The organism is Mesorhizobium sp. 131-3-5, from assembly GCF_016756575.1.
In the GTDB taxonomy this organism is placed as follows: domain Bacteria; phylum Pseudomonadota; class Alphaproteobacteria; order Rhizobiales; family Rhizobiaceae; genus Mesorhizobium; species Mesorhizobium jarvisii.
In genome coordinates, this window is record NZ_AP023254.1 from 5,309,117 (window position 1) to 5,366,009 (window position 56,893).

General features: G+C 63.8%; 53 protein-coding genes (1 of these 53 only partly in view). 25 read left to right on the top strand and 28 right to left on the bottom strand.

Annotated elements, in window-relative coordinates; genetic code table 11:
- Positions 1-416: 416 nt before the first annotated feature.
- From JG747_RS26175 to JG747_RS26195, 5 genes are all read left to right on the top strand, one after another.
- A complete protein-coding gene (locus JG747_RS26175) occupies positions 417-758 on the top strand; it encodes a DUF2147 domain-containing protein (RefSeq protein WP_019857170.1) in 342 nt (113 codons plus the stop codon).
- 225 nt (positions 759-983) lie between these two features.
- On the top strand, positions 984-1,139 hold the full coding sequence (locus JG747_RS26180) for a hypothetical protein (RefSeq protein WP_167470439.1): 156 nt from the start codon (positions 984-986) through the stop codon (positions 1,137-1,139).
- A gap of 41 nt (positions 1,140-1,180) precedes the next feature.
- Positions 1,181-1,375: a hypothetical protein gene (locus tag JG747_RS26185; RefSeq protein ID WP_019857168.1), complete on the top strand. Its 195-nt coding sequence runs from the start codon at positions 1,181-1,183 to the stop codon at positions 1,373-1,375.
- A 116-nt stretch (positions 1,376-1,491) separates the two neighbouring features.
- Complete coding sequence (locus tag JG747_RS26190) at positions 1,492-2,955, top strand: AMP nucleosidase (RefSeq protein WP_236952097.1); 1,464 nt, start codon at positions 1,492-1,494, stop codon at positions 2,953-2,955.
- 66 nt (positions 2,956-3,021) lie between these two features.
- On the top strand, positions 3,022-4,098 hold the full coding sequence (locus JG747_RS26195; RefSeq protein ID WP_244748226.1) for an endonuclease/exonuclease/phosphatase family protein: 1,077 nt from the start codon (positions 3,022-3,024) through the stop codon (positions 4,096-4,098).
- Positions 4,099-4,239: 141 nt separating this feature from the next.
- On the opposite strand, the gene JG747_RS26200 is transcribed toward JG747_RS26195, so the two are convergent.
- The 3 genes from JG747_RS26200 to JG747_RS26210 all read right to left on the bottom strand — a co-directional run bounded on the left by JG747_RS26200 (position 4,240) and on the right by JG747_RS26210 (position 6,863).
- A complete protein-coding gene (locus JG747_RS26200) occupies positions 4,240-4,836 on the bottom strand; it encodes a DUF922 domain-containing Zn-dependent protease (protein WP_064985041.1) in 597 nt (198 codons plus the stop codon).
- A gap of 137 nt (positions 4,837-4,973) precedes the next feature.
- A complete protein-coding gene (locus tag JG747_RS26205; protein ID WP_064985042.1) occupies positions 4,974-6,653 on the bottom strand; it encodes an electron transfer flavoprotein-ubiquinone oxidoreductase in 1,680 nt (559 codons plus the stop codon).
- Positions 6,654-6,716: 63 nt separating this feature from the next.
- Positions 6,717-6,863, bottom strand: a complete 147-nt coding sequence (locus JG747_RS26210) for a hypothetical protein (RefSeq protein ID WP_155249083.1) — start codon at positions 6,861-6,863, stop codon at positions 6,717-6,719.
- Positions 6,864-6,873: 10 nt separating this feature from the next.
- Between JG747_RS26210 and JG747_RS26215 the strand changes: the two genes are divergently transcribed.
- The 3 genes from JG747_RS26215 to JG747_RS26225 are packed head-to-tail and all read left to right on the top strand — an operon-like array spanning position 6,874 to position 9,315.
- On the top strand, positions 6,874-7,518 hold the full coding sequence (locus tag JG747_RS26215) for a hypothetical protein (protein ID WP_019857162.1): 645 nt from the start codon (positions 6,874-6,876) through the stop codon (positions 7,516-7,518).
- 51 nt (positions 7,519-7,569) lie between these two features.
- Entirely contained in the window at positions 7,570-8,445 is an 876-nt protein-coding gene (locus JG747_RS26220; protein ID WP_038645612.1) for a uracil-DNA glycosylase, read from the top strand.
- Positions 8,446-8,502: 57 nt separating this feature from the next.
- On the top strand, positions 8,503-9,315 hold the full coding sequence (locus tag JG747_RS26225; RefSeq protein ID WP_019857160.1) for a helix-turn-helix domain-containing protein: 813 nt from the start codon (positions 8,503-8,505) through the stop codon (positions 9,313-9,315).
- 84 nt (positions 9,316-9,399) lie between these two features.
- Here JG747_RS26225 and JG747_RS26230 read toward each other — a convergent pair whose 3' ends face one another.
- Both JG747_RS26230 and JG747_RS26235 read right to left on the bottom strand, forming a co-directional pair.
- Positions 9,400-10,443 carry an EamA family transporter gene (locus tag JG747_RS26230; protein ID WP_019857159.1) on the bottom strand — a complete coding sequence of 348 codons (1,044 nt, stop codon included), beginning with the start codon at positions 10,441-10,443 and terminating at the stop codon, positions 9,400-9,402.
- A complete protein-coding gene (locus JG747_RS26235; protein WP_202360344.1) occupies positions 10,356-12,662 on the bottom strand; it encodes a xanthine dehydrogenase family protein molybdopterin-binding subunit in 2,307 nt (768 codons plus the stop codon). The genes JG747_RS26230 and JG747_RS26235 overlap by 88 nt, the downstream gene beginning before the upstream one ends.
- A gap of 152 nt (positions 12,663-12,814) precedes the next feature.
- Between JG747_RS26235 and pepN the strand changes: the two genes are divergently transcribed.
- Together pepN and JG747_RS26245 are read left to right on the top strand one after the other, a co-directional pair.
- Positions 12,815-15,460 (top strand): aminopeptidase N, encoded by a 2,646-nt coding sequence (pepN, locus tag JG747_RS26240; RefSeq protein WP_202360345.1) that lies wholly within the window; start codon positions 12,815-12,817, stop codon positions 15,458-15,460.
- A gap of 195 nt (positions 15,461-15,655) precedes the next feature.
- The gene (locus JG747_RS26245; RefSeq protein WP_202360346.1) at positions 15,656-17,977 is read left to right on the top strand and encodes a PAS domain-containing sensor histidine kinase; all 2,322 of its coding nucleotides are present in this window, start codon (positions 15,656-15,658) and stop codon (positions 17,975-17,977) included.
- 45 nt (positions 17,978-18,022) lie between these two features.
- Here the strand turns inward: JG747_RS26245 and JG747_RS26250 are convergent, their stop codons facing one another.
- The 20 genes from JG747_RS26250 to JG747_RS26345 all read right to left on the bottom strand — a co-directional run bounded on the left by JG747_RS26250 (position 18,023) and on the right by JG747_RS26345 (position 39,764).
- Complete coding sequence (locus JG747_RS26250; protein WP_064985111.1) at positions 18,023-18,493, bottom strand: hypothetical protein; 471 nt, start codon at positions 18,491-18,493, stop codon at positions 18,023-18,025.
- Positions 18,494-18,632: 139 nt separating this feature from the next.
- Positions 18,633-21,593 (bottom strand): bifunctional [glutamine synthetase] adenylyltransferase/[glutamine synthetase]-adenylyl-L-tyrosine phosphorylase, encoded by a 2,961-nt coding sequence (locus JG747_RS26255; protein ID WP_202360347.1) that lies wholly within the window; start codon positions 21,591-21,593, stop codon positions 18,633-18,635.
- Positions 21,593-23,071, bottom strand: a complete 1,479-nt coding sequence (locus JG747_RS26260; RefSeq protein ID WP_064985049.1) for a sensor histidine kinase — start codon at positions 23,069-23,071, stop codon at positions 21,593-21,595. Before JG747_RS26260 ends, JG747_RS26255 begins: the two co-directional genes overlap by 1 nt.
- Before the next feature lie 8 nt (positions 23,072-23,079).
- Positions 23,080-23,754 carry a response regulator transcription factor gene (locus JG747_RS26265; protein ID WP_027046649.1) on the bottom strand — a complete coding sequence of 225 codons (675 nt, stop codon included), beginning with the start codon at positions 23,752-23,754 and terminating at the stop codon, positions 23,080-23,082.
- Between the two features lie 355 nt (positions 23,755-24,109).
- Positions 24,110-25,660 carry a Do family serine endopeptidase gene (locus JG747_RS26270; RefSeq protein WP_202360348.1) on the bottom strand — a complete coding sequence of 517 codons (1,551 nt, stop codon included), beginning with the start codon at positions 25,658-25,660 and terminating at the stop codon, positions 24,110-24,112.
- 133 nt (positions 25,661-25,793) lie between these two features.
- Positions 25,794-26,261 carry a cytochrome c-type biogenesis protein gene (locus tag JG747_RS26275; RefSeq protein WP_038645598.1) on the bottom strand — a complete coding sequence of 156 codons (468 nt, stop codon included), beginning with the start codon at positions 26,259-26,261 and terminating at the stop codon, positions 25,794-25,796.
- Positions 26,258-28,249 (bottom strand): heme lyase CcmF/NrfE family subunit, encoded by a 1,992-nt coding sequence (locus tag JG747_RS26280; protein WP_038645596.1) that lies wholly within the window; start codon positions 28,247-28,249, stop codon positions 26,258-26,260. Before JG747_RS26280 ends, JG747_RS26275 begins: the two co-directional genes overlap by 4 nt.
- Positions 28,250-28,287: 38 nt before the next feature.
- Positions 28,288-28,731 carry a cytochrome c maturation protein CcmE gene (ccmE, locus tag JG747_RS26285; RefSeq protein ID WP_010915048.1) on the bottom strand — a complete coding sequence of 148 codons (444 nt, stop codon included), beginning with the start codon at positions 28,729-28,731 and terminating at the stop codon, positions 28,288-28,290.
- An 8-nt stretch (positions 28,732-28,739) separates the two neighbouring features.
- Positions 28,740-29,879, bottom strand: coding sequence for a c-type cytochrome biogenesis protein CcmI (gene ccmI, locus JG747_RS26290; RefSeq protein ID WP_202360349.1), 1,140 nt, complete (start codon positions 29,877-29,879; stop codon positions 28,740-28,742).
- A gap of 173 nt (positions 29,880-30,052) precedes the next feature.
- Entirely contained in the window at positions 30,053-30,490 is a 438-nt protein-coding gene (locus JG747_RS26295) for a hypothetical protein (protein WP_202362356.1), read from the bottom strand.
- Positions 30,491-30,696: 206 nt separating this feature from the next.
- Positions 30,697-32,067, bottom strand: a complete 1,371-nt coding sequence (locus tag JG747_RS26300; RefSeq protein WP_069093365.1) for an ATP-binding protein — start codon at positions 32,065-32,067, stop codon at positions 30,697-30,699.
- Between the two features lie 40 nt (positions 32,068-32,107).
- Positions 32,108-32,773 carry a response regulator transcription factor gene (locus JG747_RS26305; RefSeq protein WP_019857144.1) on the bottom strand — a complete coding sequence of 222 codons (666 nt, stop codon included), beginning with the start codon at positions 32,771-32,773 and terminating at the stop codon, positions 32,108-32,110.
- Between the two features lie 71 nt (positions 32,774-32,844).
- Positions 32,845-33,144, bottom strand: a complete 300-nt coding sequence (locus JG747_RS26310) for a hypothetical protein (RefSeq protein WP_019857143.1) — start codon at positions 33,142-33,144, stop codon at positions 32,845-32,847.
- Positions 33,145-33,316: 172 nt separating this feature from the next.
- A complete protein-coding gene (locus JG747_RS26315; RefSeq protein ID WP_019857142.1) occupies positions 33,317-33,724 on the bottom strand; it encodes a DUF3168 domain-containing protein in 408 nt (135 codons plus the stop codon).
- A gap of 246 nt (positions 33,725-33,970) precedes the next feature.
- The gene (locus JG747_RS26320; protein ID WP_244748228.1) at positions 33,971-34,690 is read right to left on the bottom strand and encodes an SDR family NAD(P)-dependent oxidoreductase; all 720 of its coding nucleotides are present in this window, start codon (positions 34,688-34,690) and stop codon (positions 33,971-33,973) included.
- A 113-nt stretch (positions 34,691-34,803) separates the two neighbouring features.
- The gene (locus JG747_RS26325; RefSeq protein ID WP_038645588.1) at positions 34,804-35,610 is read right to left on the bottom strand and encodes an ABC transporter permease; all 807 of its coding nucleotides are present in this window, start codon (positions 35,608-35,610) and stop codon (positions 34,804-34,806) included.
- Positions 35,610-36,443, bottom strand: coding sequence for an ABC transporter permease (locus tag JG747_RS26330; protein WP_038645585.1), 834 nt, complete (start codon positions 36,441-36,443; stop codon positions 35,610-35,612). Before JG747_RS26330 ends, JG747_RS26325 begins: the two co-directional genes overlap by 1 nt.
- Before the next feature lie 20 nt (positions 36,444-36,463).
- Positions 36,464-37,576, bottom strand: a complete 1,113-nt coding sequence (locus JG747_RS26335; protein WP_202360351.1) for an ABC transporter substrate-binding protein — start codon at positions 37,574-37,576, stop codon at positions 36,464-36,466.
- 69 nt (positions 37,577-37,645) lie between these two features.
- On the bottom strand, positions 37,646-38,740 hold the full coding sequence (locus JG747_RS26340; RefSeq protein ID WP_010915037.1) for an ABC transporter ATP-binding protein: 1,095 nt from the start codon (positions 38,738-38,740) through the stop codon (positions 37,646-37,648).
- Between the two features lie 136 nt (positions 38,741-38,876).
- Positions 38,877-39,764, bottom strand: coding sequence for a LysR substrate-binding domain-containing protein (locus JG747_RS26345; protein ID WP_038645582.1), 888 nt, complete (start codon positions 39,762-39,764; stop codon positions 38,877-38,879).
- Between the two features lie 75 nt (positions 39,765-39,839).
- On the opposite strand from JG747_RS26345, the gene JG747_RS26350 reads away from it, so the two are divergent.
- From JG747_RS26350 to JG747_RS26415, 14 genes are all read left to right on the top strand, one after another.
- Positions 39,840-41,426, top strand: coding sequence for an amidohydrolase (locus JG747_RS26350; RefSeq protein WP_202360352.1), 1,587 nt, complete (start codon positions 39,840-39,842; stop codon positions 41,424-41,426).
- Positions 41,427-41,466: 40 nt separating this feature from the next.
- The gene (locus tag JG747_RS26355) at positions 41,467-42,399 is read left to right on the top strand and encodes a dimethylarginine dimethylaminohydrolase family protein (RefSeq protein ID WP_010915034.1); all 933 of its coding nucleotides are present in this window, start codon (positions 41,467-41,469) and stop codon (positions 42,397-42,399) included.
- 160 nt (positions 42,400-42,559) lie between these two features.
- Positions 42,560-43,177, top strand: a complete 618-nt coding sequence (locus JG747_RS26360; RefSeq protein ID WP_019857133.1) for a cupin domain-containing protein — start codon at positions 42,560-42,562, stop codon at positions 43,175-43,177.
- Positions 43,178-43,317: 140 nt separating this feature from the next.
- The gene (locus tag JG747_RS26365) at positions 43,318-44,259 is read left to right on the top strand and encodes an ABC transporter substrate-binding protein (protein WP_019857132.1); all 942 of its coding nucleotides are present in this window, start codon (positions 43,318-43,320) and stop codon (positions 44,257-44,259) included.
- A 92-nt stretch (positions 44,260-44,351) separates the two neighbouring features.
- Positions 44,352-45,152, top strand: coding sequence for an ATP-binding cassette domain-containing protein (locus JG747_RS26370; RefSeq protein ID WP_019857131.1), 801 nt, complete (start codon positions 44,352-44,354; stop codon positions 45,150-45,152).
- On the top strand, positions 45,149-46,162 hold the full coding sequence (locus JG747_RS26375) for an ABC transporter permease (RefSeq protein WP_019857130.1): 1,014 nt from the start codon (positions 45,149-45,151) through the stop codon (positions 46,160-46,162). Before JG747_RS26370 ends, JG747_RS26375 begins: the two co-directional genes overlap by 4 nt.
- Before the next feature lies 1 nt (position 46,163).
- The gene (locus tag JG747_RS26380) at positions 46,164-47,252 is read left to right on the top strand and encodes a phosphotriesterase family protein (protein ID WP_019857129.1); all 1,089 of its coding nucleotides are present in this window, start codon (positions 46,164-46,166) and stop codon (positions 47,250-47,252) included.
- 33 nt (positions 47,253-47,285) lie between these two features.
- Positions 47,286-48,056, top strand: a complete 771-nt coding sequence (locus tag JG747_RS26385; RefSeq protein WP_038645574.1) for a glutamine amidotransferase — start codon at positions 47,286-47,288, stop codon at positions 48,054-48,056.
- A gap of 2 nt (positions 48,057-48,058) precedes the next feature.
- Positions 48,059-48,970 carry a ribokinase gene (locus tag JG747_RS26390; RefSeq protein WP_202360353.1) on the top strand — a complete coding sequence of 304 codons (912 nt, stop codon included), beginning with the start codon at positions 48,059-48,061 and terminating at the stop codon, positions 48,968-48,970.
- Entirely contained in the window at positions 48,967-49,812 is an 846-nt protein-coding gene (locus tag JG747_RS26395) for a BtpA/SgcQ family protein (RefSeq protein WP_202360354.1), read from the top strand. The genes JG747_RS26390 and JG747_RS26395 overlap by 4 nt, the downstream gene beginning before the upstream one ends.
- Positions 49,809-51,053, top strand: coding sequence for a Zn-dependent hydrolase (locus JG747_RS26400; protein ID WP_202360355.1), 1,245 nt, complete (start codon positions 49,809-49,811; stop codon positions 51,051-51,053). Before JG747_RS26395 ends, JG747_RS26400 begins: the two co-directional genes overlap by 4 nt.
- A 237-nt stretch (positions 51,054-51,290) precedes the next feature.
- A complete protein-coding gene (locus tag JG747_RS26405; protein ID WP_019857123.1) occupies positions 51,291-53,444 on the top strand; it encodes a transglycosylase domain-containing protein in 2,154 nt (717 codons plus the stop codon).
- Positions 53,445-53,555: 111 nt separating this feature from the next.
- Positions 53,556-54,140 carry a DUF1214 domain-containing protein gene (locus JG747_RS26410; protein WP_019857122.1) on the top strand — a complete coding sequence of 195 codons (585 nt, stop codon included), beginning with the start codon at positions 53,556-53,558 and terminating at the stop codon, positions 54,138-54,140.
- Positions 54,133-54,702, top strand: a complete 570-nt coding sequence (locus JG747_RS26415) for a DUF1254 domain-containing protein (RefSeq protein ID WP_038645568.1) — start codon at positions 54,133-54,135, stop codon at positions 54,700-54,702. Before JG747_RS26410 ends, JG747_RS26415 begins: the two co-directional genes overlap by 8 nt.
- Before the next feature lie 51 nt (positions 54,703-54,753).
- Here the strand turns inward: JG747_RS26415 and JG747_RS26420 are convergent, their stop codons facing one another.
- A complete protein-coding gene (locus JG747_RS26420) occupies positions 54,754-54,939 on the bottom strand; it encodes a hypothetical protein (protein ID WP_056563609.1) in 186 nt (61 codons plus the stop codon).
- A 210-nt stretch (positions 54,940-55,149) separates the two neighbouring features.
- Between JG747_RS26420 and JG747_RS26425 the strand changes: the two genes are divergently transcribed.
- A complete protein-coding gene (locus JG747_RS26425) occupies positions 55,150-56,184 on the top strand; it encodes a hypothetical protein (RefSeq protein ID WP_202360357.1) in 1,035 nt (344 codons plus the stop codon).
- On the opposite strand, the gene JG747_RS26430 is transcribed toward JG747_RS26425, so the two are convergent.
- Positions 56,162-56,509 (bottom strand): DUF1491 family protein, encoded by a 348-nt coding sequence (locus JG747_RS26430; RefSeq protein WP_019857119.1) that lies wholly within the window; start codon positions 56,507-56,509, stop codon positions 56,162-56,164. The genes JG747_RS26425 and JG747_RS26430 overlap by 23 nt on opposite strands.
- Positions 56,510-56,716: 207 nt before the next feature.
- Positions 56,717-56,893: the 3' portion of a peptidoglycan-binding domain-containing protein gene (locus JG747_RS26435; protein ID WP_064982929.1), read on the bottom strand. The gene runs 636 nt beyond the window's last position; only the last 177 of its 813 coding nucleotides appear in the window; its start codon lies off the right edge, out of view; it ends in the stop codon at positions 56,717-56,719.

Consider the following 56,893-nt stretch of genomic DNA (forward strand, 5'->3'; position numbering starts at 1 on the left):
GAGAGCTGCCTCCGTTCGTCTTGTCCGGGCCGCTCTTTCGATGCTTCCGAGGATGCCGATCAGGCTTGAATCCGTCGTTAAATGGCGTGCTTAATTTGAAGAAAACAAAGCTAAAACAAGAGGTAAACGCGGAAATTCGTTAAGGATACGAAGTCAGCAATTCAGCCGATTTTCGTCAAATTCGACGAAAATTTTTCGAGCCTGGATCAACACTCCGCTAACCACGGGAAACAAACAGCACGTGCCGGTCGTTTTCATTTCCTCGCCGACGGAGCCAATTCAGGCGGCTTCAAAATCCCAAAGTCTTCCGTTGCGGCACCGCTTTTGTTTTGCCGGGAGCTGGATTAGCTTACGTTTGCGTAAGCGGCAGACCGGCGAGGCGGAGAATTCGGCCGGCTATCCAAAGGGAGCAAAACATGTTTCGAAAAGTGAGCCTGGCTCTTGCAGCCACATTGATCATCGCGGGTGCGGCGTGGGCCGATCCGATCGAGGGCAATTGGAAAACGCAAGCCGGCGATACCGCGGCCATTTCAGGCAGCGGCTCGTTTTCCATCACGCTCAAATCGGGCAAATATGCCGGCAAGACGATCGGCTCGCTCAAGGCGGCGGGCGACAACAAATATGCCGGCAGCATCACCGACCCTGCAAACGACAAGACCTATTCGGGCAAGGCGACATTGTCGGGCACCGCTCTCAAGATGAGCGGCTGCGTGCTTGGCGGACTGATCTGCAAGAGCCAGACCTGGCACAAGCTCTGATCGATCTATCCTTGCGACATCCATAACGGGGCCCGACGGGCCCCGTTTTCGTTTCACCGGCACGTCAAGCCCTGGGGCTCTTGCCCCCGCTGCCGGTGGCCGGCCGGCCGGCGACGACCCGCCCAGATCCCGTCAATCAATTTGAACCGCAGATGAACGCCGGCATCAGAGCCGGTTCAGAGGCGTTGGGGCATTCTCCGGCGTGTTGAAGGAGACACGACCCCAATGCTTGCTCGCCGCTTCACCATCGTCTGCCTGCTGATGAGCCTGTTTGGAATGTTCTTCGCCATCCTCGTCGCCGAAGCGGGCCGTTCTCCCCGCTCCTGGGACGAAGTCACCAGAATGTGCCGCCTCGCCTGCCCGACCAACCTTCGTCACTGAAACAAAGAAACCCGGACCTCGAAAAGAAAAGCTCAGACATCATGACCCGCATCGCCGCCAACACTCTCAAGACCCTTCGGCTCCTGCCGCGGGCGGCGCTCATCCTGGTGCTCCTGGCCGCGCCGGTCCTGGCGGTGCCGATGATGCGCGCGGATGCCGGCTCGACGATCGAGGCGCCGGCCCTGAGGAAGTCCGGCGTGGGTTTCGTTCTGCTGGTCAGCCTGCAGCGGGGATAAAGAAAAATGGCGCTTTGGGCGCCTTCGGCAGCGACACCCCTCCCAACCGCTCGTCCGAGTCTCTATATTGAGCCATGGAAAAGCGAATCTACCCTCAAGCCATCGAATCTGTCGTCATGCCGGAGCCTTTTGGCCGGCAAAGCTTCGACAGCGCCGAAAAAGCCGTTGCCGCACTGCAGTTGCTTTACGACCGCAACACCAAGTTCCTGCGCGACGCCTTCTCGGCCCTGGCGGCCGCCGGCGGCGACAGCAGCAAGCGCTACCGCGCCTTCTATCCCGAGATCGGCGTCACCACGAGTTCGTTCACGCAGGTCGACTCGCGCCAGGCCTACGGCCATATGCCGACACCCGGCCATTTCGCCACCACGATCACACAGCCGCACCTGTTCGAGAGCTATCTGGTCGAACAGCTGCGCCTGATCATGCGCAACCACGGTGTCTCGGTCACGGTTTCGGAATCGACCACGCCAATTCCGCTGCATTTCGCCTTCCTGGAGGGAACTTACGTCGACGGAGCCGCCGCGGAGCGCATCAAGCGGCCGATCCGCGACCTGTTCGACGTGCCGGATCTCGACGGCACCGACGACCAGATCGCCAACGGCACGTTCGAGGTGGCCTTCGGCGAACCAAGGCCGTTGGCACCGTTCACGGCGCAGCGCATCGACTATTCGCTGCACCGCATGACGCATTATACGGCCACCAGCCCGCAGCATTTCCAGAACTTCGTGCTGTTCACCAACTACCAGTTCTACATCGACGAATTCGTCGCCCGCGCCCGCGACCTGATGGAGAAGGGCGGCGGCGGTTACGCGGAATTCGTCGAGCCTGGCAATGTCGTGACCAGGGCCGGGCAGAGTTCGCCCAGCGAAGGCGTTGGGCCGCAGCGCCTGCCGCAGATGCCGGCCTATCACCTGAAAAAGCCGAACCACGGCGGCATCACCATGGTCAATATCGGCGTCGGCCCTTCCAATGCCAAGACGATCACCGACCACGTCGCAGTGCTGAGGCCGCATGCCTGGGTGATGCTTGGCCACTGCGCCGGGCTGCGCAACACCCAGGCGCTCGGCGACTATGTGCTGGCGCATGCCTATGTGCGCGAGGATCACGTGCTGGACGACGACCTTCCGGTTTGGGTGCCGATCCCGCCGCTGGCGGAAATCCAGGTTGCGCTGCAGGAGGCGGTCGCCGAAGTCACCGGGCTGTCCGGCTACGACCTGAAGCGCATCATGCGCACCGGCACGGTCGCCACCATCGACAACCGCAACTGGGAACTGCGCGACCAGCGCGGACCGGTGCAGCGCCTGTCGCAGTCGCGCGCCATCGCGCTCGACATGGAATCGGCGACGATCGCCGCCAATGGCTTCCGCTTCCGTGTCCCCTATGGCACGCTTCTGTGCGTTTCCGACAAGCCACTGCATGGCGAATTGAAGCTGCCTGGCATGGCGACCGAGTTCTACAAGCGCCAGGTGGCGCAGCACCTTACCATCGGCATCAGGGCGATGGAGAAGCTGGCCGAGATGCCGATGGAGCGGCTGCATTCGCGCAAGCTCCGGAGCTTTTCGGAGACAGCGTTCCAATAGGCGGCCGCAGCGCCTGGGCGAGGCATTTCGTCGTCTTGCCCGGCCCGCAATTTGGCCGATAAGCAGATGGAACGGATCGTCAGGCGGCATTCGGCAGACACGACCTCGATGATGACAGGCGCGCGCTTGAAAATGATGGCTGGGTTGGCATTCCTGGCGATGACGGCGCTATCGGCCGCGCTGTTGGCCGGATTCTTCTGCACGCTGCATCCGGCTTTCGATTCCTTCTCGCATTTCCGCATTCACTTCAGCGTGCTCATGGCGCTTCTGGCACTGCCGCTGCTTGCCAGCTCGTTTCGGCTGCAAGCGGCAGCGGGGCTGCTGTTTGCCATCGCCTGCCTGGCCACGACGGCAAGCGCCCTGCCGAGGCTCTGGCCGCAACCGGCGGTTGCCAAGCCCACCGATCAGGCCGTCTACAGCCTGCTGCAGATGAACTTGCGCTTCAACAACCCGACACCGAAGAAAGTGCTCTCCCTGATCGGCCGCACCAACCCGGACGTAATCACCCTCGATGAGGTGTCGGAGATGTGGACGACCGAGCTTGGCACCATCGCCAGCGCCTATCCTTACCGTATCCTGTGCCCCTACCCGAACGGCATGTTCGGGGTGGCGTTGCTGTCGCGCCGGCCGTTCGTGGCCGGCACGACACCGCGCTGCGAGCCGCGCGGAGCGATGGCAACCGCCACCATCGACTTCGGCGGGATCGACGTTGATGTCGCCGCGATCCATTTGAGCTGGCCGTGGCCGAAGGAGCAATACTGGCAGATCGGCGAACTGGCGCAGACATTGGCCGGGTTGGGCGAGACCGCGATCATGGCCGGCGATTGCAACGCCGTGCCGTGGAGTGCTGCGGTGCGGCGGGTCGCGGCTCTCGGCGGGCTGACAGTGATGCCTTCCGCCGGCCCGACCTGGATCCACCGGACACTGCCCGACATCCTGCGCCGTTATGCGGGCCTGCCGATCGACCAGGTGTTCAGCAAGGGCGGGTTGACGCTCCTGTCTTCCAAGCGGCTGGAGGACACCGGCTCCGACCATCTGCCGGTGCTGGTCGAGTTCACGCTAAGGCCAGACGACAAGCAGCCTGAGAATGACCACGCCACCGCGCTCGCGGCGAGCGACTTTTCGGTGAAGCCGCAAAGCTGACACGCCAATCGAGCGGGCTGGCGGCAAGGACCCGCGATGGCGAGGGGTCTAGTCCTTGTTCTAACGCAATTCCCAAGGGAAATCGCTACGGCGCTTTTTCCCGGGAAAACCGTTTTACACTTTTCCTGGAATTGCCCTGGTTCAAGGTTTTCCGGTCAAGGCAGCGATCAGATGCTCGACATGGCCGCCATCGCTGTGTTCGCGCCGATCGAAGGCGTTTTGTTTGGCCTCATATTCGGCATAGATCGCCTGGATGCGCAGCCGCGCCTCGCGGCGCGTCTTGTAGCAGGACGGGTCGTTGACGACTTGCAGGCCGGTTATCGACCTTTCCGTAGCGCGCATCATCTCCCTGGCGATGCGCCCATGTGTTTCCTCATGGGCGCGAACACCTGCGAAAAACTTGTTCCAGCGCCTCTTCAGCGCCGACGTCGCGGGTGAGGCAAGGCGCGGGAAGGTGTAGGAAAGATTCAGCGTGCCATTGACCCCTCGCATCCGACAGAAGCCGTTGCCCTGGCCGGCGTCGAGGTCCCAGTCGACGGTATAGGAAGTTGTGGCGATGGCATGCGTCATGAAGCCGTGCCGGGGGCCTTTTCTGTCCATCGCGTCGACGAGGGCGGTGCCCGAGCTTCCGGTGACGTCGTAGGTCCGCGTCTGGACCACTGCCCTGGTGCCGGCCGAGGCCTGTGGCGCAAACAGCGCTCCGATGGCGACGAGGCATGTCAGAACTGTCCGGCGCATCGGCCTTCTCCCTATCTCCAGAGAAGGAACCATAGACCGGTGGCCGTTTCAACGTTTCTGCTGGCCTGCATGCCCTCGCGGCCAGCCCTACCTGCATTTTCTTGCCGCCGAGGCCGAAACCGCCCTGCCGCGCGAGATCACATGCCCTGGTAGACCGGCCCCTCGCCGCCCTGCGGCGGCACCCAGTTGATGTTCTGGTTCGGGTCCTTGATATCGCAAGTCTTGCAGTGGACGCAGTTCTGCGCGTTGATGACGAAGCGGACGTCCTTTGCCGCCGGATCGGCGGCGGCGTTGCCGTCCTTGTCGACCCATTCATAGACGCCGGCCGGGCAATAGCGTGTCGAAGGCCCGGCGAAGACATCGTGCTCGGACCGCTTCTGCAGATCCATGTCGCCGACCAGCAGATGGACCGGCTCGTTCTCTTCGTGATTGGTGTTGGACAGGAACACCGAGGACAGGCGGTCGAAGGTCAGCACGCCGTCGGGCTTCGGATAGGCGATCTTCTTGTGCTGGGCAGCGGGCTCGAGCGTGGCATAGTCGGCCTTGCCGTGCTTCAGCGTGCCGAAGGGCGAGATGCCGAACAGCGTATTCAGCCACATGTCGAGGCCGCCAAGACCGACGCCGACGATGGTGCCGAAGCGCGACCACAGCGGCTTGACGTTGCGAACCTTCTTCAAATCCTTGCCGATATCGGTCGCGCGCCAGGCTTGCTCGTAGGAAGTGAGTTCATCATTGGCGCGGCCGGCGCCGATCGCCTCGGCGACATGATCGGCAGCCAGCATGCCCGACAGCACGGCATTGTGGGAGCCCTTGATGCGCGGCACGTTGACGAAGCCTGCGGCGCAACCCATCAGCGCGCCGCCTGGGAAGGACAGTTTCGGCACCGACTGCCAGCCGCCCTCTGTGATGGCGCGTGCGCCATAGCCGAGTCGCTTGGCGCCCTCGAACGTGCCTGATATCGCCGGATGGGTCTTGAAACGCTGGAATTCCTCGAAGGGCGACAGATACGGGTTCTTGTAGTTGAGGTGGAGGACGAAGCCGACCGCCACCTGGTTGTCCTCGAGATGGTAGAGGAAGGAGCCGCCGCCGGTCTTCATGTCGAGCGGCCAGCCGAAGGAATGCTGGACCAGGCCCGGCCGGTGGTTCTCCGGCTTGACCTGCCAGAGTTCCTTGAGACCGATGCCGTATTTGCCTGGCTCGCGGCCATCGGAGAGTTTGTATTTGGCGATCAACTGCTTGGCGAGCGAGCCGCGCGCGCCTTCGCCGATCAGCACATATTTGCCCATCAGCGCCATGCCCGGCGCGAAGCCCGGCCCATGCGTGCCGTCCTTCTCGACGCCCATGTCGCCGGTGACGACGCCGGTGACGGCGCCCTCCTCATTGTAGAGCAGGCCGGCGGCGGCAAAGCCCGGATAGATCTCGACGCCGAGCGCCTCGGCCTTGCCGGCCAGCCAGCGGCAGACATTGCCGAGCGAGACGATGTAGTTGCCGTGATTGTTCATCAGCGGCGGCATCAATATGTTGGGCAGGCGGAATGAGCCAGCCGGGCCGAGCACCAGGAAATGATCCGCCGTGACGGGCGTCTTGAACGGGTGACCTTCCTCCTCGCGCCAACCGGGCAGCAGCCGGTCGATGCCGATCGGATCGACCACGGCGCCGGAGAGGATATGGGCGCCGACCTCGCCGCCCTTTTCCAGCACGACGACGGAAAGCTCGGGATTGACCTGCTTGAGGCGGATGGCCGCGGCAAGGCCGGCCGGACCGGCACCGACGATGACCACGTCGAATTCCATGCTTTCGCGTTCGATATCGCTCATCAACCCCTCCGCACTGGCTTGCCGCTGTTGCGTATCTTGCTGGCTCCTGCGCTGCATAGCGCATCAATTGGCGACAGGAAACCGGCGCAGACGTGACAATGCGGATTTGGCCAAAAAGTCGCGCATCTTGCGGCGGGGCAGGCATTTGCGCCCGGTAAGACCGGCCACGCCTGCGTTTTTTAATTGTTCGGCGGCTTGCTTATCGGCCATACTTCCCGCCATGCGCTTTCCTGGGCCAGCGGGCTTTTCTTCGACGCGCTTTCTTTTCCCGCCCGGCCGGGCCTGCCGGGCGATTCTTCTGGCCCTTCTGACGTCGGCACCGGGGCACGCCACAACGAACGAGGTGAAGGTCTGGGCGACAGGCGCCTACTCCTTCTCCGACGAGCTTGGCGGCTTCCGCATCACCGGAGCCTCCGGCATCGGAACCAAGGACGATCCGCTGGTCATCACCGAAGAGCTGAATTCGGCAACACCGGTGACGCTGACCATCCGCACGACCAAGCCGATCCAGACATTCGGCAAGGCGGGCGAATTCGCCAATGGCATCATGTATATGCGCATCAACGTGCTCAACAACAGCGGCCAGGCCTGGATCGAATTCCAGTTCGAACTTCAGGAGATATTGGATCAGCCGAGCGTGTTTGGAGACGGGTTTTCCTTCGACCAACGCAACAAGACGCCCGACAATATCTGGTCGAGCAATTTCGCCGATTTCGACCGGGAGTTCGAGCCCTATGACCGGCTGCTGTTCAAGAACGGCAAGGTCGACCCGCTGAGGACCGTCAGCTTCGAGTTCCTGATGACCGATTACACGCCGCGATGGACCTTCTATCTGGTGCAGGATCCGCGCATCCCGACGGGATAGGGTAAGCCGCCGGTCTTGCAAATTGCAGTCGTGCGGATGAATGTGCGCGCCATGACTGCCGCGTCCCCCAATAGCCCGACCGATATTGCCGACATCCTGGCCTTCTATGCCAGCGCCGGCGTCGACGAGGCGCTGGAAGACGCCCCGGTGAATCGCTTCGCCGAGGCGGCGCCGAGATCTGTCGAGCGCGCACCGGCGCCGGTGGCGCCACCTCACGAGGAGAAGGCGGCGGAGCGGCCAGCGGCACCGCCCGGACTGGATGCAAGCAACGTACCGGATGCGCCGCCGGCGCGTTCATCGGTCGCCGCGGTGCCAGACGAGGCTCAGGCGGCGCTTGCGCGCCAGTTGGCGACAACCGCAACGACCCTGGACGAGTTGCGCCAGCACATGGCTGCCTTCGACGGCTGCAATCTCAAGGCCACCGCCAAGAACCTGGTGTTCGCCGACGGCAACCCGGACGCCGCGGTGATGCTGGTGGGCGAAGCGCCGGGCCGCGACGAGGACATTGAGGGCTTGCCCTTCGTCGGCCGCTCGGGCCGGCTGCTTGACCGCATGCTGGCCGCGATCGGGCTCGACCGCACTTCGGTCTACATTGCCAACGTCATCCCGTGGCGGCCGCCGGGCAACCGCACGCCGACGCCGCACGAGACTGAGATCTGCCGGCCGTTCATCGAGCGGCAGATCGAGCTGGTCAATCCCAAGGTGCTGGTCAATCTCGGCGGCCCGTCGGCCAAGACCTTGCTCAACACCTCGGAAGGCATTTTGCGGCTGCGTGGCAACTGGCGTGTCCACACCACCGCCTCCGGCATCGCCATTCCGGCCATGCCGACGCTGCATCCGGCCTATCTCCTGCGCACACCGGCGCACAAGAAGCTGGCATGGCGGGATTTTCTCGAGGTGAAGGCGAAGCTGCGGGCACTCTCGTAGATCGCCATAACCTCGCTGGTAATTGAAATGCCGCCCCCGTCAGCCTAACCATTTCACATGACATCAGCCCAAACCTCCGCCGGCAGTCTGATCCGCGAATGGCGCACGCGGCGCCGCATGAGCCAGCTCGACCTCGCCACGGAGGCCGAGATTTCGCAGCGGCATCTCTCCTTCGTCGAGAGCGGGCGCGCCGCGCCCTCGCGCGACATGGTGCTGCATCTGGCGGAGCAGCTTTCGATCCCGCTGAGGCAGCGCAACCAGCTGCTGCTGGCCGCCGGCTTCGCGCCGAGCTTCAGCGAACGGCCGCTCAGCGACACGACGCTGGCGCCGGCGATGGCAGCGGTCGAGATCGTGCTCAAGGGACACGAGCCCTTCCCTGCGCTGGCCGTGGACCGGCACTGGAACCTGGTCTCGGCGAATGCCGCGATCGCTCCCTTCCTTGCCGATGTCAGCGAGGCTTCGCTGCTGACGCCGCCGGTCAACGTACTTCGCCTTTCCCTGCATCCCGGCGGCATCGCACCGCGCATCGTCAATCTCGCGGAATGGCGCACGCATCTGCTTGAGCGTCTCAAACACCAGAATGATGCCAGCGGCGACCCGGTGCTGGTCGAATTGGAGCGCGAGCTGCGCAGCTATCCGTCCGGGCTGAAGGGCAGCAGGCCGACACCCGTCGAGCCGAATGCCATCGTGCATCCGCTCAGGCTCGCCCATGGCGATCAGGTGCTGTCGTTCATCAGCACCATCACCGTTTTCGGCACCCCGATCGACGTGACCTTGTCGGAACTGGCGATCGAGTCTTTCTTCCCGGCCGACGAGCAGACTCGTGCGGTGCTTGTGCGGCTGGCGAAGGAGCGGAGCGAACGGTCGTAACTGAGGAGACCGGCCCTTCGCTCCGGGCGTTCGTCGTTCGGAAAGCCAAGCAATTGGCTTTCCGTCCGCTACGCGGACCTCTCCTCACCCCTGCGGCAGCGTCACCTTGCGCGTTCGCGTGCGCTCCAGGCCCAGTTGCCGCTCGCGCCAGATGATGAAGATGCCGGCGGCCACCACGATCGCACCGCCAATCAGCGTGTTGAGCGAGGTCACATCGCCGAAAATGAAATAGCCGACGACAACGCCGAGGATCATCGAGGTGTATTCGAACGGCGCCACCACCGAGGCCTCGGCGTGGCGATAGGCCGACGTCATCAGGATCTGGCCGAGGCCGCCGCAGAAGCCGGCCATGACGAGCAGCGCGGCTTGCGTCGGCGTCAGAGCTTGCCAGCCGAAAGGCAGTGTCAGCAGCGAGAGCACGCTGGCCGTCGACGAGAACCACAGGACGATGGTCGCCGTCTTCTCCGTCTGCACGAGATTGCGCACGAGCAGCATGGCGACCGCCGAGATCGCCGCGGCCACCAGCGCAGCCATGACGCCCAGGACCTCCTGGTCGTCGAGCCCTTCATCCGAGTTGAGCAGCGTCAGCTCCGGCCAGGAAATGATGAGCACGCCGACAAGACCAACGGCGACCGCGCTCCACCGATAGACGTGGATCGACTCGCCAAGGAAGACCGAGGAGAACACCACGACCAACAGCGGCTGCGCATAGTTCAGGGTGATCGCCTCCGGCAACGGCAGCCTGGTGAGCGCGAAGAAGCCCAGCCCCATGGCGCCGACGCCGACGACGCCGCGCGCGACATGGTTGAAGGGACGTTTGGTGACGAATGCCGTCGGCAGCTGTCCCTTCAATGCCAGGAAGGCAATGATCGGGAAGATGGCGAAGAAGGAGCGGAAGAAGACGATCTGCCCCGCCGGCACGTCACCGGCCGCCTTGATGCAGGTTTGCATGCCGACAAAGACCGCGACGGACACGATCTTCAGCGCGATGCCCCTCAGCGTGCCGTGGCCTCCCGTCGTTCCTGGTTCCGCCCCTGATGTCACGTCGGCGATGCGCCCCTGATCGCGGCCCAGATGCGCGCCGGCGTCGCGGGCATCTCGATATGCCTGATGCCATAGGCGCGCCACAGCGCATCGGTGACGGCATTGAGCGCCGCCGGTGTCGAGCCGATCGTGCCGGCCTCGCCCGCGCCCTTGATGCCCAGTGCATTGGTGGTCGAAGGCACGTTGCGGGTCTCGAAATGGAAGAACGGGAAATTGTCGGCGCGCGGCATGGCATAGTCCATGAAGCTCGCCGTCAAGAGCTGCCCATCCTCGCCATGGATGGTGTTCTCGGTCAACGCCTGGCCGATGCCTTGCACCACGCCGCCATGCACCTGGCCGGCGAGCAGGATCGGATTAACGGTGACGCCGAAATCGTCGACGATGGTGTAGCTGACGATCTCGGTCGCGCCGGTGTCGGGATCGATCTCGACCTCGCAGATATGGGTGCCGTTCGGATAGGTGCACTCGTCCTGCACGAACTCGCCGAACCCCTTAAGGTCATCCGGCGTCTTCGCGGCCTTGGCGATGCTCGAGAAATCGATGCTCCGGTCGGTGCCGACGATGCGGGCAACGCCATCGGACAATTCGATATCGCCGGCCGAGGCCTCAAGCTCGTCGGCGGCGATGCGCTTGATCTTGTTGGCCAGATCCTCGCCGGCGCGGGAAGCCGAGACACCCCCCAGCGGAATGGAGCGCGAGCCGCCTGTGCCGCCGCCCGCCTTTAATTCGTCGGTGTCGCCCTGGCGGACATGGATCTTGTCGATATCGAGATTGAGTTTTTCCGACAGGAACTGCGCATAGGCGGTGGCATGCCCCTGGCCGTTGGTCTGGGTGCCGATCTTCAGCGTCACCGTGCCGTCGCCATTGAGCTCGACAAAGGCCGGCTCCGAGCCCGGAAAGGCGCAGGCCTCGATATAGGTGGCCATGCCGATGCCGCGGATCTTGCCGCCGGCTTTGGACTGTTCCAGCCGCTGCGGAAACGCCTTCCACTGCGACCGTTCGATGGCGCGGTCCATATGGCCTTCGAATTCGCCATTGTCGTAGAGACGGCCCGTCTGCGTGCGATAGGGAAACTGCTCGGGCCGGATGAAGTTGCGGCGGCGGATCTCTTCGACAGGCAGGCCGAGATCATGAGCGCAGGCGTCAACCAGTTTTTCCAACAGGAACGCCGCCTCGGGACGCCCGGCGCCGCGATAGGCGTCGACCGGGCAGGTGTTGGTGTAGAGGCCGGTCACCGAGACATCGAGCGCCCTGATATCATAGACGCCGGTCGACATGGTGACGCCGATATAGGGAATGAAAGGGCCATATTGCGAGATGTAGGCGCCGATATTGGCAAGCAGCTCGACCCTCATGCCGAGGAAGCGGCCGTCCTTGTCGAGCGCCATTTCGGCCGTCACCGCATTGTCGCGGCCTTGGGCGTCGGTGAGGAAGTGCTCGGTGCGGTCGCCAGCCCACTTCACCGGGCGGCCAAGCCGCTTCGCCGCCTCTAGCACCAGCGGATATTCGCGGTAGACGAAGCTCTTCGGCCCGAAACCGCCGCCGACATCGGGCGTGATGACGCGCAGTTGGTCCTTCTTGATCTTGAACACGCTGGCCAGGATGTACTGCATGGAATGCACGCCCTGCGACCCGGTGGTCAGCACAAAGCGGTTTTCCCCGACATTCCATTCGCCGATCGCCGAGCGCGGCTCCATGTAGTTGCAGACCAGCCGATTGTTGACGAATTCGATGCGCGTGACGTGAGCGGCCCCGGCGAAGGCCGCGTCCGTCTTCCTCTTGTCGCCGATATGATAGGTGAAGGCGCGGTTGGAGCCGAGTTCCGGCCAGACCAGCGGCGTGCCCTCCGCAAGCGCCGTCGCAGTGCCGGAGGCGGCGTCCTCGCCGTCATAATCGACCTCGATCAGTTCGGCGGCATCCTGCGCCAAGGCACGGCTGTCGGCGACCACAAAGGCAACCGCATCGCCGACATAGTTGACGCGGTCCCGGCACAGGATCGGAATGTCGCGCGTCGGCGCTTTGGTGCCGTCCGGCTGTGCCTGCATGACGCCGGACTTGAGATCGCGCAGATGGGTGACATCCCCACCGGTCAGCACGAGATGGACGCCGGGTGCCGCCTTCGCCGCGTCGATCGAGCCGATGGTGAAGCTTGCCTTGGCGATCGGCGAGCGCAGGACATAGCCGTGCAGCACGCCGTCCGGCTTGATATCGTCGGTGTAGCGGCCTTGGCCCTGGATGAAGGCGGTATCCTCGCGCCGCAGCACGGAAGCGCCCATGCCGAATTTCGGTGTGACGACGGTCATGGCTGCCTCGCGGGGATGTGGAGAACGAATGCCTGAAATAGGCATCGGCCGAGTTTTGTCGAGGGACCATTTCGTGTAAAGAGCGCGGACTTCAAATTTCTTGGACCAGTGGGAACTCCGCGTCCAACGCAATCGACAGGAAAAACAACGGAATGCGCACGGACACCGGCCAGGTCTTCAAGCTCGAAGACTATCGCCCCAACGATTATCTCATTCCGCAGACCAACCTCACCTTCCGCCTTTCGCCCGAGGCCACGATCGTCACCGCGACACTGACGGTCGAACGCCGCGACGGCGTAGCCGCGGCGGCGCCATTGGTGCTCGACGGCGATGGGCTGACGCTCAAGCGCCTCGAGATCAACGGCAAGAAGGCAAAACCGGCGGACCTGCTGGTGACACCTGATCAGCTCACCATTCTCAAGCCGCCGGGCGCGCGGCGCTTCCAACTGCTGATCGAGACCGAGCTAGCCCCGGCGGGTAACGAGGCCCTGATGGGTCTCTACCGCTCGAACAACGTCTATTGCACGCAATGCGAGGCCGAGGGCTTCCGCCGCATCACCTATTTCCTCGATCGCCCCGACATCCTGTCCGCCTACACCGTGCGGATCGAGGCGCTCCGTGACGAGGCGCCGCTGCTCCTGTCCAATGGCAATCCGGGAGACAAGGGCGATATCGGCGACGGTTGGCATTATGCCGTCTGGCATGACCCCTTCCCCAAGCCATCCTACCTGTTCGCGCTGGTGGCCGGCAATCTTGGCCAGGTCGCCGACAGTTTCGTCACAATGTCGGGCCGCGAGGTCGAACTCGGCATCTATGTCGAGCGCGGCAAGGAGAAGCTGGCCGGCTATGCCATGGACGCGCTGAAGCGGTCGATGCGATGGGACGAGGAGGCGTTTGGCCGCGAATACGACCTCGATGTCTTCAACATCGTTGCGGTGTCCGACTTCAACATGGGCGCGATGGAGAACAAGGGCCTCAACATCTTCAACGACAAATATGTGCTGGCCGACGAGGAGACCGCGACGGACGCCGATTTCGCCAATATCGAGGCGATCATCGCGCATGAGTATTTCCACAATTGGACAGGCAACAGAATCACTTGCCGCGACTGGTTCCAGCTTTGCCTGAAGGAAGGCCTGACGGTGTTCCGCGACCATGAATTCTCCGCCGACCAGCGCTCGCGCGCGGTTAAGCGCATCGCCGAGGTGCGCACGCTGCGCGCCCACCAGTTTCCCGAGGACCAGGGTCCGCTGGCGCATCCGGTGCGGCCGCGCCGCTACCGTGAGATCAACAATTTCTACACGGCGACGGTCTACGAAAAGGGCTCCGAAGTGGTGCGCATGATCCGCACCATCCTGGGAGCAGATGCGTTTCGCGCCGGCATGGACCTGTATTTCGAGCGGCATGACGGCGAAGCGGCGACCATCGAGGATTTCATCAAAGTGTTCGAGGATGCATCCGGCCGCGACCTGTCGCAGTTCGCGCTCTGGTACCATCAGGCTGGCACGCCCAATCTGACGGTCAGTTCGACGCACAATCAGGCCGCGCAGGAATTCACGCTCGAAATCGAGCAGTCGGTGCCGCCGACACCCTCCGAAAGCCGTAAGCGGCTGATGCATATTCCTCTCGCCTTCGGGCTGATTGGCGCCGGCGGCAAGCCTGTCGCGTTTAGCGGCGTCGAGGGCGCCAGCGTCGAGGACGGCGTCATCCATCTACGCAAGCGCCGCCATATGGTGCGTTTCTCGGGCGTTGCTGAACGTCCGGCGGTGTCCCTCAACCGCGGCTTTTCGGCGCCGGTGACGCTGTCGGTCGAGCAGAAGGCCGACGACCAGTTCTTCCTTGCCCGCCATGACAGCGATGCCTTTTCGCGCTGGCAAGCCTTCAACACGCTGCTCACCGATGCGCTGATCGTTGCCTTCCGCGAGTTCCTTGGCGGCAAGCATCCGGTCTTCGCGACACGACTGACGGAGCTCGCCGGCAGCATCGCCGGCGATGAGACGCTGGAGCCTGCTTACCGGGCGCTTGCGCTGGCACTGCCGGGCGATGCCGACATCGCCCGCGACATCGGCAAGAACATCGACCCCGATGCCATTCATGCAGCCCGGCAGACCCTTGCGCTGGCGATCGCTACGGCCAATGGCGAGGCATTTTCCGAACTCTACCACAGCCTTGCCGACAAGGCCCCCTTCAGCCCGGACGCGGCGAGCGCGGGACGACGCGCCCTGCGCAACACTTTGCTGGACTATCTCTCGCTGCTGCCGGGCGGAGCGGCATTGGCGGCCGGGCATTTCCAGTCGGCGACCAACATGACCGACCGCGCGGCCGCCCTTGCCGTGCTCGCGCATCGCCATCACGCCTCGCCGGAGGCAAACAAGGCGCTGGCGGCTTTCGAAAAGACCTATGCATCCGATCCGCTGGTCATGGACAAATGGTTCCAGATCCAGGCCAGCGTGCCGGGGCCGCAGGCTGTGGACACGGTCCGGGCTCTAACCGCCCATCCGGCCTTCTCGATGGCCAATCCGAACCGGGTGCGTTCGCTGATCGGCACATTCTCCAGCGCCAACCAGACCGGCTTCCACCGCGCCGACGGCGAAGGCTACCGATTCTTCGCGCAAACGGTGCTCGAGGTCGAGAAGCGCAATCCGCAAGTGGCGGCAAGGCTGGCGACGGCACTGCGGTCGTGGCGTTCGCTCGAGCCGGGCCGGCAGGCCAAGGCAAGGGAGGCGCTGCTTTCGATCGCCAATGCCGAAAACCTGTCGGCGGACCTGCGCGATATTGTCGAGCGCACGCTGGCCTAGGCGCCCTTGCCTTCTCCCGTGTGGGAGAAGGCCCAGCCGCCGCACCAGCAGAAGCGCATTATTTTAGTCGATTTTTAATCTTTTTTCGCCGGGCCACTGGACAAGGCGAATCACGTTTGATTCTTTACTGACGATTCGGAAGTGCGGCGTTTGCCGGATCACAAAGCAGCATAGGCAATTCGGGGAGTGCCATTTATGGCAAAGGCGGACGCGTGGGGCGCGCCCGGTGGGATGGTTTTTGCGCGTCGCGAGGCGCGCAGCGACGGCCTTGCCGGGAATACGCGGCTCATTGCCGAACCGGCCTACAAGCGGCTTCTGGCCGCCGAACCGCTGCTGCGCCGGTCGATACCGGCCCTCATCATCATCTTCCTGCTCGTCATCGCGGCGCTGCGCGTGCTGTCGCTGATGAATGAGCGCGACGATGTCGAACGCGACGCCAAGGCGATCCTGACGCTGGCGGCGGGCCAGCTGGCCAGTTCGCTGGCCACCACCTCGGACACCGTGCCCGGCGCTGTCCAGGACCTGCTGGAGACCACCAGCCGCCAGGGCGCGATGGGCCGCAGCCATGTGCTCGTCATCACCGACAGCGCTTTCAGGATCACCGCGGTGACGCCGCGCTCGATGCCCTGGCAAGGCCATTCGCTCGACGGCCTCGTCCAGGGCGGCCAGCCGCTGTTCATGTTCGGCGACCGTGCCGGCGTCATGGAGGTCAACATCGGCGGCCAGGACTGGTACGCCGCGGTCAGCGTGGCCAAGGATCGCAAGGGAGCCGCGGCGGCGCTGGTGCCGCAAGAGGCGGTCTTCGACACGTGGCGCAAGACCGTCTCGCTCAACGTCACCTTGTTCGTGCTGACGGCCGGCGTGCTGATCATCATCCTCTACGCCTATTTCGGGCAGGCGGCGCGCGCCCAGGCCGCCGACCGCATCTATCTCGAAGCGCATCAGCGCATCGACATGGCGCTGGTGCGTGGCCGCTGCGGCCTGTGGGACTGGGACATGGTGCGCGGCAAGATGTACTGGTCGCGTTCCATGTACGACATGCTGGGCTACGAGCCCTGCGATACGATGCTGTCCTTCGGCGAGGTCGACGAGATCATCCATCCCGAAGATGGCGACCTGTTCGAGCTCGCCAATAGAATCGTCGCTCGCGAAATCGACCACATCGACCAGGTGTTCCGGATGCGGCATGCCGATGGCCAATGGGTGTGGATGCGTGCTCGTGCGCAGGTCATGGATCCGGAGGCGCCGGAACTCCAGCTGATCGGCATCGCCGTCGACGTCACCGAACAGCGCCATCTGGCGTTGCGGTCCGAAGCCGCCGACCTTCGCCTGAGAACAGCGATCGAGAACATCAACGAATCCTTCGTGCTGTGGGATTCGGCGCAGCGGCTGATCATGTGCAACTCCAAATACCAGCAGGACAACGGACTGTCGGATCGCGACGTGATGCCGGGTGTGACACGCGCTTCGCTGGAAGGGCGGATGCTGGCCTTTGCGTCCGAACGCCGGCTTGCCAACACCAATGGTCCGCAAGGTGGCGCCACTTTCGAGCGGCAGCTGTCCGACGGCCGCTGGCTGCAGGTCAATGAGCTTCGGACCCGGGACGGCGGCATCGTCTCGGTCGGCTCCGACATCACCCAGATCAAGCTGCATCAGGAGAAGCTGGTCGACAGCGAACGGCGGCTGATGGCGACGATCCATGATCTCAGCCTCGCGCGGCGGGCCGAAGAGGAGCGGTCGCGCGAACTCGTCGACCTCAACCGCAAATACATGAAGGAAACCGAGCGCGCCGAGGCGGCGAACCGGGCCAAGTCCGAATTCCTGGCCAACATGTCGCATGAGTTGCGCACGCCGCTGAACGCCATCATCGGCTTCTCCGAGTTGATGGAACAGCGGCTGTTCGGTCCGCTGGGGTCGGCGCGCTACGAGGAGTACGCCACCGACATCAACAGCAGCGGCAAATACCTGCTCGGCGTTATCAACGATATTCTCGACATGTCCAAGATCGAGGCCGGCCAGTTCTCGCTGGACCAGGAGCAGATCGACCTCGGTCCGCTGATCAGCGAGACGGTGCGCGTCGTCTCGTTGCAGGCAGCGCAAAAGGCGATCACGGTGGAAACGCGCATCGCCGACGCTCTGAGTCTGTTCGCCGATCGCCGGGCGATCAAGCAGATCGTCATCAACCTTCTGTCCAACGCGGTGAAGTTCACCGGCCAGGGCGGCCATATATCGGTCAGGGCCCGCAACACATCGGGCGCGCTGGTGCTGACCATCGAGGACAATGGCTGCGGCATCCCGAAAGAGGCGCTCGGCAAGCTCGGCCGACCCTTCGAACAGGTGCAAAACCAGTTCTCCAAGAACCATGCCGGGTCCGGTCTCGGTCTCGCCATCTCACGTTCGCTGGCCGAGCTCCAGGGCGGCGCGCTGAAGATCCGTTCGACCGAAGGTGTCGGCACGATCGTGTCGGTGCGCATTCCAGTGAAGAAGGCGCCGCCGGCCGTCAGGGCCGCCGCTTGAGCAGCAGGCTCCGAGCGATATCGCCGGAGCCTTGATCAAACAATGTTATTGGACGCCGTCGTCATCATCCGATTGGCGGTGATGGCCAAGGCGATGGCCCTTCGGCAGTTCGCTCTTCTCGATCTTGCCGTCATTGTTCTTGTCGAGCATGGCGAACACCTTCTTCTCACGACCGGTGATGTCATCCGTGGTCAGCGTGCCGTCGCCCTTGGTGTCGTAGCGGGCGATGATGCGCCTGGCCATCCGCTCGAAGCGCGCCTTCTCCAGCGCGTCGGCGAGTTGGGCGACGGTCAGCTTGCCGCCATTGTCGGCAACGAGCTTCTTCAGCCGCGCGTTCATGGCGTCGGAAAACTGGTCGAAGGTGATGGCGCCGCCTGAATAGGTCATCGCCTTGTCGAGTCGGGCCATCATGCCGTCGCGCATTTTCGCGCTGGCATTGTTTTCGGCATAGGCGGTGGTGCCGACGGCGCCGGCAAGTGCTGCGAAGGCGAGGGCAAGCTTGGTTGACTTTCTCATGGTCTTCTCCTGTTGCATCGTCACCCCCGATGCGAGAGCGGCGGATCTTCGATCCTGTTGCCGCTCGATCTCATTGTTCGAGCATCGGATTTTCCCAAAACCGGCTTCCACTTTTGGGTCCGATGCTTCGACAGTTATTTCATGGTCGTCCGGCATGAAGCAAAAGATCAAAGTCCTTCCTGACCTTCTGCGACGTCTCCTTGAGATGTGCTTCCAGCACACCGAAATCCGGCAGGTCGGTGACCGCCAGAAGCAGATCCGAAAGCCCCGGCGGAACGTCGTCGCGCTCGAACGGGCCGGTGAGGCACAGCCGGGTCATCTGGGTCAGCGCCAGATAGAGTGCGAAGGCGGCACCAAGCTCTTGCCTGACCCCGGCACCGGCGAAGCCAGGCGCGAGGCGGGACAGGATCTCCGCCGTACCGGTGACACGCGGCCCGGCCTCGACCTTCCCGGTGATGACAGCCACCTGGGCGATGAATTCGAGATCGATCAGCCCGCCGGGAATCAGCTTGATGTCCCAGAGATCGCGTGCCGGCTTTTCCTTCTCGATCATGGCGCGCATGTCCGAGGCTTCGGTCTTCACCTTTGCCGCGTCGCGCGGCTGGCCAAGCACGGCTGCGACTTCCGCTTCGACCTCGGCGCACAGGCCGGCATCGCCGCCAATGGCGCGTGCCCGCGACAGCGCCATGTGTTCCCAGGTCCAGGCCTCCTGGCGCTGATATTTCTTGAAGGCATCGATGTGGGTGGCCACGGGCCCCTTGTTGCCGGACGGCCGCAGCCGCAGGTCGAGTTCGTAGAGCACTCCTTCCGCCGTCGGCGCCGATACGGCCGAGATCAGCCGCTGCGTCATGCGGGTGTAGTAGTGGGAAGGCGCCAGCGGCTTGTCGCCGTCGGAGTCCTCGGCGTCCGCGTCATGGTCGTAGAGCAGGATGAGATCGACGTCCGATCCCGCGGTCAATTCGCGGCTGCCGAGCTTGCCCATGCCGAGCAGCGAAACCACGCCGCCGGCGATCGTGCCGTGGCGCGCCGCGAATTCGGCGGTCACCGCCTGCAACGCCGCCTCGATGGTGAGATCGGCGAGATCGGAAAAGGCGCGGCCGGCGCGGGCCGGATCGATCGAACCGGCAAGCAGCCGCACGCCGATCAGAAACTTTTGTTCCGAGGCAAAGATGCGCAGCCGGTCGAGCACCTCCTCATAGGCCCTGTCGCCTTCAAGGAAGGCGGAAAGCCGTGCCGAGAGATAGGCGCGGTCGGGGAGTTCAGTCAGCAAGGCCGGGTCGAGCAGGCCGTCGAAAACATGCGGCCGGCGCGTGATGATCGCCGCCAGCCGAGGCGCGGCGCCCATGATCGTCGCCATCAGCTTGAGCAGCGCCGGGTTGGACTGCAACAGCGAGAACAGCTGGATGCCGGCAGGCAGGCCGGCAAGGAATTCGTCGAAACGGATCAAGGCTTCGTCCGCCCGGCGCGTCTGGCCGAAGGCCTTGAGCAGCGCTGGCGTCAATTCCGTCAACCGCTCACGCGCTTCCGCCGACTGGGTGACGCGATAGCGGCCGAAATGCCAGCCGCGGATGACGCGGCAGATGTCGCTCGGCCGCTGGAAGCCGAGACCCTGCAAGGTCTGCAGCGTGTTGGGGTCATCGACATCGCCGGTGAAGACCAGATTGCCGATCCCCGCCGAAAGCTCCGGGGCCGTTTCAAACAGTGCTGCATAATGGCGTTCGACCTGCTGCAGCGAGGCGCGGAACGCCAGGGAAAACGCCGCCGCATCGGCAAAGCCCAGCATGTGGGCGATGCGCTCCAGCCCTTCATCGTCTTCCGGCAGCGTATGCGTCTGCTCGTCCGCCACCATCTGAACGGCATGCTCGACACGGCGCAGGAACCAGTATTGGCGGGCGAGTGCGTCACGCGCATCGGCGGTGATCCAGCCGCGCGCGGCGAGCTGGCCAAGCATCGGCACCGTTTCGCGGCCGCGCAGTTCGGGGAAGCGGCCGCCGGCGATGAGCTGCTGGGTCTGGACGAAGAACTCGATTTCGCGGATGCCGCCGCGGCCGAGCTTGACGTTATGGCCCTTCACGGCGATCTCGCCATGGCCCTTGTGGGCGTGGATCTGGCGCTTGATCGAATGGACGTCGGCAATCGCCGCGTAGTCCATGTATTTGCGCCAGATATAGGGCTGGAGTTCCCTGAGGAATGCAGCACCCGCAGCCAGATCGCCGGCCACCGGACGCGCCTTGATCATCGCCGCGCGTTCCCAGTTCTGGCCGCGCGCCTCGTAATAGCGCAGAGCCGCTTCAACCGGAATCGCCAGCGGCGTCGAACCGGGATCGGGACGCAGCCTGAGATCGGTGCGGAAGACATAGCCGTGCTCGGTGCGGTCCTGCAGGATGCGCACCAAGCGCCGCGTCAGCCGCGAAAACAGCTCCGTGGCGTCGAGCGGGTCGACCACGGCAGGCGCTTCCGGATCGAAGAAGACGACAAGATCGATGTCGGAGGAGAAATTCAGCTCATGCGCGCCAAGCTTGCCCATGCCGAGCAGGATCCAGCCCGATTGCAGCGACGGGTTGTCGAGATCCCGCAGTTTGAGCTTGCCCTGGCCATGCGCGTCGCGCAGCAGGAAGTCGACGGCCGCGCGAGAGCAGGCATCGGCAAGATCACTCAACCGCCGCACGGTCAGCGACGTTTCCGCCTCACCGGCAAGGTCAGCCAGCGCGATCAGGAAATGTGCCTCGGCCTTGCACTGGCGCAGTTCCATCATCAGGCTGGATTCGGAGACCGCCTCGGCCAACGGCGCCTGTTCGATCGCGGCGGTGATCGCCTCCAGGCGCGCCTCGACCGGCTGGTCGAAAAGGGCATCCAGGATACGAGGCCTGCGCCGCGCCGCGTCACGCAAAAACGGCGAGAGGTCGAAGACTGCGGCCAAGAAATCCCGGCCCTCCCCCTTGCCGGCCAGGAATTTGGCCAGCCGCGTCAACCCTTCTTCGCGTGCCGCCGCGGCGATTTCGGCCAGTTCCTGCCGCGACCTGGCTTCGTCGAGAGGGGCGAGCCCAAGGGCAGGCTTCAACTGCCAGTCCGTGACCGTCCGCTTCGCAGCCGCAGCCATCAGTGATCCTCCCGTGCGGGGAAACTCATGACCACGGATAGTCCCGGATTGCCAGGCAAGAGATCAAGCCTTCCATGATGGAAACTCATGACCGCCTTGGCGAGGCTGAGGCCAAGGCCGGAGCCCGGTTGCGAACGGCTCTTCTCCAGCCGCACGAAACGTTCGGTCGCCCGGGCCCGATCGGCATCGTCCGGAATGCCCTGGCCGTTGTCGACGACACAAAGCCTGATCTCGCCATGGGTCCGCTCGAGCGTCACGCGAACGGCCGGCTTGGATGTGGAGTCCGTCGAATATTTGATCGCATTGTCGACGATGTTGGACAGCGCCTGGCCGATCAGCTCGCGGTTGCCGTCGACAAGAAAAGCGCCATTCACGTCGGCTTCGAGCGAAACGCCAGCCTCTTCCGCCACCGGCTCGTAGAGCTCGGCGACATCACGCACGGCCGCCGCCAGATCGACGCGATTGGTGTGCTCTGACGAATATCCGGCCTCGAGCCGGGAGATCATCAGGATGGCGTTGAAGGTCTTTATCAGCTGGTCGGACTCGGCGATGGTGCCTTCCAGCGCCTGGCGGTAATCGGCGGGCTTGTGCTTGCCCGAAAGTGTCGCTTCGGCGCGGTTGCGCAGCCGGGTCAGCGGCGTCTTCAGATCATGCGCGATGTTGTCGGAAACCTGCTTGAGGCCTTCGTTGAGCGTGGCGATCCTGGCCAGCATGGAATTGAGATTTTCCGAAAGCCGGTCGAATTCATCGCCGGCGCCGGTCACCGGCAGCCGGCCCGAGAGATCACCGCCCATGATGCGACGACTGGCCTCCGACACGCTGTCGATGCGCTTCAGCGCGGCGCGGCCGACAAAGAACCAGATTAGCAGTCCGCCGAGCCCCATCATGCCGAGCGCCAGCGTCAGCGCACGGCGGATGACGGCACGAAAGCGCTCCGGTTCGCCAAGATCGCGGCCGACCAGCATGATCATCTGGTTAGGCAGCCGCAGCACCAGCGCAATGGCGTTGTGGCCCTTCTCGCCTTCGGCCGGCACCGCGTTCTCGCCGGTCGCAGGCGGCGGCGTCTGGTCTGACGTTCCGCTGCGCAGGCGATCAAGCTCGCCTTCGCCAAAGCGCTTGTAGGAGAACGGCTCGGTCGTCCAACCCTCGGTGTCGATCACCCCCGGCTCGAGGCTCTGTACGTTGCCGGTTAGAATCTGGCCGTTGGCATCGGCGATGAGATAGAGGTTGGCCCCAGGCTGGCGGGAGCGGTTTTCGACCACGCGCACCAGCACGGGCAGGCCGCCGCGCTGATAGGCGCGGGCGAGGCCCAGCACTTCGTCGTTGATGGTCTCCTGCGTCTGCGCCGTCAGCATGCGCGCCGAAAGCGAGGTCATGTAGAAGACGAGCAGCACGGCGCAGAGCGCGAAGAGCAGAAGGTAAAGCGCCGAAAGCCGCGCTGCCGTCGTCCTCATGATGGCCGGCACGGAGAGAGCCATGCTGTCGCCTAGCCGCCCTTCAGCATGTAGCCGGCGCCGCGAACCGTATGCAGGATCGGCTTGTCGAAGCCTTTTTCGATCTTGCCGCGCAGCCGCGAGACGTGGACATCGATGACATTGGTCTGCGGGTCGAAATGATAATCCCAGACATTTTCGAGCAGCATGGTGCGCGTCACCACCTGGCCGGCATGGCGCATCAGATATTCGAGCAGGCGGAACTCGCGCGGCTGCAGGGTGATCTCGCGCGCCGCCCGGCGCACCGAATGCGACAGCCTGTCGAGTTCAAGGTCGCCGACCCGGTAGACGGTTTCGGCTTCCTTGGCACTGGCACGGCGGTTCAACACCTCGACGCGAGCCAGAAGTTCGGAAAACGCATAGGGCTTGGTCAGATAATCGTCGCCGCCGGCGCGCAGGCCGGTGACCCGGTCATCGACCTCGCCCAGCGCCGACAGGATCAGCACGGGCGTGGTGTTGCCGCGGGAGCGAAGACCGGCAATGACCGACAGACCGTCGCGGCGCGGCATCATCCGGTCGATGACCATCACGTCATAGTCGCCGGCATCCGCAAGCGCAAAACCGGTCTCGCCGTCACCGGCGACATGGGCGGTATGACCAGCCTCGGTGAAGGCTTTCTGCAGATAATCGGCAGCCTCGCGATCGTCTTCTATGACGAGAATCTTCATAGGGCCGTTATACGCGATTTCGCTGGAAGGTTGAGTGGCCGACATCTGCATTTTAGCCTTTGCCAAAGCGCATCGCGATCAAGATGATCGAGGTCCCGCGCGGAAGAATCTTACTCTGTGATTGTCTTCATCCTGGACACGCCCGCTTCGAGGCATGATCGGGCAAATCATCACATTCTCTCGGCTCAGGCCCGAGGCAGCGTTTTTGGGCGGCTTTTAGAATGTGCGGCAGCGGGCGATGGGAGGCCCGCTGCCGCTGGAGGAGAGCACGATGACTGACTAACGTACCCGGCTCCATGCTTTCCCGTGCGGCGGCTCGGGGGTGTTTGATACCGCCGCACCGGAAAAGTCGTTGTCAGCCCTTGGCGACGGGCAGCGCGACGAAACGGTTGTTGTTGTCGCGGGTTACCTGCATCAGCACCGCCTTGCGGCCGGACTTCACCGCGTCGGTCATCGCCTTGGTGACATCCTCGGTGCCATTCACTTCGTTCGAATTGACCGCGGTGATGATGTCTCCCGGCTGAATGCCGCGGTCGGCCGCAGCGCTGTCGGGATCGACATCGGTCACCACAAGGCCCTTGCCGTTTTCGGATTTGGTGACGGTGAGGCCGAGATCGGCCAGCGTATCAGGCTTCGCCGGAGCGGCGGGTGGCTGCTGCTGATCGTTCGCGGCCTGCTTGTCGCTGGCCGGCAGCTTGCCGAGATCGACCTTGATCGTCTGGCTCTTGCCGCCACGCCAGACGGTGACGTCAACCGACTTGCCGGGCGAATAGGCGCCGATCAGGCGGGCGAGTTCCTTCGGCGAGGCAACATCCTTGCCGTCGACCTGGGTGATGACGTCGCCAGCCGTGATGCCGGCCTTCTTGCCGGGACCTTCGTCCTGGGCACTCGACACCAACGCACCATTGTTGGACTTCAGACCGAGCGATTCGGCGATGTCCGAGGTAACCGGCTGGATTTCGACGCCCAGCCAGCCGCGCTGCACCGCGCCACTCTTCATCAGGTCCTCGACAACCTGCTTGGCGGTCGAGGCAGGAATGTCGAAGGCGATGCCGACACTGCCGCCCGAGGGCGAGAAGATCGCCGTGTTGATGCCGACCACCTGACCGTTGAGGTTGAAGGTCGGACCACCCGAATTGCCGCGGTTGACCGAGGCGTCGATCTGCAGGAAATCGTCGTAGGGGCCGGCGCCGATATCGCGGCCGCGCGCCGATACGATGCCGGCGGTGACGGTGCCGCCGAGGCCGAACGGATTGCCGACTGCCACGACCCAGTCGCCGACGCGAACCTTGGAATCGTCGGCGAAGTCGACATAGGTGAACTTGCCACCACCTTCGACCTTCAGCACGGCGAGATCGGTGCGCGGGTCGGTGCCGACCAGCTTGGCGTCGAGTTCCTTGCCGTCATTGGTCACCACGGTGAAGGCGGTGCCCTCTTCGACGACGTGGTTGTTGGTGACGAGGTAGCCGTCCTCGGAGATGAAGAAGCCGGAGCCCTGCGCCACCGGGCGCGGCTGGTCATTGCTGTGGTCGCGGTGACCGAAGCGGCGATGGCCTTCGTCATCCTGGCCGCCCTGGTCGCCAAAGCCCCGGAATTCCTTGAAGAAGCGGCGCAGTTGCGGATTGTTGGGAAGATTGTCGAAGCCGTCCTGGCCATCGGAGCCATCATCGGCGGTCGGCTGGATCTTGGCCTTCACCTTGACGCTGACCACGGCGGGCGACACGCGCTCGACGACATCGGCGAAACCTTGCACCTGCGGCGCCTCGACGCGTACGGCATCGGCCAGAACAGGGCTGGTTCCGCTGGTCAGCGCGCCAACGCCGATCACGCCGGCAACGGCGACGGAAGCGGCGGCAGCCAGGAGACGCTTGCGGGTGCGGGAGTATGAATTGGGGGCAATATTCATGGGGTCTCGTATCCTCTTTCAAAGGGACGCGGCTTGATCGGCATCCTCAGGAAAGGAGAATTAGAGCGGCGCACATTACCGCGCCATTTCCGACGCATGAAACTTTGGTAATGTTGGCGGTCGAAGGGAGCCGTCAGTCGCGGTGCAGGATAGCGTCCAATGCCGCCTGTTCATCGGCGGACAGGCTCTTTGTCGCCAGGGGTCGGCGCGAGCGCGCGGTCAGCACGATGAACACGCCTCCGACCAGCAGCAACAGCGCCGGCGTGCCCCAAAGCAGTGCGTTGCGCAGGTCGAAGCGCGGCTTCAGCAGCACGAATTCGCCGTAGCGCGAAACCACATAGTCCATGACCTGCTGGTCGGTATCGCCGGCGACGAGGCGCTGACGCACCAGGATGCGCAGGTCGCGGGCAAGGTCGGCATCGGATTCGTCGATCGACTGGTTCTGGCAGACCATGCAGCGCAGGCCTTCCGACAGCGCCCGCGCCCGCGCCTCGAGCGCCGGATCGGCCAGCATCTCGTCAGGCTTCACCGCCAGCGCCGTGCCGGCAAAGCCGAGCGCCAGCATCAGGACGAGCAACGCGGCGCAGAACCTTGCCTTCATGGCAGGACCGTGGGCGCCACGACGTTCGCCTGCTTGCGCCGGCGCGAGGGCGCGCCGACACGCAGACGCCTGTCCATCAGCGACATGGCGGCGCCCGCCATCATCACCAGACCGCCGCCCCAGATCAGTGTCACCAGCGGCTTCCACCACAGGCGCACCACGACCGTGCCGTCCTTGGCCTCGTCGCCAAGCGATAGGTAGAGCTGGGAAAGACCAAGGGTCTTGATGCCGGACTCCGTCGTCGTCGTCTGCCGCACCGGATAGAAACGCTTGGCGGAACTGATTTCGCCGACAGGACTGCCGCTGACACCGATCAGCTCGAAGCGGCCACGGTCCTCGCTGTAGTTTGGCCCCTGCGCCGGATAAAGCCCGACGAAACGCAGCGTATGGCCAGACAATTCCACCGTCTCGCCGGCGCGCATGGTGAGGATCTTCTCGGTGCCGAAAGAGAGCGTGGCGACGATGCCGAGCAAGGTCAGGCCGAGGCCGAGATGGGCCAATGCCGTGCCGAAGACCGAGCGCGGCAGGCCGGCAAAGCGCCTGAGCATGACCGCCGGCGCAACCGATCCGACGCCGGACTTGACGGCAAGGTCGGTGAGCGCACCGGCGACCAGCCAGACCGCAAGGCCGATGCCGAGGGCGGCGAACACCGAGGCGCCGTCGATAAACAGGCCGGTGACGAGCATCGCCGCCAGCGCCGTGGCAAAGGCCGCCATAAGACGCTGAGACGCGGCGATGATGTCGCCGCGCTTCCAGGCGAGCAGCGGGCCGAACGGCACGAGGACCAGAAGCGGCAGCATCAATGGGCCGAAGGTCAGGTCGAAGAACGGTGCCCCGACCGAGATCTTGTCGCCGGTGAGCGCCTCCAGCGCCAGCGGATAGAGCGTGCCGACGAGCACTGTGGCGGTCGCCGTGGTCAGGAACAGATTGTTGAGGACGAGCGCGCCTTCACGCGAGATCGGATGGAACAGGCCGCCGGCGGTCAATCGCGAGGCGCGCAGCGCAAACAGCGCCAGCGAGCCACCGATGAACAGCGTCAGGATGCACAGGATGAAGACGCCGCGCGCCGGATCGGTGGCGAAGGCATGCACCGAGGTGAGCACGCCCGAACGGACCAGGAAGGTGCCGAGCAGCGACAGCGAAAAGGTGAGAATGGCGAGCAGCAGCGTCCAGATCTTCAGCGCCGAGCGCTTTTCCATGACGATCGCCGAATGCAGCAGCGCGGTGCCCGCCAGCCACGGCATGAAGGAGGCGTTCTCGACCGGATCCCAGAACCAGAAACCGCCCCAGCCGAGTTCGTAATAGGCCCAGTACGACCCCATGGCGATGCCGCCAGTTAAGAACATCCAGGCGACCAGCGTCCATGGCCGCACCCAGCGCGCCCAGGAGGCGTCGATGCGCCCCTCGATCAGGGCGGCGACCGAGAAGGAAAAGCAGATGGAGAAGCCGACATAGCCGAGATAGAGCAGCGGCGGATGAATGGCGAGGCCGAGATCCTGCAGGACCGGGTTGAGGTCGCGGCCCTCGATCGGCGCCGGATTGAGCCGGATGAAAGGATTGGACGTCGCCAGGATGAACAGGAAGAAGGCAGCGCCGATAGCGCCCTGGACGGCCAGCACATTGGCGCGCAGCGTCGCCGGCAGATTGGAGCCGAAAGCGGCGACAAGCGCGCCAAAGAAGGTCAGGATCAGCACCCAGAGCAGCATCGAGCCTTCGTGATTGCCCCAGGTTCCGGTGATCTTGTAGATCATCGGCTGCAGCGAATGCGAGTTTTCCCAGACGCTCGCCACGGAGAAATCGGAGTTCGCATAGGCGCTCGCCAATGCGACAAAGGACAGCGCCGTCAGCGCGAAGCCGGTCACGGCGACAGGACCGCCGACAGCCATCAGGCGCTGGTTGTTGAGGCGTGCGCCGAACAGCGGCACGATCGTCTGCACCAGCGAAAGCGCAAACGCCAGGACCAGGGCGAAATGTCCGGTCTCAACCATGGTTGTTTCCGCAATTCACTCTTGCTCTCCCGCCAGGGCTATTCACTCTTGCTCTCCTGCCAGACGCCCTTGGCCTTCAGCCCGTCGGCCACTTCCTTGGGCATATAGCGCTCATCATGCTTGGCAAGCACGCTGTCGGCAACAAAGACGCCGTCCGGACCGAAACTGCCCTCGGTGATGACGCCCTGCTCCTCACGAAAGAGGTCGGGCAAGATTCCGGTATAGGTGACCTTGACCGATTTGTGCGTGTCGGTGACCGAAAAGGCGACCGTCGCGCCCTGCCCGCGCTGGATGGTGCCTTTTTCGACCAAACCGCCGAGCCTGATGCGCTGGCCGGGCTGGACGCTCGCCGTGGTGAGGTCGGCCGGCATGTAGAAGTAGGAGGCCTTCTGGCCAAGCGCGTAGAAGGTCAGCCCGGTGGCGGCACCCAGGAAAGCCAATCCGCCCACAATGACCGACAATCGCTTCTGCTTGCGTGTCATGACACGTTTTACTCCGTCGCCGTCAGGCCGAGCGAGGCGGCAAAGGCGGTGAATTTCTTGGCTTCGTCGCTGCCGGCGCCAAAGACGGCGATGGCGCGACCGAGCGCCTCGCGCGCCTGATCGGTTTTGCCCAGCACGACATAGGAACGAACGAGCCGCATCCATCCTTCCGTGTCTCGCGGATTTTGCCGCAGTTTTTCGTCGAGGCCGGCGACCATGGTGTTGATCATGGCTTCGCGATCCTGCGGCGACATGGAGGATGCGGCGTCGACATCTGCGGCATCGGGGCCCTTCGCGGCCGCGCCGGAAGCGACTTCGGGGCTAGCGGATTTTGCCAGTGCCTGCTCGACGGCACTGCGCCATGGCGAATCCGGCGGCAAAGTGCCCAGCATCGCCTGCCAGGCCGTGGTCGCTTCCTTGTTGCGCCCCTCCTGCGCCAAGGCAACGGCCAGGTAGAAGCTGGCCTTGGCATTGGCGGGATCGAGCTTCAGCGCCGCCTCGAAGGCATCCTGGGCATCGGCGGAAACGATACCGCCCGCGGCACCGGCGATTGCCTCGCCGAGGCCGGCCTGGCGAACAGCGCTGTCGCCGGCGAGGCGGATGGCATTGCGGTACGCGGCGACCGCGTCGGAGAAGCGCTGCATGCGCAGATAGACCGGGGCCAGCACGTCCCACCCCCTGCCGTCGGACGGGTTGGCGGCAAGGTGGGCCTCGGCGCGTGCAACCAATTCGTCGACCGAACTGTCGGCCGGGTTCTTGGTCAGCCGTTGGCTGAGCGGCTGCGCCGGCAAGTCAGGCGAGCCGATCTGGCTGTAAACACCCCAGCTGACCAGCGGGACCGCCAGCACGGCCACGGTCGCGACAAGCCGCGCCGTGGCCGAAGCCGGCCGGGCCGATGCCTTGCCGGCCGTATCGGCATTGTCGAGGCGCAGGATGCGGCGCGCGATTTCGGCGCGCGCCTCGGCCGCTTCCACCGGCTGGATCAAGCCGCGCCCGGCGTCGCGGTCAAGCTCGGACAACTGGTCGCGATAGACTTCCAGATCGTGATCGCCACTCGACGACGTGCCCTTGGCTCCCGCGGCCAGCGGCAGCAGCACCGCCAGGCTCGCGCCGAGCGTCAGTATCGCGGCTATGACCCAGAACAGCATGGTTCTTCCAATAACGACAGAGCCCCGCCCTGCCAACACAGGCATCCTGCGACGCTTTGACGGTCAGCGCGCCTGACGTCCTTGATCGACGTCAACCGGAGCTGGGCCGGTCCGTTTTTTGGTGCATGTCATTGTCCCAAAACCGCTGCGCACTTTTGGGCGACATGCAGCTGTCAGGTTAGCGGCGTCCAGCTGCCATCGGCATTGCGGCAAGCGGTTCCGCGCGCCGTCACCCCGGCGCCGCCGGTGAACACCGTCTGCGTGTATTGGCGGCAGTCCTGCGAACCGACGCGATAGGGCTGGGCCGGAACCACCTCGCCATAGTGCGAAGCCTGATCGCCCTTCCACGCCACTTTCTGACCGCTCGTCGTATATTCAAGCGCCTTGTATTCGGCCTCGAGCGCACTGCGCTTCTCGGCGTCGCTGAGGCCATTGCCGATCGAGCCGCCGACGAGGCCGCCGTCCATCGCCGAAATGATCGACTTGGTGACCTTGCCGTTTGTCGGAGGCGTCGAGGCCGGTGTCGGAGTCACGGTAGGGCCCTTGCCGCTCAAGGTGGTGCAGCCGGAGACGGCCAGCAATGCGGAAACAAGCGCGACGCGAATCTTCATGCCAACAACCGGTTTTCTTGAGTTGGAGCCTGCCATGGATGCGCCGGGGGCCGCGTCATCGGAGAAGTAGGCGTGGCCATAGTATTGATATTTGTCGGAAATTTGGCCGCTGCCGGCAAGTTCGAGAGCAATCGGCATTGCTCCGGGATCAATCGATATGCCGCCATGACAAACGCCTTCCATCGCTGTCGATTGGTCCGGGATCATCACTGAAGGCTCCGCAAGCGCACCACTGCCTTCAATCCACCCAGGTCGGACCGTTCGAGCGCGAGAACGCCTCCATACTCGTTGACGAGGTCGGCGACAATGGCAAGTCCCAGACCTGTTCCCGGTTTTGTCTCGTCCAGGCGCCTTCCACGCTTCAGCGCATCGCGCGCCTTGTCCTCGGGAATGCCAGGACCGTCGTCGTCGATGCTGATCTCGAAAAGATTGTCGTCCTTGCCGGCCAGGGGCGCCACCGTGACCGAGACCGCGCTTTTTGCCCATTTCATCGCATTTTCGAGAAGATTGCCGAGCAGTTCCTCGAGGTCCTCGCGCTCCCCGGCAAAGACGATCTCGGTGGCCGGCAGGGACAGCGACAGGCTGGTCTGCGGATTGAGCTTCTGCAAGACCCGCACCATGCGCTGCACCAGCGGCGCCACCGGCGTACGATAGACGACGCTGTCGCGCTGAGCCGCGACGCGGGCGCGCTGCAAATAATGGTCGACCTGCTTCTGCATCGAGGCGGCCTGCTCGGCGATCAATTGTCCCTTGGCGCCGCCAAGCGCCCGGCCCTCATTGAGCAGCACCGCAAGCGGCGTCTTCAGCGAATGGGCGAGATTGCCGACCTGGGTTCGCGAGCGCTCGACGATGCGTTTGTTGTTTTCGATCAAGGCGTTGGTTTCGTTAGCTAACGGCTCGATCTCGGCAGGAAAGCGGCCGTCGAGCCGCTGCGCGGTGCCTTCGCGCACCATGGCAAGGGCGTTGCGCACCCGGCGCAGCGGCTGCAGGCCGAGCAGGATGGCAATGGCGTTGATGGCGATCATGCCGACGCCGAACAGGCTGAGATAGGTCAGCAGGCGGCGCTGGAAGGTGGCGATTTCCTGTTCGAGTTCGCTCTGGTTGCCCATCACGCGAAAACGCGCGGCGCGGTTCTTGGCATCGAGCACGAATTCGCTCTCGAACACTTCGAGCTGCTCGCCGTCTATCCCTTCTGCCGAATAGCTGCGCTGGAAGCTGGCATTGAAGGGCACCTCGGCGACGCTTGGCGACGGAATTTTGCTCGTCATCGACGACGAATGAAGGTCACCATGCACACCTTCCGAGGCAGGCTCGACCGACCAGTACCAACCGGAATTCGGCTCGGAGAAGCGGAGGTCGCCAAGGTCCGGGGCGCCGGTGAGCGCACCGGTGTCGGAAATGCCGATGGACCCGATCAGGTTGAACAGATGCGCCGAAAGCAGGCTGTCGAAGCCGCGCTCGCTGGCCTGGCGGTAGAGCGTGGTGATCAGGGTGAAAATGACGACAAGGGTCAGGATCGCCCACACGGTGGAAAAGGCGATCACGCGGAACGTCAGCGAACGCGGCCACAAACGCAGCGAAAGCGGCGCCCTTGCGGTTGGTTTGAGCGGTTCCGAGTTACGCCTCCGGCTCGCGCATGCGGTAGCCCATGCCACGCACGGTTTCGATCATGTCGATGCCCATCTTCTTGCGCAGCCGCCCGACAAAGACCTCGATGGTGTTGGAATCGCGGTCGAAATCTTGGTCGTAGAGATGCTCGACCAGTTCGGTGCGCGAGACCACCTCGCCCATATGGTGCATCAGATAGGCAAGCAGGCGGAATTCGTGCGAGGTCAGCTTCAGCGGCACGCCGTCGACATCGGCTTTCGAGGCCTTGGTGTCGAGGCGCAGCGGCCCGCAGGTGAGTTCCGACGAGGCATGGCCGGCGGCGCGGCGGATCAGCGCCCGGAGCCGCGCCAGCACCTCCTCGATGTGGAAGGGCTTGGTGACATAGTCGTCAGCGCCGGCATCGATGCCGGAGACCTTGTCGCTCCAGCGGTCGCGCGCGGTCAGGATCAGCACCGGCATCTTGCGGCCGCCACGGCGCCAACGTTCGACCACGCTGATGCCGTCCATCTGCGGCAGGCCGATATCGAGCACGACGGCGTCGTAGGGTTCGGTGTCGCCGAGGAAATGGCCTTCCTCGCCGTCGAAAGCACGGTCGACGACGTAGCCGGCGTCGACCAGCGCGTCCGCTATCTGCCGGTTGAGATCCTTGTCATCCTCGACGACGAGTACGCGCATGCGGAGATCGATACCTTTTGAAGGACTTGTTCAGATATAGGCCGATTCCGGCAGCCTGGGAAACGGGTGGGTCAGTTCTGCGGAACGACGATCTCGGAACGGCGCGGACGCTGCCCGTCCTTGCCAGGCACCAGCACGACGATGACGCAGACCGGCTGGCCACCGCGTGTCGACTGCGAGGCCTTGGCCAGCGTCCCGCCATTCTGCTCGGCCACCTGCTGGCCGATCGCGTAGCAGTCGGATGCGGCCAGGACGATCGGGCTGGACTGGTCGGGTGCGATCACCGACATCGCCGTCGCCTGCGACGCCAACAGCCCGGCCGCACAGAGCGCCAGGGTCGCGGTTCGAAAGTGGGAGCGAAGCGTTTTCATGGTCGGCGTTGTAACGCATCGGTGCTGAACGTGAAATGAACGGTGATCGATGCGAAAACCATGCCCGCTACACCCCTGAACGCCAGACGACCGATTGCCATTTCGACGCCCCGACCCGACGAAATCCCGCAGACGCCAGTCTAGACTCCGTTTCGGCCAGATTGAAAGCGTGTCAGGCATTTTCCTGTGTCAGCGCGCGAAACCGCAGCAGCCCGTGATGCACGAGGAGTTCCTCGTCGTAACGGGCCTCGGTGAATTCAAGCGACAGCCGCGTCTTGCCGCGCCGGCCGACCACCAGTGCGGCGTTGGCAAGGCGGGTCTTGATGGCGGCCATGATGGCAAGGGTTTCGTCTTCACCATGGGCTTTCGACCAGACATGCAACGTAATCAACTGATCGTCGTCGTTCTCGGCGCCGGTGTCCCAGTCAAAGGCACTGGTCTGACCAAAAGTCACGTAGGGAAAGGCGGCATTCTCGGTCGCCCGCTCAAGCAGCCCGGCGCCACCAAGCAGCGCAGACAGCGACTTATCGCTTTTGAGCCTCAGAAAAAGTGCCTGCAGCAAATCGCCGGGCGCGGTCATTTTTCGTCCCCCCTCGCCTGTCATGCCTTGAGCAAGCGGTTCGTCATATTGGCAAATTCACGCGCAGCGTACCGGCTCGTCAAGCCTGCGCCATATCGCATGATTCGTCTCGTCGCGATCATGATCGCCGATGATCTCGAAAATACGACCCCTGTGATGAACAGATTGCCATGCCGAGCAACCTTGGAGAGCCGATCTGCTCAGCCGGCATGTTGCCCGGGGATACTTTGATTCCCGCGATCTCTGTCAGTATCGGGCTCGGCCGCCCGACATGTCGAAAACAGCGCCGGTGTTGAACGCACTGGCATCCGAGCAAAGCCACACCACGAGCGCCGCTACCTCGTTCGGATCGCCGAGCCGCTTCAGCGGACTTGCCGATATCATCGCATCGACGGTTTCATTGCCGAGATCGCGGATAAGGCGCGTATCGATCGGTCCCGGAGCGATACAGTTGACGCGAAGATCGGTATCGCTGATCTCACGCGACAGTGCTTTGGTAAAAGCGATGACACCGGCGCTGGCCGCGGAATAGGCCGCAAGGCTCGGCAGTCCCTCTTTCCCGGCAAGGGATCCCATGTTGACGATACGACCCTTTCCCGCTCGTCGCATAAGCGGGAGCACGCGATGCGTTACTTCGAACGTGCCAAGAAGGTTGACCTGCAGGATTCTCTGCCATTCCGCCGGTTCGAATTCCTCGAACGGCTTATAGCCACCCAGCCACCCCGCATTGTTGACGAGAATGTCGACCCCGACTTCACCCATGATGGTCAGCGCTTGCATGACGTTATCGCGTTTCGTCACGTCCACTGAAAGAGATCGTGTGCCTTCAAGCTCGACGGGCTCAATATCCCAGATCCAGACGTCCGCTCCACTCAAAGAGAGCTTGCGGGCTATCGCTCGACCGATACCACGGGCGCCTCCTGTGACGATTGCTGTTCGGCCCGAAAAATCATACGTCACCGACATCATCACCTCCCATGAAACGCCAGCGCTTTGTATATATTTAGTATATTTAGCGCCGTATCGTGAATGAAGTCGAGGAGACGGGCGAGGCTCGGCCGCATCTCGGTGCGGTTTGTCTAGTGCCCGGCGCGCTGCCTGGTCATCACACTGCGCACCGCCAGCACCAGCACCGTGATGATGATTAGGATCACCGAAAGGGCGGCGATCGCCGGGTCGATGTTGTCGCGCAGGCCCATCCACATCAGGCGGGGCAGCGTGATGGCATTGACCGAGGTGATGAACAGCGTGACGCCGATTTCTTCCCAGGACAGTACGAAGGACAAAAGCGCAGCTGTGATGATGCCGAACTTGATGTTGGGCATGATGATGCGGGTAGCACGCTCCCAGACAGTTGCGCCAAGGCCGCGCGCGGCAAGGTCGATGCGGCGGTCGAGCTGGCTGAGCGAGACCAGGATCAACACGGTGGCGAAGGGCACCGTCATCACCGAATGGGCCATGGCGACGCCGAGCCAGGTGTCGTAGCCGAAGTACGAGCTGAAGCCGGAGATCGAGGTCAGCAGGAAGTAGAGCGTGATCGCCGACACCACCGGCGGCACCACCATCGGCAACAGCACGAAACCGACCAGTGCCGCGGTAAAGCGGGGCTGGAACATCCACACACCGAGGCTGAAGCAGAGCGCCAGCACTGTGGAAATCGCGCTGCTGACGATGCCGATACGGATCGACAGCAGGATCGACTGGAGCCAGCGCGGATCCTCGATCAGCGAGCGATAGTGGCGCAGCGACAGTTCGCCCGTCGGCATCGCCAGCATGCGGCTCGGCGTCAGCGACACCGGGATGACCGCAAGCAGCGGCATCAGCAGGAACAGCGCCACAAGGGCGGCGAGGATCAGCGAGACGGGACCGGGGCGATAGGTCGGCATCAGATCAACTGCTTCGGTCTGACATAGCGGAACAGCAGCGCCATCAGCGCGCCGACGAAAAGCACCAGCACAACGCTGATCGCCGCCCCCAACCCCCAGTCCGGGCTCTGGAAGATCCTGAGATAGATCAGTTCGGCAATCATCACGCTGCGGCCGCCGCCGAGGATCGCCGGCGTGACGAAGAAGCCGAGCGAGAAGACGAACACGATGAGCGCCGAACCGATGATGCCGGAGCGTGTCATCGGCACGAACACCGTCCAGAAGGTGCGCGTACGGCTGGAGCCAAGCCCGCGCGCCGCAAGCAGCACGCGGTCGTCGAGGCTGCGCATGGCGGATGCCAGCGGGAAGACCGCGAAAGGAATGAGGAAATGCGTCATGCCGACGACGACGCCGAACTCATTGCGCACCAGGGTCAGCGGTTCGGAGATGAAACCGATCGATTGCAGCCAGGTGTTGATCAGGCCGCGATTGGACAACAGCGCCACCCAGCCAAAGGCACGGGTCAGCACAGAGATCCAGAACGGCACCAGGATGCAGAATTCGGCGATGAGGCGCTGCGCCGGGCTGCCACGCACCCAGACGACCGTGATGGCGTAGGCGGCGGCGACGGAAACAACTGTGACGATCGCCGCGATGCGTAGCGTGCGGATGAACACCGACTGGACCAGATCGTCGGTGAGCAAGGCATCATATTGGCCAAGCCCCGGCGTCGGCAGAGTAAAACTCCACTTCACCACGCCGAGAAACGGCCAGGCATAGGCCAGGACGAGGAACAGGAGCAGCGGCGCCATCAACAGCGCCGCGCCCATCCTGTCGGAGAGAACGCCTCTCATCTCAGATCAGCATCCCGCTGTCAGGCGGAGATGATCTTGGTGTATTCGTCGAGCGCCGCGCCGTAGTTCTTGGCGTACCAATCCATGTCGAGTGCGATCTGCTTCTTCATGTTTTCGGGATCGACCGGGTTGATGCGCTTCTTGTCGGCGGGGATCAGCGCATCGGCCGCCGGGTTGGCCGGGCCCTGGCCGAGCTTGTCGAACATGACGAGCTGCTTTTGCGGATCTTGTGCGCTGGCGATGAACTTCATCGCCGCGTCCTTGCCGCCGGGATTGTTCTTGAGAACGGCCAGCGCGCCGGGCGAGATCAGGCCCTGGTCCCAGATGAACTTGATCTTGCCGCCGGAATCCTGCTCGATCAGTGAGGCGCGGGTCGACCAGACGATGGCCATCGAGGCTTCGCCATTGAGCAGCACGCTTTGGCTCTCGGCGCCGCCGCCCCAGTAGGCGACGACATTTTCCTTGAAGGCGGCGATCTTGTCATGCGCCCGCTTGAGGTCGAGCGGATAGAGCGAAGCCGGCGCGATGCCGTCGGCCAAAAGCGCCGCTTCCCAGCTCGACACGCCCCATTTGTAGAGGGAACGCTTGCCGGGGAACTTCTTGACGTCGAAGAAGTCGGCCATGCCGGTCGGGGCATTGCTGCCGTATTTCTCGGAATCATATGCGATGACATAGGAGAAGAAGTAGGTCGAGGCGGCATACTCCCAGCCGAAGCCGGGGCGCATCTTCGTCTTGTCGACGATCTTGTAGTCGATCGGCTCGAGTGCGCCCTGGGCGCCGAGCGTGATCGCCGAGAACGGATCGACGTCGACAAGATCCCAGGTCGGCGCGCCGCTCTTGAACTGCGCCGAGATGGCGCCCTCGGTCGGGCCCGAGCCGTCCATCTTGACGGTGATGCCGGTGTCCTTGGTGAAGGCCTGGCCGTAGGCCGCATCATAGGCGGTGATGGCGTCGCCACCCCAGTTGACCAGCACCAGTTCCTTGGCCGCGGCAAAGGCTCCGGTCGAGCGCAGCAGCATCGGCGTGCCGGCGAGCACGAGGGCTGCCAGCTGCGTGAACTGGCGGCGCGAGATCTCGCCACGTCTGGTCCTTTCGGACAGCGTGTCGATGGCGTTTTTCTTGGTGTCGTTCATGTCAGTTCCCCTTTGTTTTCGTTGATTTCAGTCCGGAAGCCGGTGCGGCGGGTCAGGCCACGCCGGCGCTCATTGTCCTCCGTCCGGAAGGAGGAAACCCTTTTCCGCCGGCCAGGTCAGCCAGACGGAATTGCCTTTGCTGAGTGCCGCGGCGGCAACCTCGTTCGGCACCGAGACGGTCACCTTGGCGCCCTGGCGTGTGGTCAGATCGAGCTTGGTCGCCGCACCCAGATAGGTGGAGGCGATGGCGGTCGCCGCAATGCCGTTTTCGCCGGCCGCCGCTTCGCGCGCGATCGACATGTGCTCGGGCCGGATCGCCAGGATGGCGTCACCACGGACCTTTTCAGCCTTGCAGTGCATATTGACCGCGCGGTCCTCGCAAAGGCCCGTCGAGCCATTGTCGGCGGGCTTGACCCCCTTCAGCGGCAGCATGTTGATCTCGCCGAGGAATTCGGCGACGAAGCGGTTATCCGGCCGGTCGTAGACTTCGTCCGGCGCACCGACCTGCAGCAATTTGCCGTGGTTGAAGATGGCGACGCGCGAGGACAGCGCCAGCGCCTCGCTCTGGTCGTGGGTGACGAAGACGAAAGTGGTGCCGGTTTCCTGGTGCAGGCGCTTCATCTCGGCCTGCATCTGGCCGCGCAGGCTCTTGTCCAGCGCCGAGAACGGCTCGTCGAGCAGAAGCACGCCCGGCTCGAACACCAGTGCACGCGCCAGCGCGACACGCTGCTGCTGGCCGCCGGAGAGCTGCGAGGGCAGTTTCTTCTCATGGCCGATCAGGCCGACGCGCTCGATCATCTCGCCGACGCGCTTTTTGATGTCGGCGGCCGATTTCTTGCGCACCTTGAGCGGGAAGGCGATGTTGGCCTCGACGCTCATATGCGGGAACAACGCATAGCCCTGGAACACCATGCCGGCGGCGCGCTGCTCTGCCGGGCGGTCGGTGATGTCGGTGCCGTCGCTGAAAAGCTTGCCTTCGGTCGGCTGTACGAAGCCGGCCAGGATCATCAGGAAGGTGGTCTTGCCCGAACCGGAAGGGCCGAGCAGCGTCAGGAACTCGCCGCGGCCGATATTGAGCGACAGATTGTCCAACGCACGGAACGAGCCGAAGCTCTTGCCGATTCCGATTGCCTTGATCTCTGCGGCCCGGCCGGGTTGCTGCATCCTGCCTCTTCCTCAGTCCCAGGTGAAATCGTAGGCAGGCTGGCGGCTCACCGCAACCGAATAGTTTTCGCCTGATCGGCAAATTTGATTCACGTCTGGCAGTTGGGACGCGTCCAATCTTCCCCTCCGGGGGAGATTAGAGTCGGCTCTCCGACAGCTTCGCCCTGAGCCAGTCGCTGAAGGCGTTGAGCACGGGATGACCAGCCTTGGCATGCTCGAAGACCAGGAAATAGGAGCGTGGCGAGGGCACGGAAGCTTCAAACGGCTTGACCAGCCGGCCTTCGCTGAGCGCCCGCCGGCCGGTCAGTTCGTCGCCCATGGCAATTCCCTGGCCGGCGACCGCCGCCGAGAAGACGAGGTTCATGTCGGAAAAGAAGATGCCACCTTCGGTATCCGGGTTTTCCACCTTGGACAGCGCTAGCCAGCGCGCCCAGTCCTCGGTGTCGGAGAGATGCAGCAGGTTGGCGCGCAGCACGTCCGCCGGTTTGGAAAAGCCGCCGACCTTGTTGAGCAATGTCGGGCTGCAGAGCGGCGTGAAGTGGACTTCGCAGAGCAGCTCCACCGCCCGGTTCGGCCAGTTGCCGACGCCGAAGGCGATGAAGGCGTCGGCGTCCGGGTTCGAGACGTCGTCGAGCCGGCGCGGCGTGAGCACCGAGAGCGCCACGTCAGGGTACATCTGCTGGAACTCGCCGATATGGGTGCACAGGAACATGGAGGCGAAGCCTGGCGGGCAGGAAATGGCGAAAGAGCCGCCGACGCCGGCGCCGTTCGTCTGCGCTCCCGCGTCGCCGAGCACGGTCAGCGCCTTCCTGACATCGGCGGCGTAGCGCTGGCCGCGCGGCGTCAGCGCCACCCCCTTGCCGATGCGCTGCAGCAGATCGAAGCCGAGATCGCGCTCCAACAACCGCAACTGGTGGCTCACCGCGCTGCGGGTGAGGTGCAGTTCGTCGGCGGCACGCCAGACGCTGCCATGCCGGGCGAAACTGTCGAGGGCGCGCAGCGCCTGCGTGGATGGAATTCTCAAGAGGTGAACCGAATTTGCATGAACCGGGAAAACATATCACTTTTTGGCGAGCCGCTTCACTGCTTTCTTTGATGCATGGACAAACCGGTGACGACATCGGCGCAAGAGACCGCCCTTGCCTGCCTCGACGGCATCCAGCCGCTGCTGTCGGCGTGGACGCGCACCATCTTCGATTTCGGCGAGACCGCCTGGCGCGAATACCAGTCGGCCGCATGGTATGTGGAGCGACTGAAGCGGGAAGGCTTTACCGTCGAGGAAGGTTCCGGCGGCATGCCGACCGCCCTCTGCGCCCACTGGACGAATGGCGCCGGACCGACGATCGGCCTCTATGCCGAATATGATGCCGTGCCCGGCAACTGCCAGGATGCGGTGACGGTGAAGCAACCGCGGCCCGGCCTTGGCGTCGAGGCCGGCGGCCACACCGATCCGCATTCGGGGTTGGGCATGGCAAGCCTCGGCGGCCTGCTGGCCACCAAGGCGGCGATGCAACACCACGGCATCCCAGGCACGTTGCGCTTTACCGGCGAGCCGGCCGAAAAGGTGCGCGGATCGAAACCGATCCATGCGGCCAAGGGTTATTATGACGGCCTTGCCGGCATGATCTCGTTCCACCCTTTCTACATGCTGCCACTCTGCAATACGGCGCGCTGGGACACGCATTGTGGGGCAGCCTACGCCATGATCTTCCGCTTTGTGTGCGACGAACCCGAAAACTGGGTTCGCGCAGGCGACGGCGCACCGATCCCGCAGGCGCATTCGGCGGTCCGCGCCCCCGGCGCCAACGACGCGCTGATGACGATGTACATGGCTTCCAAGGCGCTGCGCGATTCCATGCTGCCGCACCAGGGCGGCTGGTCGATCAGCGAGGCGATCCTGACAGCCGGCCAGGCGACCGCCGATAATCTGCCGGCGGGGCTGGCAGAAATCCAGTACATGATCCGCGTGCCGACCATTGGCATGGCCGAGCAGGTGACAGCCGTGCTCGACCGCAATGCGGCGGCGGCGGCCGCGATCAGCGGCTGCCGTTACGAGCGCCACTGGGTGTCGAAGTCGCGGCCCGGCTTGGCCAATCATGCCATGGCCGGGATTGCCTATGAGGCGCTATCGACGGTCGGGCCGCCCCGCTGGGACGAGGCCGCCAGGGCGATCGGGCGCGAAATCCAGGTCAATGCCGGTGGTACCGCGACCGAGAACCCGTTCATCGACGAGTTGGAGCGGCTGATCGCACCACAGGTGGCGGAAGCGATCCTGCGCCGCGACCTGCCGCCCTCGCAGGTGAATTCAACCTCCGACGACTACACCGACATGAGCTGGCACGCGCCGACCGCGCGCTTTTACGTCGCCCGTCCGGCGCTGCGCTCGACGAATGGCCATACCTATCCCTCTTGGGTGATGAATGCGCTGGGCGGCATTTCCGCCACCATCGACCCGATGGTTGCCTGTGCGGCCAAGACGGTCGCGCTGGCGGCGCTGCGCCTGCTCGAGGACGAAAAAGCCCGCGATGCGGCGATGGACGAGTTCGTCACCCGCACCGGCGGCGGCATTGGCGGCACCAACTGGATCGCGCCGCTCTGCGACTACGAACCGCCGATCAACTTCCGCTGGCCGGAATATGTCACCACGGTGCGCGGCCGCGACTGGTGGATCCCGAACAGCGCATGACCCGACCAACTCTTGAGAACAAGCCCACGAGGAGAACCGCATGACCGTTCATGACCGCATCGTCGCCGAGCCGTTTTCGCTGCAGCGCCGCAACCCGGCCGGCGGCACCAAGCCGCTGACATCATGGGGCTTCGCCAACGAAACCGACGTGCTGACCGACGTGCTGCTGGGGTCGCCGAATTTCCTGCGGCATCTGTCGACCAGCTCGCTGTCGCGCAAGCATCTGCGCGAGGCGCCCTGCAACGTCCAGATCGCGCAGGCGCAGCACAAGGACCTGGTCGCCGCCTATGAGCATTTCGGCGTCAACATCCACTGGCACGAGCCGACGCCGGAACTGCCGATGCAGGTCTATTCCCGCGATTCCAGCGTCATGACGCCTTACGGCGCCATCATCACCGCCATGGCCAATTGGTGGCGGCGCGGCGAAAACTATGCCGCCATCCGCACCTACGAGAAGCTCGGCATCCCGATCTACGACATGGTCACGGCAGGCACCTTCGAGGGCGGCGACTTCAACGTCATCGAGGACGGCGTGGTGCTGATCGGCTGCGGCGGCGCCCGCACGCAGGAAGAAGGCGCCCGCCAGGTGCAGGCCTGGTTCGAGAAGGAGGGCTGGGAAACCCGCATCGCCTTCATCGACGAGTACTATGTCCATATCGACCTGATGGTGGTGCCGATCGCCGAAAAGCTCACAGCGGTCTGCTTAGCCTGCACCGAACCCGGCATCGTCGACTGGCTGAAGGGCAAGGGCCACGAGATAATCGACGTTCCCTTCCAGGACACGATGGCGCTCGGCTGCAACTTCATGTCGCTCGGCAAGGACAGGGTCATCGCACCGACCTCCAGCCAGACGTTGATCGGCCAGCTCAAGGCGCGCGGTTTCGAGGTCGCGGCCGTCGACATGAGCGAAATCTCCAAGACCGGCGGCGGCATCCACTGCATGGCGCAGGCCTTGAAGCGCGAAGCCGCGTAAGAGATCACCGCCCCGCCAGTGTTATACGGCGGGGCGCGGAGACTGCCCTGGACGGGTTCTAGGCTCGATCCGATGCATCGTCCGTTTTTCGCAAGGATGGACAACGCCCGGGATCGGTTTTACGAGTCAGCCCGACCAGCGGAGATGTTCGCGCCCCCCAATGAACAAGATCGATACCCACAACAGCAAGGGCGGCGACGAGCGCTCTACAGCCACCAGCCTGTTACGGCTCGGCACAAGGTTGAAGCTCTCCCGGCAGACGCGTGGCCTGACCTTGAAGGCGCTCGCGGCCGCCGCCAACTGCTCCGAAAGCCTGCTTTCCAAGGTCGAGAACGGCAAGGTCTCACCCTCGCTGCCCATGCTTCACCGGCTCGTCGAGGTGCTCGGCACCAACATCGGCTGGATGTTCGAGGAAGCCGATGGCGAGGAAGGCATCGTCTTTCGCGCTGGAGCACGGCCGTTGATTGCGCTCGATCCGCTCAGGCGCGGCGAAGGCATATCGCTGGAGCGCGTCATTCCCTATTCGCCGGGCCACCTTCTTCAGTGCAATATCCATCATATCGAGGCGGGCGGAGAAAGCGCCGGCCCGATCCAGCATGCCGGTGAGGAAGTCGGCTATCTCCTGGAAGGCGCCATCGAACTGATGGTCGGTGAAAAGACGTTTCGCCTGACCGCCGGCGATTCCTTCGTTTTCAACTCGGAACTGCCGCACTGGTACCGCAATGTCGGCGACGAACGCGCCAGCATTTTCTGGGTGAATACGCCGGCGACATTCTGATCTGGCCAGCCCCCTTCTCCTTTCGCCGACGCTAATTCAAGTCACTTGACAAGAAATCAAGTATCTTGAATTATGCGTCTGCGCTCAGCGCCAGATGAGCCCGATCAAGGGCCTTTTCCGCAAAACCAAGGGGAACCGGAATGCGTCTTATCAAGATCCTTTCAGGCTGCGCCGCAGCCATCGCCATGACCCTCGCGCTTGGCTCCGCCTCGGCCATGGCCGAAACCTATGCGCTGGTTACCATCAACCAGCAGGCCCTGTTCTTCAACCAGATCAATGACGGTGCCAAGGCCGCGGCAAAGGCCGCCGGCGTCGACCTCGTCATCTTCAACGCCAACAATGTGCCGAGCGCGCAAAACGACGCGATCGAGAACTACATCACCCAGAAAGTCGACGGCATCATTCTCGTCGCCATTGATGTCAACGGCGTGAAGCCCGCGATCACCGCGGCCAAGGCCGCCGGTATTCCGGTGATTGCCATCGACGCGCAGATTCCGAATGGCGACAATGTCGCCTTCGTCGGCGTCGACAACACCAAGGCCGGCGAGGATATCGGCAAGTTCTACGCCGACTACGTCAAGACCAAGCTGAACGGAACCGCCAAGATCGGCGTTGTCGGCGCGCTTAATTCGTTCATCCAGAACCAGCGCCTGGACGGCTTCAAGAAGGCTGTCACCGAGAGCGGCCAGAAGGTGACCTTCCTCGACACGGTCGATGGCCAGAACGTGCAGGACGTGGCGCTGTCGGCCTCCGAAAACCTGATGACGGCCAATGCCGACATGACGACGCTTTATGCGACCGGCGAGCCGGCCCTGCTCGGCGCCGTTTCGGCCGTCACCAGCCAGGGCCGTACCGGCGACGTCAAGGTGTTCGGCTGGGATCTCACCAAGTCCGCGGTGCAAGGCCTCGAAGAGGGCTGGGTAATCGCCGTCGTCCAGCAGGATCCGGCCGGTGAAGGCAAGGCTGCCATCGAAGCCTTCGGCAAGCTCAAGAAGGGCGAGAAGATCGATCCGATCATCAATGTTCCGATCACCATCGTGACCAAGGAAAATGTCGGCCAGTTCAAGGACATGTTCAAGTAAGATCCTCCCTAGACCGCCGGGCCGCGCATTGACTTTGTGGTCGTTGCGCAGCCCGGCGACCGATTGAACATGCCGCATTGAGAACTGGAACCATGATGAGCGATGGCGAGACCTACCGCGTCAGGATGACCGGTATTTCCAAACGATACGGGCCTATCCAGACGCTGGATGATGTTTCGCTGAACCTGAAACCTGGCGAGGTGCTTGGCCTGGTCGGCGACAATGGCGCCGGCAAATCCACCTTGAGCAAGGTTCTGTCCGGAGCGGTCATTCCGGATTCCGGCACGATCGAGATCGATGGCAAGGCCGTGTCCTTTTCCTCGCCGGCCGATGCCCGCGCCGCACGGGTGGAGATGGTCTACCAAGACCTTTCGCTCTGCGACACGGTGGATGTGGCCGGCAATCTCTTCCTTGGCCGCGAGCCTCGCCGCCACGTACTCGGCCTCCCCTTTCTCGACAACAGACGCATGCATGACCAGACGCGCGAGATGCTCGACCGGCTCGGCATCGTCATCGCCGACACCAGGCTCAAGGTCGAGAACCTGTCCGGCGGCCAGCGCCAGTCGATCGCTATCGGCCGCGCCGCCTCCTTCGATCCATCGGTGCTGATCATGGACGAACCGACAGCCGCCCTTGCGGTGGCGGAAGTCGAGGCGGTGCTGGACCTCATCCGCGCCGTCAGCGCCCGCGGCGTCAGCGTCATTCTCATCACGCACCGGCTGCAAGACCTGTTCCTGGTCTGCGACCGCATCCAGGTCATGTATGAGGGCCGAAACGTCGCCGAACGCAGGATCGGCGACACCAGCATCGAGGAGGTCGTCAACCTGATCGTCGGCCGCAAATTCACCGCGCGTTCGGCGCGCGCCAGCCGCGACGAGGGGGTACAGCCATGAACGTCACCTCCGCCGGTGTCGGCGCCTCGCCGCCCAAACGTGCCCACAACAGCACCTGGAAGGATGTGGCGCTAGCCAATGGCAGTGTTGTCTCCATCGCGCTGTTCTTCATCGTCGTCTGCGTGGTCTTCTCGCTGGTCACCGGTTCCTTCCTGACGACACCCAATCTGCTCAACATCGTGCGCCAATCGGCGCCGCTGCTGATAGTGGCGGCGGCGATGACCTTCGTCATCACCACCGGAGGCATCGATCTTTCGGTTGGGTCCGTGCTGGCGCTGACGGCGACACTTTCGGCCGTTGCGCTGCAGGCCGGCCTGCCATGGCCGCTGGTCGTTGTCGGCATGCTGGCGCTTGGCGGGGCGATCGGCGCCTTGCAGGGTTTCTTCATCGCCTATGAGCGCATCCCGGCCTTCATCGTCACCCTTGCCGGGCTCTCGGTCATCCGTGGCGTGGCGCTGCTGATCACCGGCGGCTATTCGATCCCGGTCGAGCCGACGAGCTTCTTCGTCAACATCGGCAGGGCCTGGTTCCTCGGTGTGCCGGTACCCGCATTGCTCGCCCTTGTCGTCCTGGCCATCGCCTATCTCGCCTTCAACCAGACGCCGTTCGGCCGCTATGTGACCGGCATCGGGGCCAACGCCGAGGCTGTGCGCCGCGCCGGTGTCGATACGCGCTTCATGACGCTCTTCGTCTATGTCCTGTCGGGCATGGCGGCAGCGTCGGCCGGCGTCATTCTGGCCGCGCGGCTGGGCTCCGGCTCGTCCAATTCCGGCCAGGGCTTCGAGCTCGATGTCATCGCCGCCGTGGTGCTTGGCGGCACCAGCCTGTTCGGCGGGCGCGGTACGATCATCGGCACCGTGCTCGGCGCATTGACCGTCGCTGTCATCGGCAACGGCCTGATCCTGGCGCACATGTCGCCCTTCCTGACGCCGATCGTCACCGGCACAATCATCCTCGTTGCCATCTGGCTGAATTTCCGCCTGTTCAAGGGCGCGACGCGGAGCCGCTGACATGGATCATTTGTTCGACAACACGCCAAGGCAAAGGGTGCCGATCGGTGTTCGCTCCGGCACCGTGATGACCGTTGCCGGCCCGGCCGCGATCGCCGACATGGGCGTGACGCTGATGCACGAACATATCCTGCTCGATGGTTCGACATCCTGGAAATGCCCCTGCCATCCCGACGACCGGAAGATCGCCGAGCAGCCGGTCAGCATGGAGATCATCGGCGAATTGCGGATGAACCCCTACATGAATCGCGACAATGTCTCGCTCGACAACAGCGACCTGGCGCTTTCCGAGCTCGCCAGGTACCGGGCGCTTGGCGGCCATACGGTTGTCGACGCGACCAATATCGGCATCGGCCGCGATCCGGTGAAGCTGGCGCGTATTGCCCGCGCCTCCGGATTGCGCATCGTCATGGGCACGGGCTTCTATCTGCAGCACACCCATCCCGACTGGCTGAAGGCGATGGACGTCGACGCCGTCACAGAATTTCTCGTCAACGATGTCGGCGGCGGCCCGACGCAGCCCGAGATCATGGCCGGCATCATCGGCGAGGTCGGCGTCAGCAAGGATTTCACCGAAGAGGAACGCAAGTCGCTGCGGGCTTCAGCGCGCGCGGCCAGGATCACCGGCGTCCCGCTGACCATCCATCTGCCCGGCTGGGAACGGCTGGCGCATGACGTGCTAGACGTGGTCGAGGCGGAAGGCGCAGATCTCAGACACACTGTCCTCTGCCATATGAATCCGAGCCATAATGATCTTGCCTACCAGAGAAGCCTCGCTGCGCGTGGCGCCTTCCTGGAATACGACATGATCGGCATGGATTTCTATTATGCCGACCAGGATGCGCAATCGCCTTCCGACGAGCAGAACGCGCAGGCGATCCGTTCGTTGATCGACATGGGGCTGGTCGACAGGATCCTGCTGTCGCAGGACGTCTTCCTGAAGATCATGCTGACGCGCTTCGGCGGCTTCGGCTACGGCTTCATCCTCAAACATTTCGTGCCAAGGCTGAAACGCCATGGTGTCGAGCAATCGGCAATCGACCGCATGCTCGTCGACAACCCAAAGACCGTGTTCGCCGCGAGCCTCTGAACCGCCGGCCACAGCAAAAAACAGGGAGTTTACATGTCCAGGAAGAAAGTTCTTCTCGCCGGCGAGTCCTGGGTCTCGACCGCGACCCACATCAAGGGCTTCGACCAGTTTCCGACCGTGACCTATCACACCGGCGCCGATGAACTGCTGGCGGCGCTGAAGGATGGTCCGTTCGACGTCACCTTCATGCCCGCGCACGAAGCGCAGCGGAATTTTCCCCAGACCATGGAGACGCTTTCGGCCTATGACGCCGTGGTGCTTTCCGACCTTGGCGCCAATACGCTGTTGCTTCACCCCGACACCTGGGTCCACTCCAAGCCGACGCCGAACCGGCTGCGGCTGCTGCGCGACTATGTCGGCAATGGCGGCGGCCTCCTGATGTTCGGCGGCTACTACAGCTTCCAGGGCATCAACGGCGGCGCACGCTACCACAAGACGCCGGTCGAGGACGTTCTGCCGGTGACCTGCCTGCCGGTGGACGATCGCGTCGAGGTGCCCGAGGGCTATGCGCCGGTCGTTGTCGGCCCTCAGAGCCATCCAATCTTGAAGGGCCTGGGCAAGGATTGGCCGATCCTGCTCGGCTTCAACGAGGTCACGGTCAAGGAGGGCGCCGAAGTCCTCGCCACCGTGTCTTCCGACTACCGTTCCATGCCCCTGCTGGTGACCGGCAAATATGGCAAGGGCCGCACCGTCGCCTGGACATCGGATGTCGGGCCACACTGGCTGCCGCCGGGCTTCATCGCCTGGAATGGCTACAAGACACTCTTCGAACAGATGCTGGGCTGGGCGACAGCCAGGGATTAGCCATGCGCGTCCATGTCGTCGGCAATGTCTGCGTCGATACGACGTTTCAGCTGGGCCGCTTTCCGCGGCCGGGCGAGACGTTGAACGCGTCCAGTCATATTGACGGACTTGGCGGCAAAGGGGCGAACCAGGCGGTGGCCGCCGCCCGCACCGGAGCCGATGTCCGCTTCCACGCGGCGATCGGCGACGACGCCGCCGGCCTTTGGATACGGGAACAGTTGAGCCGCGACCTCGACGCCAGCCATCTGACGATGCTGGCACTACCCAGCGACCGGTCGACGATCATCGTCGATGTGCGGGGCGAAAACCTCATCGTCACCGGCGCCAGCTGCGCCGCCGCCTTCGATCCGCTGGCCGACGGCGGTTTCGCGACGTCGATCGAACGCGGCGACATTGCGGTGATGCAAGGCAATCTTCCTCCCGATGTAACGACAGCCTGCCTGCAAGCGGCGCGCAGCGCGGGCGCCATGACGATCCTCAATCCAAGTCCGCTTGCGGTGGGTTCGACACCGTGTATGGACGCCGTGCGCCTCGCTGTCGTCAACGCAGGCGAAGCAGAGCAACTGACCGGAACCGGCGATGCAGCCGCGGCGGCCCGCGAATTGATCCGTCAAGGCGCCGACAGCGCGATCGTGACGCTTGGTGCGGCCGGCTGCCTGGTTGCCGACCGCGAAGGACGGATCGACCGGTTCGCGGCGCCCAAAGTGGACGTGGTGGACACCAGCGGCGCGGGCGATGTCTTTTGCGGCTGCCTCGCAGGCTGCCTTGCGGCTGGCATCAGCCTCGCCGCGGCCGCGCGGATCGCGGTACGAGCCGCGGCCATTTCGGTCGGTCGCCCCGGCACGCTCGGCTCCTGCCCCGACAGGCAGGAGATGAAGATACTCATGGAAACGACGGAAGCGGAAACCGCATGACAAAATCCCCCAACGCCATCGGCTCCAAGCAGGGCGTCGACGCGCTGCAGTCGATCTTCGGCCGAAAGAAAGTGGTCATCGGCGTCGTTCATCTGGCGCCCTTGCCGGGCGCGCCGCGCTACGATGGCGAGGCGGTCGAGACCATCTACCAGCGCGGCCTCGACGATGCCAAAGCCTATCTCGATGGCGGTTGCGACGGCGTGATCGTCGAAAACCATGGCGACGTGCCCTTCGCCAAGCCGGACGATATCGGCCCAGAGACCTCCGCTTACATGTCCGTCGTCTCCGACCGCATCCGCAGGGAACTCGGCCGGCCGATCGGCATCAATGTGCTCGCCAATGCCTCCATCCCCGCGCTGTCGATCGCCAGCGCCTCGGGTGCCTCCTTCGTGCGCGTCAATCAGTGGGCGAACGCCTATGTCGCCAATGAGGGCTTTATCGAAGGCGAGGCGGCGCGCGCCATGCGCTTCCGTGCCAGGCTTCGCGCCAACGGCATCCGCATCTTCGCCGATGCCCATGTCAAGCATGGCGCCCATGCGATCGTCGGCGACCGGCCGGTCGAGGAACAGGTCAAGGACCTGGTGTTCTTCGATGCCGATGCGGTGATCGCCACCGGTCAGCGCACCGGCCACGCCGCCGACCTCGGCTATATCAGGATGATCAAGCAGGCCGCCGGGTTGCCGACGCTTGTCGGCAGCGGCGTGACGCCCGAAAATGCCAACGACATTCTCGACATTGTCGACGGCGTCATCGTGGCCAGCTCGCTGAAACATGATGGCGTCTGGTGGAATCAAGTCGATCCGCTGCGGGTGAAGGCCTTCATCAGCGGCCTCAAGCGATGAGTTTGACGCCTCGGATCGACGGCGCCAGACTGCTCGGGCGGCTTGATGCTTTCGCTGGGATCGGGGCGACACCAGCCGGCGGTGTCAACCGGCAGGCGTTCAGCGTCGAGGATCGCAGGGCCCGGCGCCTCCTGGCTGAGCTGGCGCTGGAGCGTGGCTTCACGGTCTTTCAGGACGGTATCGCGAACCTCTTCATTCGCCGCGAGGGTACGGATGCCACGCTGCCACCGCTCCTGATCGGCAGCCATCTCGACAGCCAGCCGACAGGCGGCCGCTTCGACGGTGCGCTCGGCACGCTTTGCGCCTTCGAGGTGCTCGAAGCGCTGGAGGACGCACAGGCTGAAACCCGAATGCCGGTCGAGGTCGTCGCCTGGGCCAATGAAGAAGGCAGCCGCTTCGCGCCGGGCGTCATGGGCTCCATGGCTTTCACAGGCGCGGATGCCGCTACGTGGAAATCCGTTGTCGGCGCCGACGGTGCGCTCCTCGCGGCTGAGCTGGACGCGACGATCACCGCCTTGCCGGAGGCTGCCCTCCGTCCAACCGGCATACCGATATCAGGCTATATCGAGCTCCACATCGAACAGGGGCCATCGCTGGAAAAGGAGCAGTTGCCGATCGGTGTCGTGACCGCCGTCCAGGGTACGCGCTGGCTGGAAGTCACGACCCAGGGCACGGCCGGTCATGCGGGCACGACAGACCTTGCCTACCGCAGGGATCCGATGGTCGCAGCGATTGCCGCGATCCACAGGCTGCAGACGACAATCATGCCGCTCGACAGCAGCGCGCGGCTGACGGTGGGCCGGATCGCCGCCAGGCCGGGATCGATCAACGCCATACCGCAATCGGTGGCCTTCACCGTCGATATCAGGCATCCGCTGGCAGAGCAGCTCGATGTCATAGAGACCGAGGTCCGCCAGGTCTGCGCGGCGGAAGCAGAGGCCCAGCATTGCACGGCAATGATCAAACGATCGTTCGACATGCCCGGGGCGGCCTTCTCGCCCGATATGGTCAACCTCGTCGAGGAGGCCGTCAATTCCCTGGGACTTCCGCACAAGCAGATGATATCGGGCGCTTTCCATGATGCGCTGTTTCTCGCCCGTGTCGCGCCTGCCGCAATGATCTTCGTGCCATGCCGTGACGGGCTTAGCCACAACGAGGCGGAGTATGTGGAACCTGACGACGCAGTGATCGGCGCACGCGTTCTGCTGCGGACGGCCATCATGGCCGCCTCGCCGCGATGACCATTCATAGCACCCGTCTCTGACAGGCTGATCACAGTCAGCCGACCAAACGCGGTTTCGAGGTGGCGACCGTCGCCGATCATGGTTGCCCCTGCCCCTCGTCGACAAACCTTGCAGCTGTGTCCTCGCAGCCCTTGTGGGCACCCATAAAATGGATGAATAGTCACGACAGGGCGCCGCCCTGAAATTGCCGGCTTGCGGTTTTCAGGTCACGCCACAGCCGAGCCGGGTTTTTGAATGGTCAGCCCTGAACCGCGCAAGAGAAGAGGTCCGATCGCGTCGCGCCTTCTGGCGCTGGACGCCTGGATCGATTCCTCGCTCTATGAGATCGGGTTCAAGGCGCGGCAGTTCTGGGAAGCGGCGACGATCTTCTCGCGGCGCTTCCGTCTCAAGGGCTGGCGGCGTGGCATCATCGAGATTTTGAGCGAAGGTTTCACGCTCGGCGCCGGCGGCATCGTGGTGATGCTGGCGCTGGCCATTCCGGCGTTCCAGGATACGGCCGGTGACTGGCGCGCCCAAGGCGATTTCGCCGTCACCTTCCTCGACCGCTATGGCAACGAGATCGGCCAGCGCGGCATCATCCAGCGCGATTCCGTGCCGGTCGACGAGATGCCCGATCACGTCATCAAGGCAGTGCTGGCCACCGAGGACCGACGCTTCTTCGACCACTACGGCATCGACGTACTCGGCCTGTCACGCGCGATCTTCGAGAATGTGCGGGCGAATTCCGTCGTCCAGGGCGGCTCGAGCATCACCCAGCAGCTGGCCAAGAACCTGTTCCTGACCAATGAGCGCACCTTCGAACGCAAGATCAAGGAAGCCTTCCTGTCGCTGTGGCTCGAAGCCAATCTGTCGAAAAAGGAAATCCTGCAACTCTATCTCGACCGCGCCTATATGGGCGGCGGCACCTTTGGCATCGAGGCGGCGGCGGACTTCTATTTCGGCAAGAGCGTCAAGGACTTGAACCTGGCCGAAGCGGCGATGCTGGCCGGCCTGTTCAAGGCACCGACCAAATACGCCCCGCACATCAACCTGCCGGCAGCGCGCGCCCGCGCCAATGTGGTGCTGTCGAACCTGGTCGATTCCGGCTTCATGACCGAAGGCCAGGTGCTGCAGGCAAGGCTGCATCCGGCCGACGTCGTCGACCGCGGCGAACAGAAGAGCCCCGATTATTTCCTCGACTGGGCCTTCGACGAGGTCAAGAAGATCGCCAAGCCCGGCCAGCATTCGCTGGTTGCCCATACCACCTTCGACGCCAACATCCAGAAGGCGGCGGAAGAGTCCGTCGAGTTCCACCTGCGCCAGTTCGGCAAGGAGTACAACGTCACCGAAGGTGCCGTTGTGGTCATCGAGACCAATGGCGCGGTCCGCGCCATCGTCGGCGGCCGCGACTACGGCGCCAGCCAGTTCAACCGCGCCACCAAGGCGCTGCGCCAGACCGGCTCGTCCTTCAAACCCTATGTCTACGCCACGGCGATGGAACACGGCTTCACGCCCAACTCCATCATTTCCGGCGGGCCAATCAGCTGGGGCAACTGGTCACCGCACAATTACAGCGGCGAATCAGCCGGCAACATCACGCTGATCATGGCGATGGCCAAGTCGATCAACACCGTCCCGGTGCGGCTGGCCAAGGACCATCTCGGCATCGCGCCGATCAAGGCGATGGCTGAGGCGATGGGCGTGGAATCGCCGCTAGAGGCACACAAGACGATGGTGCTCGGCACTTCGGGCATGACCGTGATGGACCAGGCGACGGGCTACAGCGTGTTCGCCCAAAACGGCTTCGTCGGCTCCCGGCACGGCATCACCCAGCTCGTCACCCGCACCGGCGACGTAGTCTATGACTGGACCAAGGATGCGCCGCCGCCGCACCGGGTGCTGTCCGAGCAGGCGCTGAAATCCATGAACACCATGCTGGCGGCCGTGCCGGTGATGGGCACGGCGCGGCGCGCGCAAATTCCCAACATCGTCGTCGCCGGCAAGACCGGCACGACGCAATCCTACCGTGATGCCTGGTTCGTCGGCTTCACCGGCAACTACACGGCGGCCGTGTGGCTGGGCAATGATGATTTCACCCCGACCAAGAACATGACCGGCGGCTCGCTGCCGGCGATGGTGTGGCAACGCCTGATGGTCTACGCGCACCAGAACATCGACCTGAAGCCGATCCCCGGCATCGACAAACCTTTTGTCGACGAGGATATCGCGGCCAAGGCCGCGGAAGCGCAGAAGAAGAGCGAGGAACAGGCCGCGGCCGACGCGGCCGCCGAACGCCCTGCGGTGCTGTCCGGCCGGACCACGCAGACGCTGAGGGACATGACGCAGCTGTTCCAATCCGCACCCAAACTCAACGCCGCCGCCTCGCCCGAAACGCTCTCGGCGCTGTGACTTCGGCCTCGGCGCGGACCAAGCCAACAGGCAAATCCATCACGCCCGCTTGCCACAGGGCCCCGCGCCGCGATATCCCCGAACGGCAATCCTTCGCGCACGCGGCCCTTCATGCTCAAGAACGCCTTCCTGATGCTGCTTTCGCTTGCCATAGCCATTGGCGGCGGCGGCGCCAGCGTCTGGTATGCGCTGAAGATCCAGGACGGCGTCGGCGCCATCCGCATCGGCCAATGGACGGCCTTCCCCGACATTGGCACACCAGCAGCCGACCCCTACTCGAAGGCCCGCGTGGCGCGCGAGGGCGTGCTTGCACTCGGCCGCGCCGAAGGCCTGTCCTTCGTCGCCGAAAATGACGCTGCCGGCGACCAGCTCAAGCGGGAATGCAGCTACAGGATAGAGGGCGGATTCCCGACCGCTCGATTCTGGACGCTCTACGCCGCCGATCAATCGCTCGGCGTCGTCGAGACCGGCAAGCCGCGGCTTGCCGCGCTTCAATCCTACCAGGTGCTGCGCCAGGCCGACAATTCGGTGACCATCTCGGTCGGCCATCACCCCATGCCCGGCAATTGGCTTCTGACCGACGGTTCTGGACGGATGTATTTCGTCCTGACCTTCTACGACACGCCGATCGCCAGCAGCACCGGCCTGTCGGACGTCTCGCTGCCCAGGATCGTGAAGGCCGGCTGCGATGCGTAATGTCCTGGCCACGCTGCGCCGTCTTTTCCACGCTGTGCTGCTCGGCCTGGTCGGCGCCGGCATTGTCCACATCGTGGTGCTGCTCCTGGTACCGGAATTTTCGGAACGCGATGCCTGGTCGCGATTGTCCATGGCCTCCGATCTCTACCGGATGAACCGGCTCGATGCCGAGGCGGGCGGCGCGCCGGTGGTGAAATCGGTCGACCCGCTGTTCTACGCCACGGCCTGCCGGTTCGACCTCGAGGAAGGCATGGTCCGGATCAAAGCTCCGGGGAACGTCCCCTTCTGGTCGGTGTCGGTCTATGACCGCAACGGCCACAACATCTATTCCTTCAACGACCATACGGCGACCGGCGGCAAGCTCGATGCCGTGGTGCTGACGCCGGCGCAGATGATCGACGTGCGCAAGGATTTGCCCGAGGATCTGCAGGGGGCGATCTTCGTCGAAGCACCGATCGACGAGGGCATCTTCGTCATCCGCAGCTTCGTCCCGGACGACAGCTGGAAGCCGATCGTGTCACGCTTTCTCGACCAGAGTTCCTGCGAGCTGCAGGATTTCTAGACCAATAGCCAGAGGCCCAGATCTAGTAGCCTGACGGAACGGACCAAGGCTTCAGTGGTGCGGCACCGGCGTCCGTGGCGATCCCGGCTTGTCGGGCCCGGCAGGCCGAGCTTCCCCGGTGCTGGACCGCTCATAGCGGATGCCTGGAAAGATGATCACCGCCGCCGGTATTTCGGTGGTTTGCTTGGCTCGATTGGTCGGTGCCGCACGCGGCACGAAAGACAGTACCATGCCCATGATTCGCGCATTCCTCTCGGCTTCCCCGGAGCACAACGCAACGCCTCCAAATATCATTAAGGCCGGCAGAGGGTTAACGGAGCGCTAACGGATCACCGCTAACTTGATCTTTGTCTTGAGGTCAGCAGGTTCTGACCAGGGCAATCGCTCAACCGACACAGTCCCGGTTGAGCGTGGTCAAGGCTGTGTATCGAGTATCGGGTATCCTTCGTGTCATCTTCGGACTTCAGGCAAATCGCGATACGGACGGAATCGGGCAAGGCGGAAAGGCTGTTCCGCGCCGCGGTGTCGGCATTCTGCTCGCTGACCCGCCCGTCACGCCGCGAGATCGGCCAGCTCGAAGACCTGACGCTGCCGCTGTTCGACGATGTGTCCGTCGAATCGCGACGCTACGTCGCTGCCGCCCTTTCCGAATGCGAATATGCCCCCGCGGCACTCGTGCGGCGCCTCTGCGAGGAACCGGTCGACATTGCCGCGCCGCTGCTGATCCGTTCGCGCGCCGTCAGCGATATCGACCTCATCGCGCTGATCGGCCGGCACGGGCTGCCGCATGCGCGCGCCATAGCGCGCCGCAAGGACCTGAACCCGACCATTGCCGACCTGATCAGGGCGCTCGAACGGCCGACACTGGTGCGGGTGCGGGAACCGGACGTGCAAGCCCCCATGGCGCCAACCGTCGCAGCAGTGAATGCGGAAGCTGCCGAGGACAGTGCTTCAAGCCAACAGTCTCCCGGCATTGCCGCCGAGAATGCCCGGCGCAGGCTGCGCTCGATGATGCGTACCGGCGACGAAGCGTCGGCAGCGAAGGTCGATGCGTTCCCCGGCTCGGATACCTATGTCAAACTGCGCGAGACGGCGCTGACGGGAAACGCCGCCTTCTTCCAGACCGCGCTTGCGGATGCGCTCGACATTGATTTCTCGACCGCGCGCTCGCTGACTGCCAGCCAGAACTATGCCTCACTGCTCGCGGCGCTACGCTCGCTCGACTTCAGCGAGGACAGGGCCTTCCTGATCACCGTCGCCATCTACCCCAGCCTGTTCCCGCATCCGCAGGCCATCCGCACCTATCTCGACCGCTACCGCCTGCTGCATCGCGACGTGGCTCTGGACAGGGTGCGGGGATGGAAAGCCGAGGCCCTCTCCAGGATGGTTCGCGATGCGTCGCCCGCAAACAGCGACAGCCGCAAGGCATCGGACTGCGACGAAGCCTCAGCCCCCGCCCTCAAGGCGTCTTCACGGAAATAAGCTCCTCGACGGGAACGGTGCCGGCCTCGATCTCCACCACCCAGATGTCGGGATCGAACTTCTTTTCCCTCTCGAGACGGGCATCGAGCACGGCCGGATCGTCTTCGGCGGCGAGAAGGCTGAAGAAACGGTCGTCGGGCTTGGCCGAATCGTAGCTTGTCTGCGGCGCCGGCCCGTAGAGGGCGACGTCACCCAGCCTGCCCCGCGCCAGCACGAAAACAGCACCGGCCTCGGTCGCGCCACGGTTGACCACGGCGGCAAATCCGCCAGCGCCGAAAACGCGGCGCACCAAGGCAGAAACCCACAGATCCGATGTGACGCGCATAAGAAAGCTCCGAAAGCATGCGGGCTATCTAAAGCAGATGGCCGTTTCAAGGAAACGGCCATCTGCTCTAACTCTTTGATTTGACGCAATTCCCTAGGGAAAGCGCCACGCGCTTTTCCCGGGAAAACCGTTCAAACTTTTCCTGGAATTGCTTGCCGATAATTCCGCCGCTCGGCGAGCCGTCGTTTCGGCCTCGTTGGCCGGACCTCAATTGGTCAGGCCGATCTCGCGCATCTTGACGTAGACGATCTCGTCGGGCTCGCCGGTCTGCGGCAGGCCGAACAGCGACTGGAATTCCTTGATCGCCGCCTTGGTGCGCGCGCCGACGACACCATCCAACTGCATGTCGTCATTGCCGAACGCCTTGAGCCCGGCCTGGATCTT

Excerpts from the sequence above, each read along its gene's own strand:
- JG747_RS26255 (WP_202360347.1), bottom strand. The coding sequence starts at position 21,593 with ATGGCTGCGGCTGCGAAGCGGACGGTCACGGACTGGCAGTTGAAGCCT.
- ccmI (WP_202360349.1), bottom strand. The coding sequence starts at position 29,879 with ATGCTGTTCTGGGTCATAGCCGCGATACTGACGCTCGGCGCGAGCCTG.
- JG747_RS26190 (WP_236952097.1), top strand. The coding sequence starts at position 1,492 with ATGCCGGAGCCTTTTGGCCGGCAAAGCTTCGACAGCGCCGAAAAAGCC.
- JG747_RS26355 (WP_010915034.1), top strand. The coding sequence starts at position 41,467 with ATGACCGTTCATGACCGCATCGTCGCCGAGCCGTTTTCGCTGCAGCGC.
- JG747_RS26205 (WP_064985042.1), bottom strand. The coding sequence starts at position 6,653 with ATGAGCGATATCGAACGCGAAAGCATGGAATTCGACGTGGTCATCGTC.
- JG747_RS26220 (WP_038645612.1), top strand. The coding sequence starts at position 7,570 with ATGACTGCCGCGTCCCCCAATAGCCCGACCGATATTGCCGACATCCTG.
- JG747_RS26430 (WP_019857119.1), bottom strand. The coding sequence starts at position 56,509 with ATGCGCGTCACATCGGATCTGTGGGTTTCTGCCTTGGTGCGCCGCGTT.
- JG747_RS26265 (WP_027046649.1), bottom strand. The coding sequence starts at position 23,754 with ATGAAGATTCTCGTCATAGAAGACGATCGCGAGGCTGCCGATTATCTG.
- JG747_RS26175 (WP_019857170.1), top strand. The coding sequence starts at position 417 with ATGTTTCGAAAAGTGAGCCTGGCTCTTGCAGCCACATTGATCATCGCG.
- JG747_RS26195 (WP_244748226.1), top strand. The coding sequence starts at position 3,022 with ATGGAACGGATCGTCAGGCGGCATTCGGCAGACACGACCTCGATGATG.
- JG747_RS26420 (WP_056563609.1), bottom strand. The coding sequence starts at position 54,939 with ATGGGCATGGTACTGTCTTTCGTGCCGCGTGCGGCACCGACCAATCGA.
- JG747_RS26310 (WP_019857143.1), bottom strand. The coding sequence starts at position 33,144 with ATGAAAACGCTTCGCTCCCACTTTCGAACCGCGACCCTGGCGCTCTGT.
- JG747_RS26280 (WP_038645596.1), bottom strand. The coding sequence starts at position 28,249 with ATGGTTGAGACCGGACATTTCGCCCTGGTCCTGGCGTTTGCGCTTTCG.
- JG747_RS26330 (WP_038645585.1), bottom strand. The coding sequence starts at position 36,443 with ATGAGAGGCGTTCTCTCCGACAGGATGGGCGCGGCGCTGTTGATGGCG.
- JG747_RS26260 (WP_064985049.1), bottom strand. The coding sequence starts at position 23,071 with ATGGCTCTCTCCGTGCCGGCCATCATGAGGACGACGGCAGCGCGGCTT.
- JG747_RS26350 (WP_202360352.1), top strand. The coding sequence starts at position 39,840 with ATGGACAAACCGGTGACGACATCGGCGCAAGAGACCGCCCTTGCCTGC.
- JG747_RS26225 (WP_019857160.1), top strand. The coding sequence starts at position 8,503 with ATGACATCAGCCCAAACCTCCGCCGGCAGTCTGATCCGCGAATGGCGC.
- JG747_RS26210 (WP_155249083.1), bottom strand. The coding sequence starts at position 6,863 with ATGGCCGATAAGCAAGCCGCCGAACAATTAAAAAACGCAGGCGTGGCC.
- JG747_RS26415 (WP_038645568.1), top strand. The coding sequence starts at position 54,133 with ATGCGTAATGTCCTGGCCACGCTGCGCCGTCTTTTCCACGCTGTGCTG.
- JG747_RS26315 (WP_019857142.1), bottom strand. The coding sequence starts at position 33,724 with ATGACCGCGCCCGGCGATTTGCTGCAGGCACTTTTTCTGAGGCTCAAA.
- JG747_RS26185 (WP_019857168.1), top strand. The coding sequence starts at position 1,181 with ATGACCCGCATCGCCGCCAACACTCTCAAGACCCTTCGGCTCCTGCCG.
- JG747_RS26200 (WP_064985041.1), bottom strand. The coding sequence starts at position 4,836 with ATGCGCCGGACAGTTCTGACATGCCTCGTCGCCATCGGAGCGCTGTTT.
- JG747_RS26270 (WP_202360348.1), bottom strand. The coding sequence starts at position 25,660 with ATGAATATTGCCCCCAATTCATACTCCCGCACCCGCAAGCGTCTCCTG.
- JG747_RS26395 (WP_202360354.1), top strand. The coding sequence starts at position 48,967 with ATGACAAAATCCCCCAACGCCATCGGCTCCAAGCAGGGCGTCGACGCG.
- ccmE (WP_010915048.1), bottom strand. The coding sequence starts at position 28,731 with ATGACACGCAAGCAGAAGCGATTGTCGGTCATTGTGGGCGGATTGGCT.
- JG747_RS26215 (WP_019857162.1), top strand. The coding sequence starts at position 6,874 with ATGCGCTTTCCTGGGCCAGCGGGCTTTTCTTCGACGCGCTTTCTTTTC.
- JG747_RS26375 (WP_019857130.1), top strand. The coding sequence starts at position 45,149 with ATGAACGTCACCTCCGCCGGTGTCGGCGCCTCGCCGCCCAAACGTGCC.
- JG747_RS26305 (WP_019857144.1), bottom strand. The coding sequence starts at position 32,773 with ATGCGCGTACTCGTCGTCGAGGATGACAAGGATCTCAACCGGCAGATA.
- JG747_RS26405 (WP_019857123.1), top strand. The coding sequence starts at position 51,291 with ATGGTCAGCCCTGAACCGCGCAAGAGAAGAGGTCCGATCGCGTCGCGC.
- JG747_RS26385 (WP_038645574.1), top strand. The coding sequence starts at position 47,286 with ATGTCCAGGAAGAAAGTTCTTCTCGCCGGCGAGTCCTGGGTCTCGACC.
- JG747_RS26365 (WP_019857132.1), top strand. The coding sequence starts at position 43,318 with ATGCGTCTTATCAAGATCCTTTCAGGCTGCGCCGCAGCCATCGCCATG.
- JG747_RS26390 (WP_202360353.1), top strand. The coding sequence starts at position 48,059 with ATGCGCGTCCATGTCGTCGGCAATGTCTGCGTCGATACGACGTTTCAG.
- JG747_RS26180 (WP_167470439.1), top strand. The coding sequence starts at position 984 with ATGCTTGCTCGCCGCTTCACCATCGTCTGCCTGCTGATGAGCCTGTTT.
- JG747_RS26360 (WP_019857133.1), top strand. The coding sequence starts at position 42,560 with ATGAACAAGATCGATACCCACAACAGCAAGGGCGGCGACGAGCGCTCT.
- JG747_RS26335 (WP_202360351.1), bottom strand. The coding sequence starts at position 37,576 with ATGAACGACACCAAGAAAAACGCCATCGACACGCTGTCCGAAAGGACC.
- JG747_RS26235 (WP_202360344.1), bottom strand. The coding sequence starts at position 12,662 with ATGACCGTCGTCACACCGAAATTCGGCATGGGCGCTTCCGTGCTGCGG.
- JG747_RS26320 (WP_244748228.1), bottom strand. The coding sequence starts at position 34,690 with ATGTCGGTGACGTATGATTTTTCGGGCCGAACAGCAATCGTCACAGGA.
- pepN (WP_202360345.1), top strand. The coding sequence starts at position 12,815 with ATGCGCACGGACACCGGCCAGGTCTTCAAGCTCGAAGACTATCGCCCC.
- JG747_RS26370 (WP_019857131.1), top strand. The coding sequence starts at position 44,352 with ATGATGAGCGATGGCGAGACCTACCGCGTCAGGATGACCGGTATTTCC.
- JG747_RS26340 (WP_010915037.1), bottom strand. The coding sequence starts at position 38,740 with ATGCAGCAACCCGGCCGGGCCGCAGAGATCAAGGCAATCGGAATCGGC.
- JG747_RS26400 (WP_202360355.1), top strand. The coding sequence starts at position 49,809 with ATGAGTTTGACGCCTCGGATCGACGGCGCCAGACTGCTCGGGCGGCTT.
- JG747_RS26295 (WP_202362356.1), bottom strand. The coding sequence starts at position 30,490 with ATGAAGATTCGCGTCGCGCTTGTTTCCGCATTGCTGGCCGTCTCCGGC.
- JG747_RS26245 (WP_202360346.1), top strand. The coding sequence starts at position 15,656 with ATGGCAAAGGCGGACGCGTGGGGCGCGCCCGGTGGGATGGTTTTTGCG.
- JG747_RS26275 (WP_038645598.1), bottom strand. The coding sequence starts at position 26,261 with ATGAAGGCAAGGTTCTGCGCCGCGTTGCTCGTCCTGATGCTGGCGCTC.
- JG747_RS26380 (WP_019857129.1), top strand. The coding sequence starts at position 46,164 with ATGGATCATTTGTTCGACAACACGCCAAGGCAAAGGGTGCCGATCGGT.
- JG747_RS26250 (WP_064985111.1), bottom strand. The coding sequence starts at position 18,493 with ATGAGAAAGTCAACCAAGCTTGCCCTCGCCTTCGCAGCACTTGCCGGC.
- JG747_RS26325 (WP_038645588.1), bottom strand. The coding sequence starts at position 35,610 with ATGCCGACCTATCGCCCCGGTCCCGTCTCGCTGATCCTCGCCGCCCTT.
- JG747_RS26410 (WP_019857122.1), top strand. The coding sequence starts at position 53,556 with ATGCTCAAGAACGCCTTCCTGATGCTGCTTTCGCTTGCCATAGCCATT.